General features: G+C 70.0%; 55 protein-coding genes and 1 pseudogene (1 of these 56 cut by a window edge). 24 read left to right on the top strand and 32 right to left on the bottom strand.

Going from position 1 to position 55,150, the window contains the following annotated elements; all coding sequences use genetic code 11:
* A protein-coding gene (locus tag ACFWVV_RS26515; protein ID WP_384350856.1) for a DNRLRE domain-containing protein crosses the window boundary here: on the bottom strand, window positions 1-3,644 show its 5' end (the start). It extends 3,949 nt beyond the left edge of the window; the window shows 3,644 of its 7,593 coding nt (coding positions 1-3,644); its start codon is at window positions 3,642-3,644; the stop codon falls past the left edge of the window.
* 1,396 nt (window positions 3,645-5,040) lie between these two features.
* Here ACFWVV_RS26515 and ACFWVV_RS26510 point away from each other — a divergent pair.
* On the top strand, window positions 5,041-5,508 hold the full coding sequence (locus ACFWVV_RS26510; RefSeq protein WP_384350673.1) for a hypothetical protein: 468 nt from the start codon (window positions 5,041-5,043) through the stop codon (window positions 5,506-5,508).
* Window positions 5,509-5,828: 320 nt separating this feature from the next.
* On the opposite strand, the gene ACFWVV_RS26505 is transcribed toward ACFWVV_RS26510, so the two are convergent.
* Complete coding sequence (locus ACFWVV_RS26505; protein ID WP_384350669.1) at window positions 5,829-6,824, bottom strand: LysR family transcriptional regulator; 996 nt, start codon at window positions 6,822-6,824, stop codon at window positions 5,829-5,831.
* A gap of 385 nt (window positions 6,825-7,209) precedes the next feature.
* The gene (locus tag ACFWVV_RS26500) at window positions 7,210-7,728 is read right to left on the bottom strand and encodes a hypothetical protein (protein ID WP_384350666.1); all 519 of its coding nucleotides are present in this window, start codon (window positions 7,726-7,728) and stop codon (window positions 7,210-7,212) included.
* Between the two features lie 340 nt (window positions 7,729-8,068).
* Between ACFWVV_RS26500 and ACFWVV_RS26495 the strand changes: the two genes are divergently transcribed.
* On the top strand, window positions 8,069-8,638 hold the full coding sequence (locus tag ACFWVV_RS26495) for a hypothetical protein (protein WP_384350663.1): 570 nt from the start codon (window positions 8,069-8,071) through the stop codon (window positions 8,636-8,638).
* Between the two features lie 5 nt (window positions 8,639-8,643).
* On the opposite strand, the gene ACFWVV_RS26490 is transcribed toward ACFWVV_RS26495, so the two are convergent.
* The 3 genes from ACFWVV_RS26490 to ACFWVV_RS26480 form a co-directional block, all read right to left on the bottom strand.
* Window positions 8,644-9,180 carry a hypothetical protein gene (locus ACFWVV_RS26490; protein ID WP_384350661.1) on the bottom strand — a complete coding sequence of 179 codons (537 nt, stop codon included), beginning with the start codon at window positions 9,178-9,180 and terminating at the stop codon, window positions 8,644-8,646.
* Between the two features lie 105 nt (window positions 9,181-9,285).
* A complete protein-coding gene (locus ACFWVV_RS26485; protein WP_384350658.1) occupies window positions 9,286-9,579 on the bottom strand; it encodes a DUF1330 domain-containing protein in 294 nt (97 codons plus the stop codon).
* A gap of 112 nt (window positions 9,580-9,691) precedes the next feature.
* On the bottom strand, window positions 9,692-10,252 hold the full coding sequence (locus tag ACFWVV_RS26480) for a carboxymuconolactone decarboxylase family protein (protein ID WP_384350655.1): 561 nt from the start codon (window positions 10,250-10,252) through the stop codon (window positions 9,692-9,694).
* An 86-nt stretch (window positions 10,253-10,338) separates the two neighbouring features.
* Here ACFWVV_RS26480 and ACFWVV_RS26475 point away from each other — a divergent pair, with 86 nt between their 5' ends.
* The 4 genes and pseudogenes from ACFWVV_RS26475 (at window position 10,339) to ACFWVV_RS26460 (ending at window position 14,567) form a co-directional block, all read left to right on the top strand.
* A complete protein-coding gene (locus ACFWVV_RS26475; protein WP_384350652.1) occupies window positions 10,339-10,695 on the top strand; it encodes a winged helix-turn-helix transcriptional regulator in 357 nt (118 codons plus the stop codon).
* Between the two features lie 502 nt (window positions 10,696-11,197).
* Window positions 11,198-12,151 carry a hypothetical protein gene (locus ACFWVV_RS26470; RefSeq protein WP_384350649.1) on the top strand — a complete coding sequence of 318 codons (954 nt, stop codon included), beginning with the start codon at window positions 11,198-11,200 and terminating at the stop codon, window positions 12,149-12,151.
* Window positions 12,152-12,264: 113 nt separating this feature from the next.
* A pseudogene (locus ACFWVV_RS26465) lies at window positions 12,265-12,841 on the top strand (arylamine N-acetyltransferase).
* A gap of 343 nt (window positions 12,842-13,184) precedes the next feature.
* Window positions 13,185-14,567 carry a hypothetical protein gene (locus tag ACFWVV_RS26460; protein ID WP_384350646.1) on the top strand — a complete coding sequence of 461 codons (1,383 nt, stop codon included), beginning with the start codon at window positions 13,185-13,187 and terminating at the stop codon, window positions 14,565-14,567.
* Window positions 14,568-14,637: 70 nt separating this feature from the next.
* Here the strand turns inward: ACFWVV_RS26460 and ACFWVV_RS26455 are convergent, their stop codons facing one another.
* Window positions 14,638-15,060, bottom strand: a complete 423-nt coding sequence (locus ACFWVV_RS26455; protein ID WP_384350644.1) for an ATP-binding protein — start codon at window positions 15,058-15,060, stop codon at window positions 14,638-14,640.
* Window positions 15,061-15,186: 126 nt separating this feature from the next.
* On the opposite strand from ACFWVV_RS26455, the gene ACFWVV_RS26450 reads away from it, so the two are divergent.
* The 5 genes from ACFWVV_RS26450 to ACFWVV_RS26430 all read left to right on the top strand — a co-directional run bounded on the left by ACFWVV_RS26450 (window position 15,187) and on the right by ACFWVV_RS26430 (window position 20,123).
* Window positions 15,187-16,053, top strand: coding sequence for a Scr1 family TA system antitoxin-like transcriptional regulator (locus tag ACFWVV_RS26450; protein ID WP_384350853.1), 867 nt, complete (start codon window positions 15,187-15,189; stop codon window positions 16,051-16,053).
* On the top strand, window positions 16,050-16,355 hold the full coding sequence (locus tag ACFWVV_RS26445; protein WP_384350641.1) for a DUF397 domain-containing protein: 306 nt from the start codon (window positions 16,050-16,052) through the stop codon (window positions 16,353-16,355). Before ACFWVV_RS26450 ends, ACFWVV_RS26445 begins: the two co-directional genes overlap by 4 nt.
* Window positions 16,356-16,565: 210 nt before the next feature.
* Window positions 16,566-17,780, top strand: coding sequence for a cytochrome P450 (locus tag ACFWVV_RS26440; RefSeq protein WP_384350638.1), 1,215 nt, complete (start codon window positions 16,566-16,568; stop codon window positions 17,778-17,780).
* A 44-nt stretch (window positions 17,781-17,824) separates the two neighbouring features.
* Complete coding sequence (locus ACFWVV_RS26435; protein ID WP_384350850.1) at window positions 17,825-18,031, top strand: ferredoxin; 207 nt, start codon at window positions 17,825-17,827, stop codon at window positions 18,029-18,031.
* 556 nt (window positions 18,032-18,587) lie between these two features.
* Window positions 18,588-20,123, top strand: coding sequence for a condensation domain-containing protein (locus tag ACFWVV_RS26430; RefSeq protein WP_384350635.1), 1,536 nt, complete (start codon window positions 18,588-18,590; stop codon window positions 20,121-20,123).
* A gap of 99 nt (window positions 20,124-20,222) precedes the next feature.
* Here ACFWVV_RS26430 and ACFWVV_RS26425 read toward each other — a convergent pair whose 3' ends face one another.
* The 5 genes from ACFWVV_RS26425 to ACFWVV_RS26405 all read right to left on the bottom strand — a co-directional run bounded on the left by ACFWVV_RS26425 (window position 20,223) and on the right by ACFWVV_RS26405 (window position 24,928).
* Window positions 20,223-20,849, bottom strand: a complete 627-nt coding sequence (locus tag ACFWVV_RS26425) for a TetR/AcrR family transcriptional regulator (protein ID WP_384350632.1) — start codon at window positions 20,847-20,849, stop codon at window positions 20,223-20,225.
* 191 nt (window positions 20,850-21,040) lie between these two features.
* Window positions 21,041-22,414: a dicarboxylate/amino acid:cation symporter gene (locus tag ACFWVV_RS26420; protein WP_384350630.1), complete on the bottom strand. Its 1,374-nt coding sequence runs from the start codon at window positions 22,412-22,414 to the stop codon at window positions 21,041-21,043.
* Window positions 22,415-22,767: 353 nt separating this feature from the next.
* Window positions 22,768-23,019, bottom strand: coding sequence for a DUF4229 domain-containing protein (locus ACFWVV_RS26415; RefSeq protein ID WP_384350847.1), 252 nt, complete (start codon window positions 23,017-23,019; stop codon window positions 22,768-22,770).
* Window positions 23,020-23,208: 189 nt separating this feature from the next.
* Window positions 23,209-24,372, bottom strand: coding sequence for an aminofutalosine synthase MqnE (gene mqnE / locus ACFWVV_RS26410; RefSeq protein ID WP_384350627.1), 1,164 nt, complete (start codon window positions 24,370-24,372; stop codon window positions 23,209-23,211).
* Between the two features lie 100 nt (window positions 24,373-24,472).
* Window positions 24,473-24,928 (bottom strand): Lrp/AsnC family transcriptional regulator, encoded by a 456-nt coding sequence (locus ACFWVV_RS26405; RefSeq protein WP_384350844.1) that lies wholly within the window; start codon window positions 24,926-24,928, stop codon window positions 24,473-24,475.
* 144 nt (window positions 24,929-25,072) lie between these two features.
* On the opposite strand from ACFWVV_RS26405, the gene ACFWVV_RS26400 reads away from it, so the two are divergent.
* Entirely contained in the window at window positions 25,073-25,216 is a 144-nt protein-coding gene (locus ACFWVV_RS26400; protein ID WP_384350875.1) for a hypothetical protein, read from the top strand.
* A 9-nt stretch (window positions 25,217-25,225) separates the two neighbouring features.
* On the opposite strand, the gene ACFWVV_RS26395 is transcribed toward ACFWVV_RS26400, so the two are convergent.
* Window positions 25,226-25,915: a UbiX family flavin prenyltransferase gene (locus ACFWVV_RS26395; RefSeq protein ID WP_384350624.1), complete on the bottom strand. Its 690-nt coding sequence runs from the start codon at window positions 25,913-25,915 to the stop codon at window positions 25,226-25,228.
* A 99-nt stretch (window positions 25,916-26,014) separates the two neighbouring features.
* Here ACFWVV_RS26395 and ACFWVV_RS26390 point away from each other — a divergent pair, with 99 nt between their 5' ends.
* Window positions 26,015-26,623 (top strand): rhomboid family intramembrane serine protease, encoded by a 609-nt coding sequence (locus tag ACFWVV_RS26390; protein WP_384350622.1) that lies wholly within the window; start codon window positions 26,015-26,017, stop codon window positions 26,621-26,623.
* Between the two features lie 45 nt (window positions 26,624-26,668).
* Here the strand turns inward: ACFWVV_RS26390 and ACFWVV_RS26385 are convergent, their stop codons facing one another.
* From ACFWVV_RS26385 to ACFWVV_RS26370, 4 genes are read right to left on the bottom strand one after another with little or no spacing between them, the layout of a single operon-like run.
* Entirely contained in the window at window positions 26,669-27,232 is a 564-nt protein-coding gene (locus ACFWVV_RS26385; protein ID WP_384350619.1) for a Uma2 family endonuclease, read from the bottom strand.
* A 43-nt stretch (window positions 27,233-27,275) separates the two neighbouring features.
* A complete protein-coding gene (gene mqnP / locus ACFWVV_RS26380; RefSeq protein WP_384350616.1) occupies window positions 27,276-28,178 on the bottom strand; it encodes a menaquinone biosynthesis prenyltransferase MqnP in 903 nt (300 codons plus the stop codon).
* Window positions 28,175-28,837 carry a hypothetical protein gene (locus tag ACFWVV_RS26375; RefSeq protein ID WP_384350614.1) on the bottom strand — a complete coding sequence of 221 codons (663 nt, stop codon included), beginning with the start codon at window positions 28,835-28,837 and terminating at the stop codon, window positions 28,175-28,177. The genes mqnP and ACFWVV_RS26375 overlap by 4 nt, the downstream gene beginning before the upstream one ends.
* Window positions 28,834-30,291, bottom strand: coding sequence for a menaquinone biosynthesis decarboxylase (locus ACFWVV_RS26370; protein WP_384350612.1), 1,458 nt, complete (start codon window positions 30,289-30,291; stop codon window positions 28,834-28,836). Before ACFWVV_RS26370 ends, ACFWVV_RS26375 begins: the two co-directional genes overlap by 4 nt.
* 88 nt (window positions 30,292-30,379) lie before the next feature.
* Between ACFWVV_RS26370 and ACFWVV_RS26365 the strand changes: the two genes are divergently transcribed.
* Together ACFWVV_RS26365 and ACFWVV_RS26360 are read left to right on the top strand one after the other, a co-directional pair.
* Complete coding sequence (locus ACFWVV_RS26365) at window positions 30,380-30,838, top strand: PLD nuclease N-terminal domain-containing protein (protein ID WP_384350610.1); 459 nt, start codon at window positions 30,380-30,382, stop codon at window positions 30,836-30,838.
* 374 nt (window positions 30,839-31,212) lie between these two features.
* Complete coding sequence (locus ACFWVV_RS26360; protein ID WP_384350607.1) at window positions 31,213-31,815, top strand: DUF4291 domain-containing protein; 603 nt, start codon at window positions 31,213-31,215, stop codon at window positions 31,813-31,815.
* Between the two features lie 43 nt (window positions 31,816-31,858).
* Here ACFWVV_RS26360 and ACFWVV_RS26355 read toward each other — a convergent pair whose 3' ends face one another.
* The 8 genes from ACFWVV_RS26355 to hemL form a co-directional block, all read right to left on the bottom strand.
* Complete coding sequence (locus tag ACFWVV_RS26355) at window positions 31,859-32,374, bottom strand: SRPBCC domain-containing protein (protein ID WP_384350604.1); 516 nt, start codon at window positions 32,372-32,374, stop codon at window positions 31,859-31,861.
* Window positions 32,375-32,455: 81 nt separating this feature from the next.
* Window positions 32,456-33,607: a c-type cytochrome biogenesis protein CcsB gene (gene ccsB, locus ACFWVV_RS26350; protein WP_384350842.1), complete on the bottom strand. Its 1,152-nt coding sequence runs from the start codon at window positions 33,605-33,607 to the stop codon at window positions 32,456-32,458.
* The gene (locus tag ACFWVV_RS26345; protein WP_384350601.1) at window positions 33,607-35,304 is read right to left on the bottom strand and encodes a cytochrome c biogenesis protein ResB; all 1,698 of its coding nucleotides are present in this window, start codon (window positions 35,302-35,304) and stop codon (window positions 33,607-33,609) included. Before ACFWVV_RS26345 ends, ccsB begins: the two co-directional genes overlap by 1 nt.
* Before the next feature lie 4 nt (window positions 35,305-35,308).
* A complete protein-coding gene (locus ACFWVV_RS26340) occupies window positions 35,309-36,079 on the bottom strand; it encodes a cytochrome c biogenesis CcdA family protein (protein WP_384350598.1) in 771 nt (256 codons plus the stop codon).
* Between the two features lie 5 nt (window positions 36,080-36,084).
* Window positions 36,085-36,708, bottom strand: a complete 624-nt coding sequence (locus tag ACFWVV_RS26335) for a TlpA family protein disulfide reductase (RefSeq protein WP_384350595.1) — start codon at window positions 36,706-36,708, stop codon at window positions 36,085-36,087.
* Window positions 36,709-36,840: 132 nt separating this feature from the next.
* A complete protein-coding gene (locus ACFWVV_RS26330) occupies window positions 36,841-38,091 on the bottom strand; it encodes a hypothetical protein (protein ID WP_384350839.1) in 1,251 nt (416 codons plus the stop codon).
* 289 nt (window positions 38,092-38,380) lie between these two features.
* Window positions 38,381-39,061 (bottom strand): histidine phosphatase family protein, encoded by a 681-nt coding sequence (locus ACFWVV_RS26325; protein ID WP_384350592.1) that lies wholly within the window; start codon window positions 39,059-39,061, stop codon window positions 38,381-38,383.
* A complete protein-coding gene (gene hemL, locus ACFWVV_RS26320; protein ID WP_384350589.1) occupies window positions 39,058-40,365 on the bottom strand; it encodes a glutamate-1-semialdehyde 2,1-aminomutase in 1,308 nt (435 codons plus the stop codon). The genes ACFWVV_RS26325 and hemL overlap by 4 nt, the downstream gene beginning before the upstream one ends.
* A 163-nt stretch (window positions 40,366-40,528) precedes the next feature.
* Between hemL and ACFWVV_RS26315 the strand changes: the two genes are divergently transcribed.
* The 3 genes from ACFWVV_RS26315 (at window position 40,529) to ACFWVV_RS26305 (ending at window position 42,691) form a co-directional block, all read left to right on the top strand.
* Entirely contained in the window at window positions 40,529-41,140 is a 612-nt protein-coding gene (locus ACFWVV_RS26315) for a hypothetical protein (protein WP_384350836.1), read from the top strand.
* Between the two features lie 138 nt (window positions 41,141-41,278).
* The gene (locus tag ACFWVV_RS26310; RefSeq protein WP_384350586.1) at window positions 41,279-41,467 is read left to right on the top strand and encodes a hypothetical protein; all 189 of its coding nucleotides are present in this window, start codon (window positions 41,279-41,281) and stop codon (window positions 41,465-41,467) included.
* 87 nt (window positions 41,468-41,554) lie between these two features.
* A complete protein-coding gene (locus ACFWVV_RS26305) occupies window positions 41,555-42,691 on the top strand; it encodes a magnesium and cobalt transport protein CorA (protein ID WP_384350583.1) in 1,137 nt (378 codons plus the stop codon).
* Between the two features lie 50 nt (window positions 42,692-42,741).
* On the opposite strand, the gene ACFWVV_RS26300 is transcribed toward ACFWVV_RS26305, so the two are convergent.
* Both ACFWVV_RS26300 and ACFWVV_RS26295 read right to left on the bottom strand, forming a co-directional pair.
* Complete coding sequence (locus ACFWVV_RS26300; RefSeq protein ID WP_384350580.1) at window positions 42,742-43,107, bottom strand: VOC family protein; 366 nt, start codon at window positions 43,105-43,107, stop codon at window positions 42,742-42,744.
* A 137-nt stretch (window positions 43,108-43,244) separates the two neighbouring features.
* Window positions 43,245-43,685, bottom strand: coding sequence for a GNAT family N-acetyltransferase (locus ACFWVV_RS26295; protein ID WP_384350577.1), 441 nt, complete (start codon window positions 43,683-43,685; stop codon window positions 43,245-43,247).
* A gap of 170 nt (window positions 43,686-43,855) precedes the next feature.
* Here ACFWVV_RS26295 and ACFWVV_RS26290 point away from each other — a divergent pair, with 170 nt between their 5' ends.
* The gene (locus tag ACFWVV_RS26290; RefSeq protein ID WP_384350574.1) at window positions 43,856-44,578 is read left to right on the top strand and encodes a Mut7-C RNAse domain-containing protein; all 723 of its coding nucleotides are present in this window, start codon (window positions 43,856-43,858) and stop codon (window positions 44,576-44,578) included.
* 91 nt (window positions 44,579-44,669) lie between these two features.
* A complete protein-coding gene (locus ACFWVV_RS26285) occupies window positions 44,670-46,091 on the top strand; it encodes an FAD-dependent oxidoreductase (protein WP_384350571.1) in 1,422 nt (473 codons plus the stop codon).
* A 47-nt stretch (window positions 46,092-46,138) separates the two neighbouring features.
* Here ACFWVV_RS26285 and ACFWVV_RS26280 read toward each other — a convergent pair whose 3' ends face one another.
* Both ACFWVV_RS26280 and ACFWVV_RS26275 read right to left on the bottom strand, forming a co-directional pair.
* Entirely contained in the window at window positions 46,139-46,948 is an 810-nt protein-coding gene (locus ACFWVV_RS26280; protein ID WP_384350568.1) for an SDR family NAD(P)-dependent oxidoreductase, read from the bottom strand.
* A 69-nt stretch (window positions 46,949-47,017) separates the two neighbouring features.
* Complete coding sequence (locus ACFWVV_RS26275) at window positions 47,018-47,353, bottom strand: YnfA family protein (protein WP_384350565.1); 336 nt, start codon at window positions 47,351-47,353, stop codon at window positions 47,018-47,020.
* 67 nt (window positions 47,354-47,420) lie between these two features.
* On the opposite strand from ACFWVV_RS26275, the gene ACFWVV_RS26270 reads away from it, so the two are divergent.
* Entirely contained in the window at window positions 47,421-48,011 is a 591-nt protein-coding gene (locus ACFWVV_RS26270) for a hypothetical protein (RefSeq protein ID WP_384350562.1), read from the top strand.
* A gap of 40 nt (window positions 48,012-48,051) precedes the next feature.
* Here the strand turns inward: ACFWVV_RS26270 and ACFWVV_RS26265 are convergent, their stop codons facing one another.
* Together ACFWVV_RS26265 and ACFWVV_RS26260 are read right to left on the bottom strand one after the other, a co-directional pair.
* Window positions 48,052-49,380 (bottom strand): MFS transporter, encoded by a 1,329-nt coding sequence (locus ACFWVV_RS26265; protein ID WP_384350560.1) that lies wholly within the window; start codon window positions 49,378-49,380, stop codon window positions 48,052-48,054.
* Window positions 49,381-49,437: 57 nt separating this feature from the next.
* Window positions 49,438-49,875, bottom strand: coding sequence for a MarR family winged helix-turn-helix transcriptional regulator (locus ACFWVV_RS26260; RefSeq protein WP_384350557.1), 438 nt, complete (start codon window positions 49,873-49,875; stop codon window positions 49,438-49,440).
* Window positions 49,876-50,017: 142 nt separating this feature from the next.
* Here ACFWVV_RS26260 and ACFWVV_RS26255 point away from each other — a divergent pair, with 142 nt between their 5' ends.
* Window positions 50,018-50,200: a ribbon-helix-helix protein, CopG family gene (locus ACFWVV_RS26255; protein ID WP_384350554.1), complete on the top strand. Its 183-nt coding sequence runs from the start codon at window positions 50,018-50,020 to the stop codon at window positions 50,198-50,200.
* Window positions 50,201-50,284: 84 nt separating this feature from the next.
* Here the strand turns inward: ACFWVV_RS26255 and ACFWVV_RS26250 are convergent, their stop codons facing one another.
* Complete coding sequence (locus ACFWVV_RS26250) at window positions 50,285-51,754, bottom strand: NCS2 family permease (RefSeq protein WP_384350551.1); 1,470 nt, start codon at window positions 51,752-51,754, stop codon at window positions 50,285-50,287.
* Between the two features lie 245 nt (window positions 51,755-51,999).
* Here ACFWVV_RS26250 and ACFWVV_RS26245 point away from each other — a divergent pair, with 245 nt between their 5' ends.
* Together ACFWVV_RS26245 and ACFWVV_RS26240 are read left to right on the top strand one after the other, a co-directional pair.
* On the top strand, window positions 52,000-52,311 hold the full coding sequence (locus ACFWVV_RS26245; RefSeq protein WP_384350548.1) for a DUF2530 domain-containing protein: 312 nt from the start codon (window positions 52,000-52,002) through the stop codon (window positions 52,309-52,311).
* A gap of 351 nt (window positions 52,312-52,662) precedes the next feature.
* Window positions 52,663-55,089, top strand: a complete 2,427-nt coding sequence (locus ACFWVV_RS26240) for an HAD-IC family P-type ATPase (protein WP_384350545.1) — start codon at window positions 52,663-52,665, stop codon at window positions 55,087-55,089.
* Window positions 55,090-55,150: the final 61 nt, after the last annotated feature.

Genomic DNA, 55,150 nt, shown 5'->3' with positions numbered 1-55,150 from the left:
TTGACGCCCTGCGGGTCGGTGACCGTCTTCAGGTTGCCGAAGGCGTCGTAGCCGAACTGCCAGCTGCGGTTCTCCGCCGACGTCTTCTTCCACAGGTCGGCCGCGTACCCGTCCGCCCGCGTCTGGTACTCGTACCGCACCGAGTGGGCCGGGAAGACCCCCGGGCCCGCGCACTCCGCCGCACCCGGCACGCCCGCCTTGTTGTCCTCGGCGCTGCGCTGCCAGAGCGGGAAGCCCGTCTTGCGGTCGTAGCAGTAGGCGGTCTTCGCGCCGTTGTTCTCCTCGATGAGGGTGACGTTGTGGTCGTCGTCCCACGTCATCTTCGTCGTCTGGGCTTTGGCGTTGGTGACCGTCGTGGCGCGGTCCAGGCCGTCGGTGACGTACGTCGAGGAGCGGTTCTCGGCGTCCGTGACCTTGGTGGTGCGACCGCTGCCGGTCGGGGTGTACGCGAACGTCGTCGGCCCGCCGAGGCGGTCGGTCAGCGTCTTCGTCGACCAGCGGTACTCCGGGTCGCGGTCGTAGGCGACCGAGGTGCCGTTCCCGCGCGGGTCCGTCACCTTCGTCAGCTTGACGTTCTTGTTGCCCTGCGTCGCGTCGTAACCGAACTTGAACTCCTTCGGCTGCGCGGAGCCCGCACCGTCGGTGAGCAGCCCGAGCGTGCCCTGACGGGTGTAGTGGAAGGTGATCTTCCGACCTGAGACGTCGGTCATCGACTTCACGTGGTCGTAGATCTTCGGGTCCCACAGGACGTAGCCCGGGGTCTTCTCGCCCGCCGCGTCGATGTACTCGTACGTCGCGTCGCCCGGCAGCCAGTAGTCCAGCTTGAGCGACGTACGCCCGGCCGGGTCCTTGATCTCCTTGAGGAACTTGACCCAGCGGTTGCCGGAGTCGCGCACCTCGTAGACGTATGTCTGGGTGTTGCCGTTCTTGTCGACGACCGAGCGGAGGTATCCGTCGCAGTCGATCAGGAAACGGGTGCCGTCAGGACGCGTCATCGTCCATGCGTCCGCCACGTCGTCCATGCCGTCGGTGCAGGTCACGCCTGTCTTCGGCTTGAGGAGGTAGTGGTAGCCGGCCGAGGAGCGCCAGGTGCCGTCGCCCTGCTTGCGGAAGATGTGCTGGGTGCCGTCGCCGTCGGTGAGGTAGACCTCGCCCGGCGCGCTGTCCGGGTGGAAGTCGAGCATCGTGCCGAGCCGCATCGGACCGGCCGCCTGCGCGGACCAGCCGTGGCCGAGCTGGGTGTCGGAGGTGTCCTGGGCGTTGTAGGACAGGCGCAGGAAGGTGTTCAGCCCGCGGCCGGGGTTGTTGAAGGCGTTGTACGACCACACGCCGTTGCCGGAGCCCAGGTTGGACATGAACGTCGAACCGGCGCCGGTGTTCTTGCCGGTGTAGGAGTGGTACTTCTCCATGCCGAGCCGGTCGGCGGTCGGGTCCTCGACGGCGACCGGCTGCTCCAGGCCGCCGATGGAGTCGGTCTTCGACAGCCAGGTGCTGGTCTTGGAGTTGAAGACGTCCCAGATCAGGGCGTGGCCTTCACGCCGGTTGCCCTCCACGGGCGGGGACTTGACGGTCGCCTTGACGACCGCCTCCTCGCCGGGGAGCAGGGCGGGGATGTCGGTACGCAGGTTGAGCGCGGGGGTGTCGGCCAGCTCGGAGCCGTCCGGCAGCGCCCAGCGGTAGGACAGTTTGCGCTCGCCCGCGGGCCACGCGCTGTCGCTGGTGTTGGTGAGGGTGACGTCGACCGGGTACGTGTTGTCCTCGGTCATGCGCTGCGGGGTGTGCGGCGCGTAGTACGTGTTCCACGGCGTGGAGTCCACGTAGATCACGCGGAGCTGGGGCCGCAGCCGCTCCTCGGCCGCCTCGCCGGACAGGAACATGGTGCGTTCCTGGGCGGCGGTGGGGGCCTCGTTGTTGAGTTTGATCACCGCGCCCTTGTTGTCGGCCGGCTTCTCGACCCACTTCTGGGTGAGTGAGGTGGCGTCCCAGGTGTGCCGGCCGACCTCGCTGGTGATCCCGCCGACGCTGTCGGAGACCGCGGGGCCGAAGTCACCGCCGGGCTTGGTCCACGCGGTGGTGGCGTCCGCCTTGTTCCAGGTGGCGGCCGTTTCGGCGAAGTCGCGGCTCAGCGGGGCGAGTTCGTAGGTCGCGCCCTTCGTTCCTGTGGTGGTCTGGGCGCCCCAGAGCTGGACCTGGGACTGGAGGACCGTCGCGGTGTCGGGGATGGAGTCGGTCGGGAACTTGAACGCGCCGCGGGTCGTTCCCTGGGTGTCGGAGTTGTTGCCGACGCTCAGCCAGGTCTGCTCACCGTCCCCCGCGGGCAGCTTGTCCAGGTTGGTGTCCGGCTTCAGCGACGACAGGGTGGTGTCGGCCGCCGCGGGCAGGATGCGCAGGGTCCGGCCGGCCTTCGGCACGCCGACGTCCCGCACCGGGGAGCCGAGGACCTTGCCGCCCTTGGTCTTCACCGCGATCTGGTAGTAGTGCGTGCGCCCGATCTCGTTCGCACTGGCCGCCGGGGTCGGGGCAGCGGAGACGTCCCGGTAGGACGTCGTGCCCTTCGCCACGGGCGCGATCAGGGTGTCGGGGCCAGCGGTGAAGCCGGGCTTGTCGGAGCGGTGGACCTGGTACTCGGCCAGGTCGTTCGCCACGTCGCCCGAGGTGTTGGCGTACGCGGCCCAGGACAGCTCGGGCCCGTTGCCGTGCACGACAGTGGGCTCGCGCAGCTCGGTGCCGATCGCACCGTAGGTGACGGTCAGGCGCGGGAAGTTGGCGGTCTCGCCGTCGTAGTCGCCGTCGGCGGACTCGTAGCGCGGGCCGCCGAGCGGTCCGGTGGCCGACTCGTCGACCGCCTTGACGACGAAGCCGTGGTTGGCGGTGCCGTCCACCCACTTCTGCACGGTGTCCTTCACCGGGAAGCGGTGCCACTGGCTCTGCTGGCCCTTGGTCTTGACGACCTGGGCGTCGGCCACCAGGCGGACATCACCGGCCAGGGTGCGCTCGTCCTCGTCACCACTGTCGCCGAGGGCGATCTTCCCGGCGGTGCCGCGCGCGAAGTCGACCGGGCCGCCCAGGGGCTTCCACTCCCCGGCCTTGGCGTCGCTCTGGTCGAGGGTGGTCTTCGCCGTGCCCTTGCTGCCGGTGACGGTGTACGGGGCCTCGGTGGCCGCGTTCTCCAGGTCGGTGCCGGGGACACGGACGTCGACCCGGTACTTTCCGGTCTCCGGGACCTTCGGCTGCCAGGTGTACGTCTCGCCCTTCGCGGCGTTCTTGTTGTACGCGAAGTCGCCGCCCGCGGCCTGCTCCTTCGGCCACTCGCCGACAGCGGCCGTACTGTCCGCCGTACCGGCATCGGCCTGCACGGAGGTGCCGGACACCTCGCCGACCAGGGCGTTGGTGTTGGTCCAGTTCGCGGTCGACTCGTCCCACGCGCCGGTCGCCCGGTGCGCGGCCAGCGGTACGTCGTACGCGTTGCTGGCGTGCACCTGATCGAAGTACAGGCCAAGACGCGCCGAGTCGATCTTGGTCCCGGCCGGGATCTGGTCCAGCGGGAACTTCAGCAGCGCACGGGCGACGCCCGCGCCGGTGCGGCCCACCGACATCTTCCACGAGGCGCCGAAGTTCTCGGCCGGGGTGTCGGACAGGACCATGGTGTCCTGCGACTGGCCGGGCTGCGGGGCCACGGTGAGCGTCGGGTCGACGGTCACCGGGTACTGGCGTGCCGGATCGGCCAGCCACTGCGCGTCGGGGGTGACGGTCAGCCGCCAGCCCTTCACGTCGCGCTCCAGCTTCTGCGTCACCTTGTCCGTGCTGACCTGCCCGTACGCCGACGTCTCCGACTTCTTGGAGTCCGTCATGTAAGGGGCCGGGATCACCAGCACCGGGTGTTTCGACGTCTCCCCGTGGAAGGCGATCGACCCGCCCTCGCGCGCCTCGGGCGTCAGCCCCTCGGTGCTCAGCCGGAAGGTGAAGGAGAGGGGTGCGTCCGGCTTCTTCGCCAGGACGATGTTCTCCTTCACCTGCCCCGCGCCGACCTGGTAGACGAGGTCGGCCCCGGACTTCGGGTCCTTGTAGGTGACCGTGTCGCCCTTGACGGCCGGCGTCAGCTCGCCCGCGGTGCCGTCGAGCCCGAGGGTGACGGAACGGCCGCCGCCGACGTCGTACCGCAGCAGCTCTGCTGCCTTCTTACCGAAGTAACTCGCCCCGGTGTTGGTGGTGTTGGCCGGCCCCTGCTCGCCTGTCCTGACAGCCGTGTCGATCGGCTTCCAGTCGGGACCCTGCCGGTACGAGGTCGGGAACGCCGACAGCTCCGCCTCGACCCGCCCGTCCGACAGCTGCCAGAAGCGCGCGCTGGAGGTGCGCTCGCGCGTCAGCTCCTTGACGCGTTCGGCCTTGGGGGCGTTCTCGCCCTTGGCCAGCCGTTCCCGGCTGGGAATCTCCAGTTTGCCGCCCGGGGGCGGCGCTTTCGCTGTGCTGTCCTTGTCGTCGTCTCCGCCGAACCAGCCGGACACGGTGTCGACCAAGCCCTTGCCGTCTCCGTCGTCACCACCCCCGGGGGCGGGTGCCGCGTAGGCGATCTGCGGCAGCGCAGTCCCCATCACGGCCGAGACGACGAGGGCGGCGACGAATCTTCGGTGCCGAATCCTCACTTAGCCAACTACCTCTCCCCCGACCGCGGTTGCCCTGTTCGGCGCATGCGGGCAGGGCTCAGCACTGCCACGGGAATCTCCCGGTCAGTGAGTGGAAGGTGAGGTTCTACGCCGGAGAGTAGCGGGGCGTCAACGCAATGTTGATGTCCGTCAGTTGCGATGACATCGGCGTATTGCGCCACATCGCGGCGGCTTTGGGATATGGCGGCTATTTCCGGGGGCTGGCGAACGGAGGACAGCTCCTGTACAACCGTCCGGCCCACCGCACGAGGCAGACCGCGCGCCAGCAGTCACCTCGGCACGGGTGCGCCTGCCCACTGACGCATCAGCCACGCGGACCCACACCTGCCTCGGCGCACGCACGTGCCCGGACCGCGACGACCGAAGGCCGCCACCCATGCCCACGACCACCGCACCAGAAGCCGTTACTGAGCCCAACGAGGGGCCGCCCGCCCGGAGTTCCCGCCGCAGAAACATTCGCGGCCTCGCCACCCTGCTGCTCCTGACCGCCGCAGCCGGGTACGGCGTCTACGCCCTGACCGGCACGGACACGCCGGCCAAGCCCCCGGTGCCCACGGCGGCGGTCACGTACTCCATCACCGGCACGGGCACCGCCGACCTCACCTACCTCGCCACCAGCGAGGAGGGCACGGCCACCACGGAGAAGGCCGTGCCCCTCCCCTGGAAGAAAACCGTCCAGGTCCCCCTGGGCAAACCCCCGGTCATCAAGGTCCAGCTCCCCCAGCAGGGCGGCACGGCCACCTGCGCCCTCGCCATCCGCGACCAGCACATGCAGCGGGCCACGGCCGCGGGTGCCTACGGCCGGGCGACGTGCACGGCGGCGCTGCCGGTGGGGGCACGCTGAAGGCGGGGAGAGGTGCCGTCACCGGTCGGGCCTCCCCGGGCTGGATGCGGCCCGTCCGCGCGCCGTCGCGTGCACCAGGAAGTGGCGTGCTGGTGTGGGGCGTACCCATCGGCGGATACCCGCCCGGGATGCGCGGTCCGCACGCGGCCCTCCAGAGGTATGCCCCAGGGGCCGCTTCGCCGTTTTGCGTCGGCACCCTCGCGGTGCGCTGCTGACACCAGCTTCCCGAAGGAGCGCGGGCGCACCCAGGCGAACGGGGCCGACCGGGTCGGCCATGGCGCCGCGATCACATCAGCCACATCAAGATCATCACATCGTGCTCAGCGAGGTGATCTGCCGTCATCGGTCACGGCGTCCTTCTGCATCGCCGCCCTGTCCTCCGGCGGCAGCCATGCGTCGGGGGGAAAATCGAGCCAGCGGTGCTCTTGTGCAAGGCGCCGGGCGGTGTCGGCGAGGGCATCGAGCGCCGGGTGCTCGAGTCCGGCACGCCAGACCAGGGAGAGAGGTGAGAGCGGAACGGGCTCCTCCAGCAGGCGCAGGGCCATGCCGGGGACGTCGATGAACTCCGTGCTCGCCAGCACCCACCAGCCGCGTTTACGCACGACGCGCATGAACTCCTCCGGCCCCTCGATCTCCGGGAACGGCTCCGCCAGGCCAATGCCGTGTCCGGTGAACAGCCGCGTGGCGAGGTCGGTCCACTCGGCAGCGGACTCGTTGCCCGCCGCGGCGTAGAGGGTCCGGCCGGCCAGGGCCTTCAGCGGGATGCGGTCATGGGAGCACAGGGCGTGGTCGTCGGGCAGGAGCACGGCCATCCGCTCGTAACGGACCGGCTGGTGGTCGAGCTGCGCTGCCACGGCGGGGGCGAGTCCGGCGAACCGTCCGAAGGAGGCATCGAGAGAGCCGTCGATAATCTCCCGGGCGGCTCCGGTGAGGCCACTGTGGAAGCGGGCGACGAGTTCGAGCTCGGGGTGAGTGCGCCGGGTCTCCTCCAAGACCTTGTGCCCGGTAGTCACCAAGTCCCCGACGTCGACGAGCAGCGGCCGTTGCTCACGTGCCGAGGCCGCGACGGAGAATGCTGCGTGCGCGGCGAGTACATCCCGGGCGTACGGCAGGAGCCGTGCGCCTTCGGCCGTGAGATGGACCTGACGAGTGGTCCGTACGAAGAGTTTGCCGCCCAGGTCCCGTTCGAGCCGGCGAATGTCCCGACTCAGTGCCTGCTGAGCCACGTACAGCCGACTGGCGGCGCGCGTGAAGTGGAGCTCCTCGGCGGTGGTGACGAAGGCACGCAGAAGACGGGGATCGAAGTTGCGGGACATTGGGGCAATCTACCGTCGCGAACGCATTGACAACACAAGTGTGTGAATGGTGCCGGAACAGGTGTTGGACGCTGGATGCCGTCGCCAGCGAGCGTAGAGCCATGCCCTCCTACGAACCCTCACGGCCTGAATACCTGGTACTGCCCTCACAGCTGCTGACGGTCAGCGGACACACGCTCGTTGCCGCTCCTCGCCACCACGACAACTCCGGCCGCGCCGACCAACAGCGCACCTATACGGGGCAGGGTGGTCAAGCCTGCGCCTGGTTCCGCCGCCACTTCGCCGCCGCGCTCCGGTCCCGCCGGAGCGCCGCAACAACAAGGGGCTCTCATGCCGTCCCTGACAGGTACGCCAATGGTTGACCCGGCCTGGAATCCGCGTCGGTTCAAGAGATCTCAACGAGGGGATTGTGCCCCGGGAAGTTGGGCGGCAGTCCGTCGGGGGAAACCTTGCCTGAAATGAGACCGGCCAGATACTCCGTCAGGGTTCCCTGGAACTCGCACCAGTCATCGTTTCGGCCAGATACAACGATTGTCCAGGAACTGGGCCCTGACTCCGATGTCTTCCAGTAGAAGACGTCGCCCTCCTGAGATCCTCCCCAGGCGATGAGTCCTCCCGGCTCGGGATACGGAACATACCCGTGCGACATTCCGGCATCTCGGAGGTCCTCAAGATCCTCACGATCGTCACGACAACCGGCGACGAAGCCGGCCTCCTCACCCGGACCTGGAAGATGGATCGCCAGGAAATCAGCCAGGATGAACGACGGATACCACTCCGAGAGTTCGATGAAGTCCGGAGGAAGGGGTGTCCCGAGGCCTTGCGCAATGGCCTCCCAATGGACTTTGCCCTGAATCCTCTTGTGCACCTTGAGGGCCGGGAAAACTGTTTCGAGGACTCTCACGCTCAACACGCCACCTCCTGGATGATGCACATCGAAGACTGGTAATCCAACCGGACGAATACACCGCGACAGTCTCACAAGGAGGGGAGGGGGCGCTGACAGCTCGGTAGACACAAAGGACGCTGATCACTAAGGACACTTCCCATTATTGGAAGTTGCCACTTCATTGATCCACTATCCCCGCAGCGGGCTTGGCTGTCTCCGCCGCACGGGCGAGGTGGCCAGGACCGCAGGGGGATGCCCATCCTCCGGGGTGCGCCGGAGGATCGCTATGGCGGCAGCGCCCCGGCTCTCTCCGGGTCCGTGGATGCCGCCTCCCCCGGGGAAGGAAACCAAGCCAATGCGCCTGACTGAGACGCACATGCAGGCCGGTGCCACGACCAGCGACGGCACCGTGCCCACGCCGCCCGTATCGCGCGCCATCCTGTGGGCCGCGTACGCGATCCCGCTCTGCGTGCTGCCCTCTGGGCTGTGGCGTATCGCTCTCGTCTCGGGATGGACCGACTGGTACGCGGTCCACGACTGGCTGCCGGGCGAGCGCCTCTACGTCGTTTCGCTCTCGCTGGTCGCGCAATGCCTGGCGCTGCTCGCGCTGGGGCTGGTCAAGCCCTGGGGCGAACGGCTTCCCGGCTGGGTGCCGTTCGCCGGTGGGCGCACGCTGCCGGTCCGCGCCGTCGTCGTGCCCGCCTCGGTGGGCGCCCTCCTCCTCACAGCGCTGTTCGTCTACGCCACGGTCAACTACTTCTTCCACATCGTCCCGCCCCTGAACGACAACGGTGAGGTGCTCCCCAGGAGCGGACCTGGGGCCTGGGCGCTGCTGGCCTGCTACCTCCCGGCCTTTGCGTGGGGCCCGCTGCTCGCCGTGGTCACCCGCGCCTACTACCTGCGCCGGACGCGGGGAGCGCGGTAGAAGCTTCAGAACGGATAGAAGTCAGGGTCCGGAAAGAGCCTGGCGATGGAAAATGGCTCGAAGTCCGTGTCCGTCAGCACACGGTAGAGGAATTCAGAAGTAGACATATTCACTTGCTGCCAGGGGTATCTGTCGCTGCGCGTGAGAATAGGCCAATTTGATGGATCTACCTCGGATGAGGCGAGCCAGAAGTACCCGGTCTTCAACTCACCGTGTGCCCAGGGGATGAGGCCCGGCAGGTTCGGACGATAGACCTGGTACGGGCCGAGCAGTGGATCAGATTCGCCGCGCGGGCTGCGCGCACAGTAGGAGTTCCACCAATGCAGCAAGTCGAAGGTCTTCGCACTGTCGGCAGTCAGAATGCGGAAGAACTCCGAAAACTCCCCCTTCCCGAACGTCTCCACTAGCCCCTTGTAGTCTTCGGGAAGCAGCGTGTCGAGCGCATCCTCGATTTCGCCCCACGGCACGTCCAGATTGAGCGGTTCCCAGTCCGTGCGAGCGGAAATCCTGTCGATCCACACAGTCGACCACAGTCCCATCATGGATGTACCGGAGGTTAATAGACCTCATAGCGGGGTGGCCCCCTCGCCGCCAGGGGTGGACACCCAGTACGGCTCGTAAACCTGCAAGATCCGACCGGACCTCCGTCAGTCCATGCCTTCGACGATGCGGAAGTCGCGCTCGACGCCGTCACCGAGGGCGGCCAGCGCCTCCTGGTAGGCCGCACTCTCGCGTGCCGCGACGGCCTGCTCGAAGCTGTCGAACTCGACCACGACGGTGCGCTCGGCGATTCCGGCGTCGTACGCCTCGACCCGGCCGCCACAGACGATGGTCCGGCCGCCCCCGGGCCCGACGGCCAGGGGGGCCAGTTTGTTGTAGGCAGACAGCTTCTCAGGGTCTGAAATGGTGCGGTAGACGCTGACCCAGTAGCCCTTGGGCATGGAACCTCCAGTGTGGGAATGAGTGCATGGGAGAGCGAGGCTTGGCGGCCTCGTGATCGCCGTGGCGTCGATACCGACCGGCGCTGCGGTGGCGCGGAGGCCCGGAACGTAGTCACCGGGTGGGGAATTCGGCGCCCCAGGGCTCCTCTTCCAGAAGGAGCCCGTTGGCCAGCTGGCTGATGGTTCGGTACCAGCCGATCAGTACGAGCAATTCGAGTAGTTGGGCGTCTTCGTAGTACGTGCGCAGGGCGTCCCAGGCGGGCTGTGTGAGCTGGGTCGTGTCGTTCAGTTCGTCAACCGCGTGGAGCAGTGCCGTGTGGCGTGGTGACCAAGGGGTGGTGACTGCCCCGTCGGGGCGGGTGGTTGCCAGGAGTTGCTCCGGACTCAGTCCCGCCTGCGGCGCCAGAGTCGCGGCGTGGACGCCCCATTCGTAAGCGCAGGCGGATCGCGCGGTCACGCGGGCGATGACGATCTCCCTGTCGATGGCTGGGAGGAGTCCATGGCCCAGCAGTCCGGCCCCGAGGGCAAACATTCGTGTGGCCAGCTCCGGATTGCGGTGCAGTACGCGGAACAGCGCGAGTGGCTCGTGCGGCACACTCGGCGGCATCCATCGGCGGAGCGCGCGGTCGACGTCGGCGGTGTAGGGCGGGGTGAGTGGGTCGATGCGGGGCATCGCGGCACCTCCTGCTTCGATTATCGAATCACTATGATGCTTCGAGAACCGAAGCGCAAGGAGTGAGCGAGGAGTGAGGAGTGAGCATGGAAGCCAGAGCGCCGCGTCCCGGCGTGCCCGTGCGGGGGTCCGAATCCGGTCGTCCAGTGATGGCCGCACTCGACCTGCTCGGACGGCGTTGGACGATGCGGATCCTGTGGGAACTGAGGCACGCTCCGGTCGGCTTCCGTGAATTGCAGCGTCGCTGCGAGCGCATGTCCTCCAGCGTGCTCAGTACGCGGATCGAGGAGCTGTCCGGCGCCCGCCTGCTCGTCCTGGACGGCGATGGCTACCGCCTCACCCAGCTCGGCCAGGACCTTGCCGAGGCGCTGAACCCGCTGGATGCCTGGAGTCGACGTTGGGCGGAGGAGATGCGGCCCGCGACGGGGGAAGGGCTGGAGTGATCATCGCGTGGCTGATCCGGTCATGGCAGCGGTGCCGCCCTGGACAGTTCCCTTCAGGGGGATGAGCCCGGGACCGGTTCGGCGAGTTGGACACCTCGGCACGACGCCGGGGAGTCGACGTTGCGCGCCGGGGTCGGCCATGGAGCCGGCTGCTGGAGGACCGAATACGTACCGCCCACCGCCCCGCTCGGACTCATCCGGACATCAATTGTGGGACGAGCCGCAGCCCCGGCCGGGGAAGCGGACCGTGGCGCAAAGGGTGCGGCACAGCGATGCGTCATTCTCTGCGAGCAGGATGCGTCATCCTCTCCGAGCAGTCGGGGCGCTGCGGCCCCTTCTGTGCGAGGCTGCCCTGGCGGGCCCGCGCCGCGCACGGCCCCGGGCCCGGCCGAGCGAAACGGGGGGGGTCATGAGCACCGCGTTACGGGGATTCAGACGGGTCCGCGTGCCGAAGGCCCATAGGTCGGCCTCCGGCACATGGCCGGTCCGTAGTCCGGTCCGCGTGCCGAAGCGCCGCACGTCGGCTTCCGGCGCACGCCTCCCCCTCGGTCGCCTGGCCCTCCTCCTCGCGCTGCTCCTCGCCGTGACCGCCTGCACCGGTTCGCGCCCCGGCACCGACCTGCCTCCGCTCACCCCCACCCCGATCCACATACCGCCGATGCCCACCTCCTCCCCCACCGTCCGGCCGGGCGACAAGCACGCGATGGTGGGCATCCTGTGGTTCGTCCGCGAGGTGGTGTCTCCCGAGGGCGACCACAGCCCCATCTACGAAGACAACTACTTCTACATCGAGAACGACGACTCGGTGCACGGGAACTTCGGCTGCCAGGACTTCGTCGGCCAGGTGCGGTGGACAAACCCCGGCACCCTCAGGTTCTCCGACTTCACGCCTGCACCCGGCAGCAGCCCCGCGCCCTGCGAGCCCGAGGTTCGGCAGGAGTACAAGGAACTCTCCCGCCTCCTCACCAGCGCCGACCTGACGTACGACAAGGGAGGCTATTTCGAGCGCCGCCTGCCCGGCCGGCACCCCGACCTCTACGACAGCATCGACCTGGCCACCATGCCCGCCCCACCGGGCTTTCTCTGGGAAAGGGACTGGTCGATCACGGAGATGACCACCGCCTTCAAGGGCGAGCGCTGGGCGCAGTACGCCGCGAGCCGGGCAGGCGTACGGCCGTGGATACGCTTCCGCAAAGACGGCCTGGTCGAGGGCGACACCGGTTGCTCGGCGTTCCGCGGCACGTACGGCAAGAACTACTCCGACAGCCTCTGGATCAGGAACGTCCGCCGCGAGAGAGGTCCCTGCGGAGCCGAACCCGGCTCCTACCGGGCGAAGTTCGATGCGGCCTTCTTCCGGACGATCAACAACGGGTTCCGGTGGAGGTTCAACGAGAAGCGCCACTTCCTTTACCTCAGGGACTCCGACCGGACCGTGAACATGCGCGCACGGGGCTGACCGACGGACGTGAGGGCTTGACCTTCCGGGCACAGGGCCTCATCGGCGAGGTGGCCCTGGCCTAGGCCCAATGGCGCACGGCGCGGTGCGCGGTCGGTCGGGAGAGTGGGGGCATGGAACCCCTCGGCCCCGCCTGCATCGACGCCTACCTGCGCCGGCTCGGAGCGGCACGTCCCGCACGTCCCACCGCCGACGCGCTGCGCGAGCTGCACCGGCGACACCTCGTCGCCGTGCCGTTCGAGAACCTGTCCATCCACCTCGGCGAGGACCTCGTGCTTACCCCGTGACGCCGTCCTCGACAAGATCGTGAGCGCCGGGCGCGGTGGCATCTGCTACGAACTCAACGGCGCCTACGCCGGGTTGCTGCGCACCCTCGGCCACCGGGTGGAACTCCTCCAGGCGCGCGTATACGGCAAGGACGGAGCGCTGGGCGTCCCCTATGACCACCTGGCGCTGCGCGTCGACATGCGTTGGCTCGCGGACGTGGGTTTCGGCGACCACACCACGTACCCGCTCGACCTGGACGGCGGCCGCGTCACCCTGCGGGACCGCATCCTCGTCACCACTGGCGCGGACGGGCATCGCACGGAGGAGACGTTGGGGTCCGACGAGGAGGTGCGGGCGGCCTACCGGGCCGAGTTCGGCATCGTTCTGGAGCAGCTGCCCGTGCCGCTGCACCCGCTCCCCTGAGTCGAGCGGCCGGGGGTGGGCCGATGCCGGGGGTTCAGCGTCTTCGATCATGACCGCGTGTGACGAGCGGCGGCAGGTCCCGCCGTGCTAGCAGCCTGTCATTTCCGACCGGACTTGACCGGTCATGTCCAGCCATGTCCGGTCGGTTCGGACCGGTGTACGAAGCCGGATCGGCCAGCCGCACAGATCCCCAAAGGGCAACACAGCGTGGCTACTTGATGCGGTACGGTGACCGCGTCATCACTCTCCGCGTGCGCCATGCCGCGTAGGGCGGCCCCCGTCGGTGCTCCAACACCGGGCGAGGGCCTCACCACCGAGGCTTAACCCCAAAGGAGCCGCAGCGATGTTTCTGCATGCTATCCCGCCCACCCGCGCCTTCACCAAGGTCGACAACGGGCTTTTGCGACGCAAGCAACTGGACCCCGCCGCCCGCCTGCTCATCGCCCACCTGGGCGGTCTGCGGCCCGCCGAGCAGCACCGCCCCCTCTTCGAACACGCGATGCAACTGGGCCTGACGCTGGGCATGTTCAAGCGGGTCAAGAAGGAGCTGGTGGCGTACGGGTACGTGCACGACCATCGCGCGCAGGGCGCGAAGGGGTTGTGGTTCACCGAGCAGTGGGTCAGCACGGTCCCGCTGACGAAGGACGAGTTCGCGGCCCTGCGCGCCGAGCGGGAGAGGCAGACCGGGCACGGGCAGGTCAGGCAGGGCGCTCCGGGGATCACGTATCCGACGGTCGGTGAGCCGGGTACTCGGCGGCCCCACGGCTCTACCGGTACTTCCAAGACGGACAACAGCAACACTCTTCCCACCCATCCACCCCAAGAGCCTGCGGGGACGGGGACGGCGAGCGCAGCGGGGCTGGGGACGGCGAGCGCGACCGCAGCGGGTTCGATCACGGGCTCCGGCACCGGCACCAGCACCGGCACCGGCACGAAGCACGCCCGCCCGGCGCCCGACGCCCCGCCGGTGACGTACCCCGCCCCCGACACGCAGCCGGACCCGGCCGGTGGTGCTCCCGATGACCGGCCGCTCCCCCTCGTGGCTCCCAGCGCCCGGACCGCCGCAGCCACCGCCCCCGACGCGAGCACCCCACAGGACCGCTCCGCCACGGACGCCGACCCCGGCACGGACGCCGACCCCGGCCGGGGCTCCGCTCACGCTCCCGCCTCCGGCACGGACCCAGCCTCCGCCCCAGGCCCCGACCCCGCCCCCGAGCCCCACCTCGCCCTCGCCGAACGCATCCTGCGCGACCTGTGGACCGTCCGCCGCGACCTCCGGCTCAGCGTGCGCAACATTCGATACCTCGCCGCCACCGTCTCCCGACACCTCCAACTCGGCATCCCCGCCTGGGAGATCCACGCCGCCCTCACCCACGACCTCCCCTCGCGACCCATCCTCAACGCCGCCGGTTTCCTCACCCACCGGTTGCAGCACAACGTCCCCGGCCCCGCCGACCTCGCCGCCGCCGATACGGCCCGCGCGCAGGCCGCCGAGAGCACGGGGAGGGTTCGCACCCCCGTCGCGCCGGGCCCGCGCCCCATCGTCGAGTGCCGGGGCCCAGGCCGCCCCGGCGAGCACCTCTTCCGGCCCGTCGACGAAGAGACCTTCTGCAACCCGTGCCGCCGCGAACACCCCGGCCTCGCCGCCCTCGCCGAGCAGGAACACGGCGGCCGGTGGGCGCCCCTCACCGCCGCCTACGAGCACGTCGGCGAGCCGCCCTTCTGAGGCCCCGGGGGCGTGCCGGGCCCGGGGCGCCCCGACGCCGTACCCGGCCAGGACTCGCACCCGGCCAGGGCTACGTACCCGGCCACCGCAGCTCCGCCCACACCGTCTTGCCGGGGTTGCGCTGCGTGACCCCCCAGTCCACCGACAGCTCGTCCACCAGCAGCAGCCCCAAGCCGCCCTCCTCCTCGCCCGGCCGGCCCTCCCGCGCCACCGGCAGCCGTTCGCCCCGCGCGTCCGACACCTCGATACGCAGTACGTCGTCCAGCGCGAGGCGCAGCGAGAAGTCCCGGCCCCGAAGGTGCCCGTGCAGTACGGCATTGGCGGCCAGCTCCGCCACGATCGTCACCACCGTGTCCGAGAACTCGCAGCCGTACGGAATCCCCCACTCCGACAGCTGCCGCTGAGCCAGCAACCGGGCCAGCCGGGCCCCGCGCCGCGTGGAACTGATCAGCTGCTCGAACTCTGCTCTGAGAATGGCCATTTCGCTGTTCATGTGACAGAGCGTGGCCGGTTCGCCCTACCCTGACCAGGAGGGACCCGGCGACTGTGCGTAGTTGTACGGGCGCACATGGCACGCAGTACGGACAGTCGACCGTGACCCTGAAGGCGGTACCGAGTGATCCACCACCCGGAGCAGGAAGCCACCCCGGAGACCCCCTCCCAGGAGGACGGCACCGCGCATCTCTTCAGCGCGCTCGGCAAACAGATCAAGGCCCTGCGCGAACACCGGGGCATGAAGCAGACGGAGCTGGCGGCGGCCGTCAATTTCGGAGCGGATCTGATCTCGGCGGTCGAGAGGGGCGTACGAACTCCGCAGCCCGACCTGCTGATCGCTTGCGAAGAGCCCTTGCAGGCACACGGCACGCTGGCCGCAGCGATCCCGGACGTCGTGGAGGCCCTGAAGCGCAACAGGACCCGGCACCCACAGTGGTACCGGGACTATGCCGGGCTGGAGAAGCAGGCCCTGGAGATCCACCACTACGGAAACCAGGTCGTGCACGGGCTGCTTCAGACAGAGGCGTACGCGCGGGCCATTTTCACCGGGCGACGCCCGCTGCTCAGCGAGGAGACCGTCGAGAAGCGGGTGACGGACCGGCTGTCCCGCCAGGTCGTACTGGAGAAGTGGCCGCCGACGCAGTTCGGGTTCATCTTCGAGGAAGTGGTCCTGCGGCGGCCGATCGGCGGGCGCGAGGTTCACCAGGAGCAGTTGCGGAGGCTGCTGGGGGCGGGGAACCAGCGCAACATCACGCTCCAGGTTGTCGAGACCGCCTGCGAGGAACACCCGAACCTAGACTCCGCGTTCACCTTGCTGACCGCCAGGAACGAGCAGCGGGTCGCGTACACGGAGGCCCAGGGCCACCCGCGTCTGATCACCGATCCCCGCGAGGTCAGGGAGATCCAGGACCGCTATGGAATCATGCAGACACTGGCTCTCAGGCCGGACGCCTCCATGGCCTTGATCGAGAGAATTCTGGGAGACCGATGAACACCGAAGCACTCAGCTGGTTCAAGTCGAGCTACAGCAGCGGTGAGGGCGGCGAGTGCATCGAAGTCGCATACGACTGGCGCAAGTCCACCTACAGCGGCGGCGCAGGCGGCGACTGCATCGAGGTCGCCACCCACTGGCACAAGTCCTCCCACAGCAGCGGCGAAGGCGGGCAGTGCGTCGAGGTCGCCAACCTCCCCTCCGCGGTCCACGTCCGCGACTCCAAGCTGGCCGGCACCAGCCCGGAGCTCTGTCTCTCCCCCACCGCCTGGCGCACCTTCCTCACCCACACCACCGCCTGAGCCGCCGTACCACCCTGTCCGTACCCCGCCGGGCCCTGGCCGGGACAGCTTGAGGTCCCCGAGGGGACGACGTAGACGGAGCGGGCGCCAGGCAGAAGGGCAGCATCTGCCCGACCCGTTTGGCCGAACTTTGCGTAGACCGGGTAGGTGCCTCGGGCATCTAGTGGGAGTGATCGGTAGAGGTCCCTCCACTTCCCTGTGAGGTTGTCCGTGACTGAGACGCATGCGACCAAGGCCCCCGTCGTGTTTCCGCAGGACCGCACCTGTCCGTACGAGCCGCCGCCTGGGTACGACCCCGTACGGGCGACGGGGCGGCCCGTCACCCGCATCGAGATCTACGACGGCACCGAGGTCTGGATGGTGAGCGGCCTCGCGGAAGCGCGGGCGCTCCTTGCCGACCAGCGGCTTTCCTCCAACCGGGAACGCCCCGACTTCCCCGTCTTCGCGCGGCGGCTCGAAGGGATCGAGCGGCGGCGTGTCGAGCTGCTCGGACTCGACGACCCCGAACACAACGCCCAGCGGCGGAAGTTGATCCCCGGGTTCACTCTCAAGCGGACGGCCGGGCTGCGGCCCGCGATCCAGGAGACCGTGGACCAACTGCTCGACGCGATGGAAGCCCAGCTCAAGGCGCAGCCGGACACGCCTGTCGACCTGGTGAGCGCGTTCGCCCTGCCGGTGCCTTCGATAGTGATCTGCGCGCTGCTCGGGGTCCCGTACGAGGACCACGAGTTCTTCGAGGAACAGTCCCGGAAGATGCTGCGCGGGCCGGAGCGCGAGGACGTGGAGGCGGCCCAGGACGCCCTGGACGCCTATTTCGTCGATCTGGTTGAGCGGAAACGAGCCGGAGGCGACGGGCTTCCCGTCGGGCTGCTGGACGACATGATCGGCGTCTTCGAGGACCGGGAGGAGCTGGTCAATCTGGCGGAGATCCTGCTCATCGCGGGCCACGAGACCACCGCGAACATGATCTCCCTGGGCACGTACACCCTGCTGGAGCACCCGGAGCAGCTCGCCCGGTTCCGGAACGACCCGGACGGGGTGCCCGCCGCCTGCGAGGAGCTGCTGCGGTACCTGTCGATCGCGGACGGCATGTCGCGGCTGGCGCTGGAGGACATCGAGGTGGGCGGGGTGACGATCCGGGCCGGGGAAGCGGTGATCCTGTCGACGTCGCTGATCAACCGGGACCCGGCGGTGTTCGAGTCGCCGGACGAGCTGGATGTGGCGCGTGGGGAGCGGCACTTGGCGTTCGGCTTCGGCATCCACCAGTGCCTGGGGCAGAACCTGGCACGGGCGGAGATGGAGATCGCGCTGAGCACGCTGTTCGCCCGGTTGCCGGGGCTGCGGCTGGCCGTACCGGCGGCGGAGGTTCCGTTCAAACCGGGGGACACGATTCAGGGACTGGTCGAACTGCCGGTGCTGTGGTGAGAGGAGGGGTTGAAGTGGATTCTCCGGTTTCTCCGGTTTCTCCGGTGCGGATCGCGATCGACACGGACGTCTGCATCGGAGCCGGGCAGTGCGTGATGACCGCACCGGCCGTCTTCACGCAGGACGACGACGGCCTGTCGGAACTGCTGCCCGGCCGCGAGGACGGCGCGGGCAGCCCCCTCGTACGGGAGGCGGCTCGGGCCTGCCCGGTCTCGGCGATCACGGTGACGGAGGTCCGGCGCGGGGAGTGACGGGAGTCCGGCGCGGGGGTGAGGGGTCGTCCGGCGTGACGGGAGTCCGGCGCGGGGGTGAGGGGTCGTCCGGCGTGACGGGAGTCCGGCGCGGGGGTGAGGGGTCGTCCGGCGTGACGGGGATCCGGCTCGGGGGCGCCGCAAAGGTCCCGCACGACGGGGCGCCGCAAAGGTCCCGCGCGACGGGGCGCCGCAAAGGTCCCGCGCGACGGGGCCGCGAAGGTCCTGCGCAACGGGGCGGCCGCGAAGGTCCGGCGCAGGGGCGGAGAGAGTCCCGCGCGGGGGCGGAGGGAGCCGCTCCCGCTCCCTCCGCCGCCCCGGTCGCGGGGGCGCGGAACGCGGTGTCCCGTATCCGGGCCCGTCCGTCCTCGTTGAGCACCCCGTAGCCAGCTCCGCGGGCATGTGGTCCGTGCGGGGGACGAGTGGTGAGGGGACGCGGCGTACGGACGCCGGACCGGCCCCCCGGGAAGAGCGTCCAGGCCGCCTGGTACCGGGGCCCTGCTGACTGCTCCGCTTCCCGGACCCCCGAGCTCCCGCGTGTGAATGGACAGTTCCTATGCGCATTACCGACCTTCACGGCTGTGAGATCCGTCCCGGACGCCTGGTGGAATGGACACTCGATCCGGTGATGGTCGAGGCCGCGACCCGGCTGCCCGACGACTCCCGGCCACCCGCCTACGTACAGGAGTCGCACCTGCGCACGGCGCGGTCGTTGCGGCAGGACGGCCTCTCCGTGCCCGCCTGGCTCGGGGTGGCCTTCGACATCCCCGGCCCCGTCGACCTCGACGTACTGGAAGGCGCGCTGCGGACCTGGACGCTCCGGCACGAGACGCTGCGCAGCGGCTTCCGCTGGGGTGGCGACGAGTTGCGCCGGTTCACGACGGAGCCCGGCGCGGTGGCACTGCGGCGCGACGTCGTGGGCGACTACCTCCGGGCGGACGAGCTGCGACGGCACCTGCAGAAGCGTTTCGACGAGGCGGCCGACGCACTGGGCTGGCCCAGCTTCCTGTACACCGCGGTGGTACGGGCGGACTCCACCAGCGTGTACCTGGCCTTCGACCACAGCAACGTCGACGCGTACTCGCTCCAGCGCATCCCCTCGGAAATCGCCGAACTGTGTACGGACGGACGGGCCGCGACCGCCGAGAACACCGAGGGTGCGGACGACGGAGCGAGCAGCAGCTACGTCGACTTCTGCGCGATCGAGCGGGCCGACGCCGACGAAGCCGACCACACCCATCCGGTCGTGGAACGCTGGCGGGAGTTCATCGCCCGCTGCGACGGCAGGCTGCCGGCGTTCCCCGTCGCCCTGGGCCTCACCGACGACGGAAGTCTGCCGCCGCAGAAGTTCCTGTACGAGATGCTGGTGGACGACGCGCAGGCGGACGCCTTCGCCACCCACTGCCGGCCGTCCGGCGGGAGCCAGGTCGGGCTCCTGGCCGCGACCGCCCTCGTCGTCCACACCATGAACGGCCAACCCTCGTACCGCACCGTCGTCCCCCTCCACACCCGCGCGAAGTCACGGTGGACGAAGTCGGTGGGGTGGTACGTCGGCTGTGCGCCGGTCGAGATCCCCGTGGCGCAGGCGCGCGGCTTCGACGACGCGCTCCGGATGGTCCGCGCCTCGCTGCGGGCCAACAAGTCGCTGGCGCGCCTGCCCGTCGCCCGCGTACTGAAGCTCCTCGGCTCGGACTTCCGGCCGACGTCGCCCGACCTCTTCTCGATCGTGTCGTTCGTCGACGCGCGGGACGTGCCGGGGGCCGGGCAGTGGGAGGACCTCAAGTCGTACCTGCTGCTCCGGGTCTCCTACGGCGATCAGGTCTGCGTGTGGTTCACCCGCCTGCACGAGGGGCTGCACGTGGCCATCCGCTACCCGGACACCCCCGTCGCCCACGAGAACATGCGGCACTACGTGGAGCAGCTGCGGGAGCTCATCGGCTCGGTCGGCCGCGGCGAGGCCGCGCTGCCCGCGGCCGTGGGCGGTGCGGGAGCGGACGCCCCGCCGTTCCCGCGCCAGGCGACGGGCCGGGACGGCGCCGACGAGCGGAGTGCCGCACGGACCTGCACGGCCGGAGCGACACCGCCCGCGTAGCACGGACACCGCCCGCGTAGCACGGACACCGCCCGCGTAGCACGGACACCGCCCGCGTAGCTCGGACACCGCCTGCGTAGCTCGGACGCTGCCCGCGGGTCAGTGTTCCGGGCCCGGCGGCACCCAGCGGTCGCCCCTCATCAGGTTCTCCAGCCCGGCCCAGGAGAAGTTCATGAGGGTCGCGGCCGCTTCGCGCGCCGAGACGCCGGGGGTGGTGTTCGCCCACCCGGCAAGCGATTCGGCCGCCCCGACCAGCGCCTGCGCCAGGCCCGCCACCTCGCGGTCCGGCAGGTGCGGGTCGCGGCGCGCCTCGCGGGCCGCGTCGCCGATCAGGTGCGTCACGAACGCGGTGATCTCCTCGCGCATCGCCGCGACCTCGGCGGCGAACGGTTCCCCGTGCGTCCGCGCCTGGCTGTGCAGTACGGCCCAGCCGTCCGGGTTCTCGGCGGTGTGCGTGAAGAAGGCGGTCAGCCCGTCCCACAACTGCCGGTCCGCGGGCAGCCCCGGCTCGACCCCGGCCTGCACGGCCGCCACCAGCGCGCCCGCCTCACGCCGTATGCACGCCGTGAACAACTCGTCCTTCGAGTTCAGGTACAGATACACCAGCGGCTTGGAGACCCCCGCCAGCTCCGCGATCTGATCCATCGAAGCGGCCCGGTACCCGAGCCTGGCGAAACTCTGCACGGCCGCGTCCAGCATCTGCTGCTCCCGCACCGCCCGCGGCATCCGCCTGACCTTGCCCGTCGCCCCTTTGCCCAACGCCCCCACAACCCCTGTCCCCTTGGTCCCTCGGTCACCACCCGCTCACACCCTCGTAAGCCTACGGTGACGCGCATACGCGAAAGCCCCCCACCGGCGTGCGGTGGGGGGCTTCGCCCGGAGCTGCGGTCCGTGCTGCCGGAGGGGCTTTGGGCCGGTTACGCGGAGACCGGCACGCGCTCCTCGGACTTCTTGGACTCCTGCGGCTCGGCGGGCTCGTAGTCGTCGATCGGGGACGCCGTCGCCGAGTTGTACATGTCGTGGTCGAGGATCTTCTCGCGGGCCGAGACGATCACCGGGACGACGACCTGGCCGGCCACGTTCGTCGCGGTGCGCATCATGTCCAGGATCGGGTCGATCGCCATCAGCAGGCCGACGCCCTCCAGGGGCAGGCCCAGGGTGGAGAGGGTCAGGGTCAGCATGACCGTCGCGCCGGTCAGACCGGCGGTGGCCGCCGAGCCGATGACCGAGACGAAGGCGATCAGGATGTACTCCTTGATGCCCAGCTGCACGTCGAAGATCTGTGCGATGAAGATCGCGGCCAGCGCCGGGTAGATCGCGGCGCAGCCGTCCATCTTGGTCGTCGCGCCGAACGGGACGGCGAAGGACGCGTACTCCTTCTGAACGCCCAGGCGCTCGGTGACCCGCTGGGTGACCGGCATGGTGCCGACCGAGGAGCGGGAGACGAAGGCCAGCTGGATGGCCGGCCAGGCGCCCTTGAAGAACTGGAGCGGGCTGACCTTGGCGACCGTGGCCAGGAGCAGCGGGTAGACGCCGAAGAGGACCAGGGCGCAACCGATGTAGACGTCCGCGGTGAAGGTCGCGTACTTGCCGATCAGGTCCCAGCCGTACTCCGCGATGGCGTGGCCGATGAGGCCGATGGTGCCGATCGGGGCGAGGCGGATGACCCACCACAGGGCCTTCTGGAGCAGCTCCAGGACCGCGTTGGAGAGGGTGAGGATCGGCTTGGCCTTTTCGCCCAGGGCGAGGGCCGCGACGCCCGCCACGACCGCCATGAAGACGATCTGGAGGACCTCCAGCTCCTGGAACGGCGTGATGATGTCCTTCGGGATGATCCCGGTGAGGAAGTCGATCCAGGTGCCCGCGCTCTTGGGCTCCTTGCCGTCGGCGGGGGTCAGGCCGGTGCCCGCGCCCGGGTTGGTGACCAGGCCGATCACGAGGCCGATGGCCACCGCGATCAGCGACGTGATCATGAACCACAGGAGCGTGCGGGTGGCCAGCCTGGCGGCGTTCTGCACCTGCCGCAGGTTGGTGATCGAGACCAGGATCGCGAAGAAGACCAGCGGGGCGACGGCCAGCTTCAGGAGCTGGACGAAGAGGTCACCGACGGTCTCCAGGGCGGTGGCCAGCGCGGGCAGGTCCTGGCTCTTGGCCAGCCAGCCCAGCAGCACACCGAGGACGAGACCGGCGAGGATCTGCGCCCAGAACGGAATCCTGGACAGGGGGTTCTTCTTCTTGGGCTTCACAGGCTGATCGGCCTGTTCGGCCTGCTGCGCGGGGGACGCGGACACGGGCACACTCCGGTGAAGGAAAGAGCTGCTGGAAGCAGGGGGGTGAGGAGAAAGGTCGCGCTGAACTTCAGACGGAGCGGCGACAGGCGGCCGAAACCCGGCGGCAGAGATCGACATGCAGGCGCGCCACGAGCGGAACGCTCAGGGGGTTGCGGGGCGCGGCGGATGTCGTCATGACAAACACGTTAACACTTGTACTTTGAGAACATCAAAGGTCTTCTTTGGGGAGAGGCTGGGCGGACACCGAGCAGGTGGGGTGAAAGAACAACGGCGCCCCGGGAGTTGAGCCAGTGGCTCTCTCCCGGGGCGCCGTTGCGTGTGACGCGACTTACAGGGCCCTTATGCCAGGACCTCTATGCCAGGTCCTCCTGGCGGCGGTTCGCCTCCAGGCGCGCCTTGGTCTCGTCCATCTTGGCCACGATGCCCTGGGACATCTCGTCGCGCTGCTTGCGCAGGAGTACGAGGCTCAGGGGCGCGGAGACGACGATGGCGAGCAGCAGCACCCACAGCACGTTCGACATGCCGCCGACGGCGGAGGGCAGCACACGGAAGGCGACCAGCGCCCACACGACCAGGAAGCTGGCGGCGAAGACGCCGAGGCGCATCGCGGTGTAGCGGATCGTGGCGCGCTTGGTGCTCACGGCGTGACCTTCTTCGTGGAGGGGTCCTTTTGGGGCAGTACCAGTACAGCACAGGGGCCCGGCGGCGGCGCCGGGCCCCTGCATCCGTACGGAAAGGCGCACGTCAGACGTGTACCGGAAGGAGCGCGTCAGACGTGTACCGGAAGGCGCGCGTCAGACGCGCATCGCCTGCGGGCTCTCGCGGCGGGCGGCGTCCGGGCCCTCGTACTCCTTGATGATCTCGTAACGCGTGTTGCGCTCGACGGGGCGGAAGCCGGCGTCGCGGATGAGCTCGAGGAGGTCGTCGCGGCCGAGCTTGTTCGGGGTGCCGTAGTCGTCCGCGTCGTGAGTGATCTTGTACTCGACGACCGAGCCGTCCATGTCGTCCGCGCCGTGCTGGAGGGCGAGCTGGGCGGTCTGCACGCCGTGCATGACCCAGAAGACCTTGACGTGCGGGACGTTGTCGAAGAGCAGGCGGGAGACGGCGAAGGTCTTCAGGGCCTCGGCTCCGGTGGCCATGGTGGTGCGGGCCTGGAGCTTGTTGCGGACCTTGCCGTCCTTCATGTCGACGAAGTCGTGCTGGTAGCGCAGCGGGATGAAGACCTGGAAGCCGTTCGTCTCGTCCTGCATCTCGCGCAGCCGGATGACGTGGTCGACGCGGTGGCGGGGCTCCTCGATGTGGCCGTAGAGCATCGTCGCCGGGGTCTTGAGGCCCTTCTCGTGGGCGAGGCGGTGGATGCGCGACCAGTCCTCCCAGTGGGTGTTGTGGTCGACGATGTGCTGCCTCACCTCCCAGTCGAAGATCTCGGCGCCGCCGCCGGTGAGGGACTCCAGGCCGGCCTCGATCAGCTCGTCGAGGATCTCGGAGGCGGACAGGCCCGAGATGGTCTCGAAGTGGTGGATCTCGGTGGCGGTGAACGCCTTGAGGGAGACCTGCGGGAGGGCCTCCTTCAGGGCGGACAACGAGCGCGGGTAGTAGCGCCACGGGAGGGTCGGGTGCAGACCGTTGACGATGTGCAGCTCGGTGAGGTTCTCGTTCTCCATCGCCTTGGCGAGACGGACGGCTTCCTCGATGCGCATCGTGTACGCGTCCTTCTCGCCCGGCTTGCGCTGGAACGAGCAGTAGGCGCAGGAGGCGGTGCATACGTTGGTCATGTTGAGGTGACGGTTGACGTTGAAGTGGACGACGTCACCGTTCTTGCGCGTGCGCACCTCGTGGGCGAGTCCGCCCAGCCAGGCCAGGTCGTCCGACTCGTACAGCGCGATGCCGTCCTCGCGGCTGAGCCGCTCCCCGGCCCGGACCTTCTGCTCCAGCTCGCGCTTGAGTCCCGCGTCCATACCCGGCCGCCTCCTATGTGTGTACGTAAATCAAGCTCAGCCCAACCGTACTCCCCCACCCTTCGGGCGGGAGGTGCCCCCACCTGCGGCGCCTGCGCGCCTAGCCCTCCTCGGGCAGTTCTCCGACCCGGTTCTCCCACTTGGTGGAGAGCACGATCGTGGTGCGGGTGCGCGAGACGCCCCGGGTGCCGCTGAGGCGGCGGATGGTGCGTTCCAGGCCGTCGACGTCGCCGGCGCGGATCTTGAGCATGTACGAGTCGTCGCCCGCGATGAACCAGCAGTCCTCGATCTCCTCCAGGTCCTTGAGCCGGCGGGCCACGTCCTCGTGGTCGGCGGCGTCGGAGAGCGAGATGCCGATGAGGGCGGTGACGCCGAGGCCGAGCGACTTGGCGTCGACGGTGGCGCGGTAGCCGGTGATCACACCCGCCGATTCGAGGCGGTTGATGCGGTCGGTGACGCTCGGGCCCGAGAGGCCGACGAGCCGTCCGAGCTCGGCGTACGAGGCCCTGCCGTTCTCCCGAAGAGCCTGGATGAGCTGCCTGTCCACGGCGTCCATATGCCTGAAGCCTTCCATTGTTCAGCGATACCGCGAGTTTACGTATAGAATCTAAGGCACAGGGGCCGATACCCCTGTAGATCTTTCGACAGATCCAAGAAAAACTTTCAGATGCTCAACTCACACTCAGGAGAGTGACTCACCGTGTACACGACCGAGATGGCCTACGTCCGCATGCGCGAACTGCAGGAGCTGGCCAACCGCTCGCGTGCCCACAAGCCCGTCTCCGCCCCCGCACCGGCACGCGGCTTCAAGGCCCGCCTGATGCGTACCGCGAAGCAGGGCTGACCCCACCCCTTACGGAGTGCGGGAGCCACCTCCGAGTTCCCCCTCCCACCGGCGGTAGAGGCTGTGCGGCACACCTGCCGCGTCCAGCACCCGCCCCGCGACGAAGTCCACCAGATCCTGGATGTGCGTCGCACCCGCGTAGAACGCAGGGGAGGCGGGCAGCACCACGGCGCCCGCCTCGTCCAGCGTCACCAGATGCTTGAGCGTCTGCCCGTTGAGCGGTGTCTCCCGCACCGCCACCACCAGCTTCCGCCGCTCCTTGAGCGTCACGCTCGCGGCCCGCTGCAGCAGGTCCTTCGAGAGACCGAGCGCCACTCCCGCCACACTGGCCGTCGAGGCCGGGACGATGAGCATGCCCTTGACGGCGTACGAGCCCGAGGAGGGCCCGGCCGCGAGGTCGCCGGCACTCCAGTGCCGTACCGCGTCGCCGGACAGATCGGGGCCGGTGAAGGTGTCCGGCTTTCCGTCCGCCCCCCTGGCCAGCCAGGCCGCGAGGTCCTCGCGCCAGTGGCCGTCGCGGAAGGCGATGCCGGTCTCGTCCAGGAGGGTCAGCCGGGAGGCCCGGCTGACGACGAGGTCGACGGCCTCGCCCGCGTCCAGCAGCCCCCGCAGCACGGCGGCGGCGTACGGGGTGCCGGACGCCCCCGAAACCCCCACGACCCAGGGGATGCGCTTGCGTTCATCGACGGGCTCAGTCATGGGCGGAGCCTATCGGGGGACGGCCTGCGGGAACCGGGCAAGGTGCCCGGACGTTCCTTGGAACAACGGGGTGGTGCACGACAGGGGGTGCCGGACGACATGACGTATCTGCCACAGGCTCAGCCGCGACCGGCGGCACGGGGGGCGCGCGTGAAGACGGCCGCCGGGGTGATGCTGGTGTGGGTCGCCCTGCTGTGGGCGCTCGAAGCCGTCGGCTCCGCGACCGGCGCGCTCGACACGTTCGGACTCTCCCCGCGCTCGCTCCCCGAGCTGCGGGACGTCCTGCCGATGGCCTTCCTCCATCACGGCTTCGACCACCTCGCGTCGAACACCCTGCCGCTGCTGGTCCTCGGCTTCATAGCCGCCCTGAGCGGGATACGCCGCTTCGCCGCGGTGGTCCTCACGATCATGCTGACCGGCGGGCTGGGCGTCTGGCTCACGGCCCCCGAGTACTCGGTCACGGCCGGAGCGTCGGGAGTGGTGTTCGGCCTCTTCGGCTACCTGGTGGTGCGGGGCTTCGTGGACCGGCGGCCGTGGGACGTGGTGGTGGGCGTGGTGGTCGCCGCGGTGTACGGCTCGCTCCTGTGGGGCGTACTGCCGACGAACGAGGCCATCAGCTGGCAGGGGCACCTGTTCGGTCTTGTGGGAGGGGTGGCGGCGGCGTTCTGGTTCAGGCGGGGGCGGGGGCGGGGGCGGGGGGCCGCCTGAAACCGCAGGCTGGTCAGGAGGCCCCCGGGGGGAGCCCGGCTCCGGTCAGGACCTACCGGGATCGATCGGGAGCTTCGTCGTGTCGACGGTAAGACGGCCGATGCTGCTCTCGACCACGACCGGCTTGCCGTACGGGATGGTGTCCCTGCCCTGATAACCGTCGGGGCCTGGGTGCCACAGCGTGACGCAGTGCCCCTTCCGGGGGTCGAAGATCAGGTAATTGGCAATACCTCGCGCTGCGTACTCCCTGTTCTTGATCTCGTAGTCGTTGCGCACACTGCTGGGAGATACGACCTCGACAGCAAGCTCGATCAGGTCCGGTGAGCAGACGCTGGGGTTCCGCGCCTCTTCCGCTGCAGGGATGACCGCCAGGTCCGGGCAGAACTCGAAATCGTCGCTGAACGGGAAACTCACGTCGCTGACACATTCCCAATCCGGTTCGAGCTGTGGTTCCAGCAAGTTCCATACGAACCGAATGGTCTTGGCGTGGAACGCGCGCACCGGACTCATCACGATGTTGCCCTCGACAATCTCTGTCCGGTAGCCGGGGAACATGTCCTCGAACCGGCTGAGCTGCGAGTGCAGGCGGTCGATCTCCGAGAGGGTCACGTCGCTCTCCCTTCCCTGCTCTCGATGGTAGAGGGCAACGTACCTACACGGTCAGGCCGCGAACCAGGAGATCCAGCAGGGCGCACACGAACAGGGCAATGCCGATGAATCCGTTGACCTGGAAGAACGCCCTGTTCAGGCGGGACAGGTCGTGCGGGCGGACGATGCGGTGCTCATAGACGAAGGCTGCCGCGACGATCGCCATGCCGACCCAGAAGAAGATCCCGGCGTCGATGCGGACGCCGTACCAGACGAGCAGGGCCGTCGTGACGACGTGACAGGCACGCGCGCCGTGCAGGGCGGCGGGGATGCCGAAGCGGGCCGGGACCGACTTCACGCCGTGGGCGCGGTCCGCCTGGACGTCCTGCGAGCCGAAGATCAGGTCGAATCCGCCGATCCAGATGCCGACCGCGACACCGAGGACCACCGCGTCCCACGACCACTCCCCCGTGATCGCGATCCACGCCCCGACCGGGCCCATCGCCTGGGCGAGGCCGAGGATGGCGTGCGGGAAGTTCGTGAACCGCTTGCCGTACGGGTAGACCACCATCGGGATCACCGCGACAGGGGCCAGGGCGAGGCAGAGCGGGTTGAGGAGCGCCGCCGCGCCGAGGAAGAAGACGAGGGCGATGCCGGCGCCGGTCCACGCGGACTTGACGCTGACCGCACCGGTGACGATCTCGCGGTTCGCGGTGCGCGGGTTGCGGGCGTCGATCTCGCGGTCGATGATCCGGTTCGCCGCCATCGCGAAGGTGCGCAGGCCGACCATGGCGACGGTGACCAGGAGCAGCTCGACCCAGTGGATGTTCCTGTCCAGCTGGAACATGGCCGTCAGCGCGGCGATGTACGCGAAGGGCAGCGCGAAGACCGAGTGCTCGATGAGCACGAGGTTGAGGAACGCCCTGGTCCGGCCGGGCTGGGGGACGGCTGCGGCGGCCGAGGTCATACGAGGGTCCTTAGGAAGGTGTCGAGCGCGGCGAGGAGGGCCTCGGTGGCGACCGGGGCGATCTCCATGTCGAGGTGGTTGGCGGTGTCCTGGCCGTGGGGGGTGAGGCGCAGGTGGAAGCCGTGCCCCCGGGCCCCCGCCGGGAGGGCGTGCAGGCGCAGGGGGTTGTGGCGGTCCTCCTCGGCGAGGGAGAGCGAGAAGGGCGCACCTGCCGCGATGCCGGCGCGCAGTGTCGTGGCGAAGGCGTGGAGGTCACGGCGGGCGAGGGGGGCGGTGGTGAACCGGGCGCTCAGCTCACCGTCCCGCCGGGAGGCGGCGAGGTGCCAGGTGTCCTTGCGCGTCCGGTCGTCGGCGGCGGCGCGCTCGATGCGGAGCCAGGTGTGACGGTCGCCGAGGAGGAGGGAGGGGGCCGGGGGCGCCGGCGCGAGCCCGCCGCCGGACGGGGCGGCCGGGGCGTGCGGGGCGGCCGGGGGCTGCGGGGCGTGCGCGGCAGCCGCACGCATGGTGCCCGCGGGGGTCGCCTGCTCCTGCGCGGCAGCCGCACTGCCGGCACCCGAGAGGGTGACCGGATCCTGCGCGGCCGCCGCACGCATGGCTCCCGAGGGGGTCGCCGGGGCGGGTGGGGCAGCCGTAACGCCGGCCGGAGAGGGCCCACTCACAGGCCGTACTCCTTCCAGCGGCGGTCGACCTTCGACGCCGTCGCCGGGTCCGACTCGACCATGTTCGGCCAGCCGCCGTCCCGGGTGTAGCCCTCCTCGGGCAGCTTCTTCGTGGCGTCGACGCCCGCCTTGCCGCCCCAGTACTGCTGGTAGGACGCGTGGTCGAGGTGGTCGACCGGGCCCTCGACCACCGTGAGGTCGCGGGAGTAGTCGACGTTGCCGAAGGCCCGCCAGGCGACCTCGTGGTAATTCCGTACGTCGCAGTCGCTGTCGACCACCACGATCAGCTTCTCCAAGGACAGCATGTGCGCGCCCCAGATCGCCGACATCACCTTCTGTGCGTGCTTCGGGTACTTCTTGTCGATCGACACGATGATGCAGTTGTGGAAGCCGCCCGCCTCGGGGAGGTGGTAGTCCACGATGTCCGGGACGATGATCTTGAGGAGGGGGAGGAAGAAGCTCTCCGTGGCGCGCCCGAGCGGTCCGTCCTCGGTCGGCGGGCGGCCGACCACGATCGACTGGAGCAGCGGGCGCCGCCGCATGGTGATCGTGTCGATCGTCAGCGCGGGGAAGTCCTCCTGCGGCGTGTAGAAGCCGGTGTGGTCGCCGAAGGGGCCCTCCGGGAGCATCTCCCCCGGCTCCAGCCAGCCCTCCAGGACGACCTCGGCGTGCGCGGGCACCTGGAGCGGGACCGTCTTGCAGTCGACCATCTCGACCCGCTTGCCCTGGAGGAAGCCGGCGAAGAGGTACTCGTCGATGTCACCGGGCAGCGGCGCGGTCGAGGCGTACGTGACGGCGGGCGGGGCGCCGAAGGCGATGGCGATCGGCAGCTTCTCGCCGCGCCGCGCGGCGACCTGGTAGTGGTTGCGGCTGTCCTTGTGGATCTGCCAGTGCATGCCGATGGTGCGCTTGTCGTGGCGCTGGAGACGGTAGAGGCCGAGGTTGCGGATGCCGGTCTCGGGGTCCTTGGTGTGGGTGAGGCCCAGGTTGAAGAAGGAGCCGCCGTCCTCGGGCCAGGTGAAGAGCGCCGGGAGCTTGTCGAGGTCGACGTCGTCACCGGTCAGGACGACCTCCTGGACCGGGGCCGCGTCCGACTTCACCTTCTTCGGAGGTACGTGGGCGACGGAGCCCAGCTTCGCGAAGGCCTCGCGCACGCCCATGAAGCCCTGCGGCAGTTCGGGCTTGAGCAGCCCGCCGATCTGCGCGCTGATCTCGTCGTACGACTTGAGGCCGAGCGCCTTGAGGAGGCGGCGGTCGGTACCGAAGACGTTCATCGCGAGGGGCATGGTGGAGCCCTTCACGTTCTCGAAGAGGAGGGCCGGGCCGCCTGCCTTGTTCACGCGGTCGACGATCTCCCCGACCTCCAGGTACGGGTCGACTTCGGCCTTGATGCGCTTGAGGTCGCCCTCGCGGTCCAGGGCACGGAGGAACGAGCGAAGATCGTCGTAAGCCATGCTGTCCAGTATCGGACACCCGCTACCCTTGGCCCCTCACCGGGGCCGGGGATACGGCCTGTCCGACGTTCCCAGGGAGAAGCACTCCATGCTCAGGGCAATGATGTTCATCCTGCCGCTGGCGCTGACGATCTACGCGTTCATCGACTGCCTCAACACCCCCGAGGACGAGGCGAAGCACCTGCCGAAGGTGGCGTGGGTCTTCATCATTCTGCTCTTCTGGATCGTCGGTCCGATCGTCTGGCTCGCCGCAGGAAAGAACCGCAGGGCGGCGCACGGCGGCCGTACTCCGTCGGAGTGGCACCGCGGCGGCCGGCGCGCCACGTGGGTGGCCCCCGACGACAACCCCGAGTTCCTGAAGTCCATCAAGGACGAGAACAAGCGGGACGAGACCAGGCGGGACGAGCCCGAGAAGGGCGAGCCGAAGAAGGACGAGTCCCTCCTGAAGGACTGGGAGGAGGACCTGCGGCGCCGGGAGGAAGAGCTGAAGCGGCGGGACGAGGGTGGGGAGGGCGGCCCCACGGGGCCGCAGGACGCGCCGAAGTAGTGCCTCACCGCGCGGACGGGACCACGTCCGCGCAGCACGTCCCGCTCACGGGCACGGCAGGGAGAGCTCGTACGGGAACTCCAGGCCGCCGCGCAGGAAGGTGAGGCGCAGGCGCAGCTCGCGCGTCCCCGACGGCAGTCCCGGGCGCACCGTCACCGTGCCCTCGGTCCTGAGAAGTGCTCACGGAGGCCGCACCCCGCCAACTGCACGCACAGTATGGGCAGTTGACGGGGTCGGCCGTACTCCACCCATCCTGCGCACGCCGTTCACCGGCGGCAACGGCCCCGCCGTATGCGTCCCGTCAAGGCGTGCCAGTATCGCGTCAACGCCAAATTCACTGGTCACCGGCCGCCGCGCAGGACAGCCTGTACGGCATGACTCCCGACACCGTGCCCCAGCGGCAGATCCGTGCCCTGCACGGGCCCCGGACCGTGACCGTTTATCAGGCGTACCGGCCGGAGATCGGGTTGCCTGCCGCCAGGGACGGACGGTTTCCGGCGGCGTGGCAGCGGGACCGGATGACGTGGATCAAGCCGTCGTTCCTGTGGATGATGTACCGCTGCGGCTGGGCGGCCAAGCCGGGCCAGGAGGTCGTGCTGGCCGTGGAGATCCGGCGGGACGGCTTCGACTGGGCGCTGCGCAACGCGGTGCTCTCGCACTACGACCGCAAGGTCCACCCCGACCAGGCGACGTGGAAGCGGCAGCTGAAGACCTCGCCGGTGCGGGTCCAGTGGGACCCGGAGCGCGATGTGGGCCTGAACCCGCTGCCGTACCGGTCCCTCCAGCTCGGGCTGAGCGGGGAGGCCACCGAGCGGTACGCGGACGAGTGGATCGTCGGCATCAGGGATGTGACCCCGCTGGCGAAGACCATCGGCAGCATCCTGTCCGAGCACGGCCCACGGGACGCCGCGCTGCTCCTGCCGGTGGAGTCGCCGTACCCGGTACCCGAGGGCGGACTCGGGCACCTGCGCGCGTAGCCGGGGACTGACGGGTGGCCGGGGGCTGGGCGCCGGGCAGCCGTTACGGGCCGGTCCGGTATTCCGCGAGGAGTTCCCCGTAGCGGTCCAGGGACCAGTGGGACCAGTCGTACGGGGTGCCGGCGAGGGCGGTGGCCAGGAGCTCGAAGTGGATGTGCCAGCCGGCGAGGCGGCTGGGCAGGTCGAGGTCCGGGAGGTCGCGCAGCTCGTTGGTGAAGCGCAGGAACGTGGCTTCGGGGCCGTTGGGCTCCAGGTGGAAGCGGGCGCGGCCGTTGACGGCCGTGGTGTACTCCGCCACCCTGCCGGGGTCCCAGGCGGTGATCCGGCCCTCCTCGGTGAACGGCGAGCCCGCGTACTGCCAGTGGAGGGCGAGCGGGGAGCCCAGGTGCGGGTCCCACGGGTCCGGGGCCGCGAGCCACTGGCCGAGCCCGGCCGGGGTGGCCACCGCCGCCCAGACGTGGTCCAGGGGGTGCGGCAGCGGCAGCTCGTAGCGGAGGAACCAGGCGCCGGGGCGCGGTTCCGCCTTGCCGTGCGGAAGGGGGGCAGGCGCCGTAGTCATACGGGACAGCCTGGCCCGCGCGCGGAACGAATGCGAGCGGGCCGGGCCGCGGGAGCGTGCCGAACGGAAGTGCCTGCCCGGTTACACGCCCGCGTAGGAGTGCTTGCCGGTGATGAAGATGTTCACCCCGTAGTAGTTCCACAGCCAGGTCGCGAAGGCGAAGAGGGCCAGGTAGGCGGCCTTGCGGCCCTTCCAGCCCGCCGTCGCGCGTGCGTGCAGGTAGCAGGCGTAGGCGATCCAGGTGACGAAGGACCAGACCTCCTTGGGGTCCCAGCCCCAGAAGCGGCCCCAGGCGTCGCCCGCCCAGATGGCGCCCGCGACGATGGTGAAGGTCCACAGCGGGAAGACGCCGGCGTTGATGCGGTACGAGAACTTGTCGAGCGTGGCGGCGGCGGGCAGCCGCGAGACCGTGCTGTCCACCAGGCGGCGGAAGGGGACCCGCGCCTTGCGGAGCGCCATGACGAAGCCGTTCGCGGGCGGCAGCGACGCCAGGTGCTCCTTGAAGACGTCGGCCGTCTCGCCCAGCTCGGCCCGCACCTCGTAGCGGTCGCGCAGCAGGTAGCCGACCGTGCCGACCGCACCGACGTAGAAGACGGCACCGCAGAAGATGGCGGTGGAGACGTGGATCCAGAGCCAGTAGGAGTCCAGCGCGGGGACCAGCTGGTCACTGTCGGTGTAGAGCCACTTGGTGGCGATGCCGAGGTCGAGCAGGACCGTGGTGACCAGGGGCAGGCCGATCCAGCGGACGTTCATCTTCGTCAGGAGGAAGGCCAGGTACGCGCCGACGGCCACCGTGGAGAAGGTGATGGAGAACTCGTACATGTTGCCCCAGGGGGCGCGCTGCACGGAGAGCGCCCGGCAGGCGACGCCGCCCGCGGCGACGAGGAAGCCGAGGAAGGTGAGGGAGATCGCGATCCGGCCGTAGAGGTCGCCCCGGAAGGTGCCGCCCCCCGCTCCTTCGCCGTCCTCGGCGTCCCGGGTTCCGGCGGCGGCGCGGGTGACGACCTGCGGCTTGTCGAGGACCGCGGTCGAGCCCTTGGTCCGTACGGTCACCGCGGGGGCGGCGGCGGGCCGGGTCAGCGCGGCGGCCGTGCGGCCCACCCTGCTGCGGCTGCCGAAGGTCCACTCGGCGATGTGGGCGAGGAAGGCCAGGGTGTAGACGGCCATCGCGGAGTAGATCAGCACATTGCTGATCTCCGCCAGGTTCTGGTTGGTTTCGGCGGCTGCGAGGATCACGCGCGCGCTCCTTCGGCAGGGGGTTCGACAGAGGAGGGCGTCGCGGTCGTCGGCGCCTGGGAGTGGAGGGTGCCCGCCAGGGCGGCGAGTTCCTCGGGGAGCCGGCCGGACTCGCTGCGGCCGAGGCCGGCCATCTCGACGACGGTGGTCCCGTCGTCCGCCCGTACGGCACGGATCCAGACGCGGCGGCGCTGGATGAACAGGGAGGCGGCGAGGCCCGCGATGGCGGCGACCGCACCGGCCAGGGCCCACATGTTGCCCGGCTGCTGGGAGACCTGGAAGGTCGCCCACTCCTTGATGTCCTTCTCGAAGGTGACCGAGCCGGCCCCGCCGGGCAGCTCCATCGTCTCGCCGGGAAGCAGCATCTTCGCGAAGGGGCTGCCGTCCGGCTTCTTGAACTGGGTCATCTTGCGGGTGTCGAGCTGGTACACGTTCTGCGGCAGGCCCGCGTCGACGCCGAGGCTGCCGTGGAAGGCGGTCAGCGCGAGCGCCGGGTAGTCCAGCCCGGGGTACTTGGAGAACATGCTGCCCTTGCCCGCGCCGCCGAACGTCGGCACGAACACGGCGGTGAAGCCGAGCTGGGTCTTCCTGCCGTCCTTGTCGCGGTAGCCGTCCATGACCTTGACGGCACCGGTGGAGGTGACGTTCGCGTCGGTGGGCAGCAGCGGGGCGGGGCCCTTGAAGACGACCTGGCCGCGCGGGTCGCGGACGGTCAGGACCGGGGAGTACCCGTGGCCGATCAGGTGGACCTTGGAGCCGCCGACGGTCAGGGGGGTGTTGACCTCGATGACGGCCTTCTTACCGGGTCCGTCGGCGCCCTCGGAGTAGGTGAGGTGGGCCTCGTAGACGCGGGGGGTGCCGCGCTGCGGGCCTGTCCTCTCGTACGTGCCGACGAAGTCGTCCAGCGTGAAGCTGAAGGGTGCCAGGTCGTGGTCGCGGTCGAAGAGCGAGCCGGACTTGAAGTCGTCGTACTGGGTGAGGGTGTTGGAGAAGCCGCTGCCCTCGGTGATCAGCTTGCCGCCCTCCGACTTGAAGAGCTGGCCGGTGGCGAAGGCGAGGAGGAGCACGATCAGGGCGATGTGGAAGATCAGGTTCCCGGCTTCGCGGAGGTAGCCCTTCTCGGCGGTGACCGCGTCGCCGGAGGTGTCCGCGCGGAAGCGGCGCTTCTTCATCAGCGCGAGGCCGAGCGCCCGCACCTCCTCGGGGGAGGTGTCCGTGCGCCAGGTCGTGTACGCGGGCATCCGGGTCAGCCGGCCCGGCGCGGCCGGCGGCCTGGCACGCAGCTGGCCGACGAACTGCCAGGTGCGGGGCACGATGCAGCCGATGAGCGAGATGAACAGCAGGATGTAGATCGCGGAGAACCACACCGAGCTGTAGACGTCGAAGAGTTGCACCTTGTCGTAGAGCGGTGCGAGCGTCTTGTGCGCCTCGAAGAAGTCGGCGACCTTGGTCGCGTCGACGCTGCGCTGCGGGATGAGCGAGCCGGGGATGGCGCCGAGCGACAGCATGAAGAGCAGGATCAGTGCGACCCGCATCGAGGTGAGCTGCCGCCAGAACCAGCGGGTCCAGCCGATGACGCCGAAGGACGCGGGGGCGGGGGTGGTGTCCTCGCGGTCGTCCTTGGGGGCGGTGGAGAGATGGTCGCCGGCCGCCTGCTCGTCCGTCTCGACGGCCGGTTCTTCGGTCTTGCTCATGGAACTAGATCCCCACCTGGAAGCTGTTGGTCCAGCTTTGCATGGCCACCACGGCGGTTTCCCACAGCCCCGTGAGAAGCAGGAGACCGGTCACGATCATCATGATGCCGCCGATGCGCATGACCCAGACGTAGTGCTTCTTGACCCGGCCGAACGCGCCGAGCGCCTTGCGGAAGGCGACGGCGGCCAGGATGAAGGGGATGCCGAGGCCCAGGCAGTACACGCCGGTGAGGAGTGCGCCGCGGCCCGCGCTGGCCTCGTTGATCGAGAGTCCCTGGATCACGCCGAGCGTCGGGCCCAGGCACGGCGTCCAGCCGATGCCGAAGAGCGCACCGAGCACCGGCGCCCCGACCAGCCCGGAGACCGGCTTCCTGTGGAAGCGGAACTCGCGCTGGGTGAGGAAGGGGAAGGCGCCCATGAAGAAGAGGCCCATGAGCACCATGAGGACACCGAGGACGATGTTGGTGGTGCTCTTGTAGCCCTGGAGGGTGCTGCCGAAGTAGCCGAAGAGCGCGCCGCCGGAGATGAACACCGCGCTGAAGCCGAGCACGAAGAGCGAGGCGCCGCCCACCATCCGGCCGCGCCGCTGCTCGGCCAGGTCGGTGCCGCTGGTGCCGGTGACGTAACTCAGGTAGCCGGGGACCAGCGGGAGCACGCACGGCGAGAAGAACGAGACCAGGCCCGCGAGCAGCGCGATCGGCAGGGCGAGCAGCAGCGCACCGGACTGGACGGTCTCGGTGGTGTCGGCGGCAAGGGTGAGGAGGGGGGCGTTCACTCCGGTCACTTCTCGGCCATCAGCGGGTCGATCATCTTGCGGAGCTTCTTCTCACTGAGCGCGGCCAGCGAGCGGGCCGCGATCCGGCCCTCCCGGTCGAGGACGATCGTATTGGGGATGCCCTGCGGGTTGAGGCTGCCCTTGGGGAAGCGCAGCATCAGCTTGCCGTCCGGGTCGTACAGGCTGGGGTACTCGATGCCCGCGTCCTTCTCGAAGGCGATGGCCTGGCCCTTCTGCGGGTCGCGTGCGTCGATCCCGACGAACTCCACGCCCTTGCTCTTGAGCTCCTTGGAGACCTTCGCGAAGGTGGGCGCCTCAGCCCGGCAGGGCGCGCACCAGGAGCCCCAGATGTTCAGTACGACGACCTTGCCCTTGAGGGAGGCGATGTCGAAGTCCTCGTCCTGGAGGGTCTTGCCGTCGAGCTTGGGGGCGGGCTTGCGGTCCGCCGCCGGGACGGTGTCGATGCGGTCGGGTCCGGCCACGAAGTTGGTGCCGCCGCCTCCCGAGGACTTGCTGCCGTCGCCGCCGCAGGCCGACAGCGCGAGGGCGCCGACCAGGACACCGGAGACCGCGAGAGCGGTGCGGGAGGCACGGGGCGAGCGGCGGCGGGGGGCACGGGCAGGGCTCATGTGAAAAGTTTCGCATGGCAGTTCCCACGATCTTCCGCACCCCCCTACGTGCCTGCAAAGCCCCTTGTCAAGGGCACATAAGGGTCATGTCCGGGCCGGGGACCGGCCCGGAGGACCGACGCAAGGCATGTCCTACGCGGCGGACTTCAGGTACGCGTTCCAGCCGCCCGCCGGCTTCTGTCCGACCTGGAGCCCCCGCAGCTTGGCGAGGATCCTGGGGTCCTGCACGTCGAGCCAGTCGCAGTACTGCTTGAAGGAGACGAGGCGCACGTCCTTCTGGCCGGCCATGTGCTTGAAGGCTTCTTCGACGGCGTCCATGTAGATGCCGCCGTTCCACTGCTCGAAGTGGTTGCCGATGTAGAAGGGCGCGCGGTTCGTGGTGTGGGCGCGCTGGAAGCCCTTGATGTACGCGCCGGTCGCCTGCTTCTTCCACTCGGGGTAGCGCGAGGTCATGCCCTTGGTGGAGTTCTTCGACTGGTTGGCCAGCATGTTGTAGTCCATCGAGAGGACCTCGAAGCCGCGGCCGGGGAAGGGGATCTGCTGGAGCGGCAGGTCCCAGATGCCGCCCCGCTTCACGGGCCACATCTGGTGGCCGCCGGGCGAGCTGGCGTCGTAGCGCCAGCCCAGCTTCTTCGCGATCGGCAGCAGGTTGTCCTGGCCGAGGAGGCAGGGGGTGCGGGCGCCGACCAGTTCCTTCTTGTAGTCGAAGGGCAGCGGGTCGAGGTCGCTCCAGCCGGTGTTCGTCTTCCACTCGGTGACGAACTTCACGGCCTGGTCTATCTCGGACTCCCACTGCGCGGGCGTCCACTTGCCCACCGTGCCGGAGCCGGAGCAGAAGTGGCCGTTGAAGTGGGTGCCTATCTCGTGGCCCTCCAGCCACGCCTGGCGGACGTACTTCAGCGTGTCCTTGATGTGGCCGTCGGTGAGGTAGCCGATGTCGGAGGCGCCGACGCGGTTGTTCGGCGGCTTGTAGAGCTTGGCCTTGGACTCCGGGAGCAGGTAGAGCCCGGAGAGGAAGAAGGTCATCGCCGCGTCGTGGTCCTTGGCGAGCTTCAGGAAGCGGGGGAAGAGCCCGTTGCCGACCTCGCCCGCGCCGTCCCAGGAGAAGATCACGAACTGCGGGGGCGTCTCGCCGGGCTGGAGCGGCACCGGCTTCTCCGGCTGGTTCGGCTGCTTGCCGGTGTCCGCCGTGGAGCCGTCGCCTATCAGCTTGGCCTCGGCGGTCGGCGAAGGGGTGCCGCCCTTGCCGGGCGAGGCGCTCCCCTGGCCCTTGTCCTGGCCCGCGGTCCCGGTGCTGTCGCCGCCCTTGCAGGCGGCGAGGCCGACCGCGGCCGCGGCTCCCGCGCCGAGTCCGAGTACACCTCGCCGGCTGAGCTGCCTGATGTCGCGCATAACTCCCCATCCGCATTCGTCGCACCGTCGCCCACTCGCAGGGCAACGCACCGTCGCCCACTCAGATGGACAACGTTCTAGAGGGTGCGCCGAAGCATGCGGTTCCGGCAAACGGCACATAATTCACTGCGTGTTCGCCGGATCACAGGGCGAGTCATGTGGTGGTGCCGCTGTGCACCACCTGTGCGTCCCCTGTGAACCCGGGGCCGGAAACACACGGTGCGCGCACCCCGCCTCCATGGCGTCCGTGCGCGCACCGGTGGGTGCCTCTCCGTGCCTCTCAGGCGCCGAAGGCCTTGTCCTTGCCCTTCACCGGCTTCGCCCCGGCCAGCAGATGCGCCGGTACGAGGTCGCGGGCCGGCTCCGTGTAACCCACCGAAACGATGCGGTCGCCCTGGAAGGTGAAGGTCGTCAGCGAGGCCAGCGTGCACTGCCGCTTGCGCGGGTCGTGCCACAGCCGCCGCCGCTCGACGAAGCTGCGGACGATCCAGATCGGCAGCTGGTGGCTGACGCACACGGCCTCGTGACCGCGGGCCGCGTCCCGGGCCGCGTTCAGCGCGCCCGTCATCCGTACGACCTGCTCGATGTACGGCTCGCCCCAGGACGGGCGGAACGGGTTGGTCAGGTGCCGCCAGTTCGCCGGGCGGCGCAGCGCGCCGTCGCCGACGCCGAAGGTCTTGCCCTCGAAGACGTTGCCCGCCTCGATCAGCGCGGGGTCGGTGGCCAGGTCCAGGCCGTGCGCCTTGGCGATCGGGGCGGCGGTCTCCTGGGCGCGCTCCAGCGGGGAGGAGACGACATGGGTGATGTCGCGGTCCGCGAGGTGCTCGGCGACCCGGTCCGCCATTTCCCGGCCGAGTTCGGAGAGGTGGTAGCCGGAGCGGCGGCCGTAGAGGACGCCGTCCGGGTTGTGCACCTCGCCGTGCCGCATCAGGTGGACGACCGTCAGGTCCTTGTCGCTCATGCGGTGGCCTCCGCTGCGGCTCGGGCGGCGGCGGGCAGGGCGGCGGCGATGCGCTCGATCGCCCGCGCGTCGTGGGTGGTGGAGACGAACCAGGACTCGAAGGCGGACGGCGGCAGGTACACGCCGCCGGCCAGCATCGCGTGGAAGAACGCGGTGAACCGGAAGGACTCCTGCTGCCGCGCCTGCTCGTAGTTCCGGACCTCGTCGGAGTGGAAGAAGACGGAGAACATGTTGGACGCCGTCTGCAGGCGGTGCGCGACGCCCTCCTTGGCCAGCGCGTCGGTGACCAGGGTGCGGATCTCCCGCGAGGCCTCGTCGACCTTCTGGTAGGCGGCGTCGTCCAGCAGCCGCAGCTGGGCGAGGCCGGCGGCGGTGGCGACCGGGTTACCGGAGAGGGTGCCCGCCTGGTAGACCGGGCCGACCGGGGCCAGGTGCTCCATGACGTCCTTGCGCCCGCCGAAGGCCGCGGCCGGGAAGCCGCCGCCCATGACCTTGCCGAAGGTCATCAGGTCGGGCCGCACGCCGTCGACGCCGTACCAACCGGCCTTGCTGGTGCGGAAACCGGTCATCACCTCGTCGGAGATGTAGAGCGCGCCGTTCTGCTCGCAGGCGGCCTTGAGGCCCGCGTTGAACCCCTCGCCCGGCGGGACGACGCCCATGTTGCCGGGCGACGCCTCGGTGATCACGCAGGCGATCTCGCCGGGGTGCGCGCGGAAGGCGGCGTGAACCGCATCCAGATCGTTGTACGGCAGGACGATGGTGTCGCCGGCCTGGGCGCCGGTGACGCCCGGAGTGTCCGGGAGTGCGAAGGTCGCCAGGCCCGATCCCGCGGCGGCCAGCAGTGCGTCCACGTGCCCGTGGTAGCAGCCGGCGAACTTCACGACCTTGGCGCGCCCAGTGAATCCACGGGCGAGGCGGATGGCCGACATCGTCGCCTCGGTGCCCGAGGACACCAGTCGTACCTGCTCAACGGGGTCGATACGGGCGACGATCTCCTCGGCGAGCGCGACCTCGCCCTCACCGGGCGTACCGAAGGAGGTACCGCGGGCGACGGCTTCCTGGACGGCGGCGACGACGTCCGGGTGCGCATGGCCGAGGATCATCGGCCCCCACGAACACACGAGGTCGACGTACTCGCGGCCGTCGGCGTCCGTGAGGTACGGACCGGTACCGGACACCATGAACCGGGGCGTACCGCCCACGGCCTTGAAGGCGCGTACCGGGGAGTTCACGCCGCCGGGCGTCACAAGGGACGCGCGGTCGAAAAGCGTCTGCGAAACTGGGGCGTCATAGGGGAGGCTCACACAGCAATGGTGTCAGAGGCCACGCCCGTCCTCGCGGTCCGGTGTTTCACCGCTCCGGGGCGGGGGAGGTCACTGGGACGATGATCGGGTTGCGCGCCGGGGGCCGCGTTGCTTGGAATGGCATGGCAAGGGCGCTGACACACAGCACAGTCGGGTGAGAGATATGCATCGCGGTGGCGGACTGGGCGAGCCGGCCGACGATCTGGGTCCCGAGCGGGCCCGGCGTGGTCGACACCGTCGGCGGGAGCGTGCGGTGCACGCGGACGCCGACGGCACGGACGTGACCGCCGAAGCGCTCACGGGACCGGAATCGGGTACGGGAAGCAGGGTTGGCCGGGTGGGGGTGACCTACAAGTACTTCGGGGCCCCGAACGGCGCGACGGCCGCCCGTGTGCCGATCTCGATGCGGCCGGAGGAACTGGGCGGCGACGAGCTGGGCATGGGCGGCATGTTCACCAAGATCAAACCGGAGACGATGGCCGCGATGGTCCTCACCGGGATCCAGGGGATACCCCTGCACAAAGTGCCTCCGCTGGAACTGGTCGTCCTGCACCCCGACTACGCCGTGGTGAAGCTCCCCATGACGGTCGTCGACCCGCTGCGCGGCGTCGGCGAGGAGTCGGTGGGCGCGGCCGCGTTCATCTGGTCGACGGTCCCCGACCGGGGCGGCCCGAGCGACGCCTACAACGTCTACCAACTCCTCCACGAGTGGCAGGACTTCAGCCACCGGCTGCACGAGGCCGGTCACCAGGCGTACTGCCTGGTCTGGCCCTGACCGCCCTCCCCCTCCTTCCGCACCACCGCCCGCCGGGCCGTGCGACGTCTGCCGTGAACCCCGCGATCATGGGGATTTCACGCCATTCTCAGCTGCGTGGAATGCCGATTGTCAGTGGCAGCCCCTACGCTTGTTCTCATGTCCTCCACTACTCCTACGCCGAACGCCCCTGGTTCCGTCCGCCCCGCCGAGGCGGTCAACGCCGAGATCCGCGCGCTCTGGTCGCGTACGGACGGCGCGCTGACGGCTGCCGACGAGGCGCGGTACCAGGAGCTGCTCGTGGAGTGGGCCGTGGCGGTCCGGGCGGGACTGGTGAAGGCCGCCTAGGAGCGGGCAGGCTGGGGGCGGCCGCTGAGGCCCCGGCCGGCCACGAGGGTGCGGTCCGGTCGTGACGCCCTGCCAGGAGCCCCCGACGTGTCCCTCCCCCGCGTGTCCCTGCCCGTCTCCCTGCCCCGGCCCCGGCTGCGCCAGCTGCGCCGCGCGGTGCGCCGGGTCACCCGCCGCACCGTCGATCTCAGCCATCCGGCCCGCTCGCCGCTGGGCAGTGCGGTGGAGAACTGCGTGGTCTTCGAGGAGGGCGTACGGCGGGCCAGGGACTGTTCGGCGGCGGAGGCACTGGAGCGGGTGCGCAAGGGCGGCGACCGGTCCTTCCTGTGGATCGGGCTGCACGAGCCGGAGCGCGGGGAACTCGACGAGCTGGCCGAGCTGTTCGGACTGCACCCGCTGGCGGTGGAGACCGCGACGACCGGCCACCACAGGGCCCGGCTCCTGCGCTACGACGACACCCTCTTCGCGGTCTTCAAGACGGTGCGCTTCGTCGAGCACGAGGAACTGACCGCGACCAGCGAGATCGTCGACACCGGCGAACTGATGGTGTTCACCGGGCCCGACTTCGTGATCACCGTACGGAACGGGCGCAGCGGTTCGCTCGGGCCGATCAGGGAAGCCCTGGAGGACCACCCGGAACAGCTCGCACTGGGTCCCGCCGCCGTGCTGCACGCGATCGCCGACCACGTGGTCGACGAGTACGAGGCGGTGGCGGAGGCCGTGCAGGACGACATCGACACCGCGGAGACCGCGGTGTTCAGCACCGGGGCGGCCCGGGTCGACGCGGGCCGGATCTACCAGCTCAAGCGCGAACTGGTGGAACTGCGCAGGGCGGTGACCCCGCTGGACCGCCCCCTGCTCGCCCTCGCCGACCCGCTGCGGCCGATGCCGCCGGTGCCCGCCGAACTCCAGCCGTACTTCCGGGACGTGGCCGACCACCTCGCCCGTACCGTCGAGCAGATCACCACGTACGACGGGCTCCTCGACTCCATCCTCCAGGCGCACCTCGCTCAGGTGACCGTCGCGCAGAACGAGGACATGCGGAAGATCACCTCGTGGGCGGCGATCATCGCCGTGCCGACGATGGGCTGCGGGGTGTGGGGCATGAACTTCGACTTCATGCCGGAGACGAAGTGGGTCTGGGGGTATCCGCTGGCCCTGGGCATCATGGTGACCGCCTGTTTCGCGGTGCACAGGGCCTTCCGGCGGAACGGCTGGCTCTGAGGGCCGGTTCCGGGAGCTCTGCCGTTCCGCCGGGGCGAGCGGGCTCCCGGCTACTCCTTGCAGAGGCAGAACGGGTGGCCCGCCGGGTCCGCGTACACCCGGAAGCTGCGCTGCTTGTCGTCGGTGTCCAGCGGCGTGGCCCCCAGCGCGATCACCTGTTCCTCCGCCGCGTCCAGGTCGGGCACGTCGAAGTCCAGGTGCAGCTGCTGGGAGTTGCGCTCCGCGTTCGGCCACTCCGGCGGGTGCAGACCGGGCGACCGCTGGAAGGAGATGCGGTGCCCGCCGGGCGCGTACAGGTCCCACCAGTCGGCGTCGTACTGCTTGAGCTCGCCGCCGAGCACGCCCGCGTAGAACTCCGCGAGCGCGGCCGGATCCGGGCAGTCGAGCGCGACGAGGGCGTACTTTGCGATCGGCATGAGGGGCTCCTCCTGGGTCGTGGGGACGGTGTGGTGTGCCCTGCTGGGATCGGGTGCCCACGCGGCGGCGGTGCAAAGCAGCCGAACGGAGGATCGCGGCCGGCGGAGTCCTTCGGGAGGCGGCGCCCGCGCCCGGGTCAGCCGGAGGCCGGCACGCTCTGCTCGAAGTGGAAGGCGACGATCTCCATCTTCTCCCGCAGGTAGAACTGGTGCGCCCGGGTGCGCTGCGTCCCCGAGTCGAGCGAGAGGCTGAGGCAGCCGGTCTCCGCGGCCCGGTCCTGGAGGTGGCCGAGGAGGTGCGCGCCGACGCCGCGGGAGCGGGCGGCCTCCGCGGTCACCAGGTCCTCGACGTACAGCGTCCGCAGCGAGGCGGTGTTGGCGGTGATCCGCCAGCCCGCGGCTCCGGTGCAGACGCCCTCGTCGTCGTACGCGGCACAGAAGCGCAGCCCCGCCGGGTGGCCCTCCGCGTACACCTCGGTGAGGGACTCCTCGGTGAGGTGCGGGCGCAGTTCGCGCAGTACGGGCAGCAGGTCGGACAGCAGCCGGGGGTCCCCCGGGGCGAGATCAACGGTCTTCATGGCGGCAGCGTAGGACAGCGGGATGGCCTGCCAGAAGGGCAGTTCGCCTGCCAGAAGGGCAGTTCGCCTGCCGGAAGGACACTTCGCCTGCCAGCAGGGCAGTTCGCCTGCCGGAAGGGCAGTGCGAAAACTCCCGCGCCCCGGACCTGCCGCAATGGCATCCTGGCGACGTGAACGGACCGGAGATCCAGATCAGTTTCGCGCCCGAGCTGCACCTTTTCCTCGCCCCCGACCGGCGTGCGGGCCGCACCGACACCGTCACCGACGGGGCCTCGACACTCGGGCACGTCGTGGAGTCGCTGGGCGTCCCGCTGACCGAGGCGGGCGAGCTGAGGGTGGACGGGCGGCCCGCCCCGGCCGCGCACGTACCGGCGGCGGGCGAGCACATCGAGGTGCGCGCCGTCGCCCGCCCGCAGTCCGTGCCGGGGGCGCCGTTGCGCTTCCTGCTCGACGTGCACCTGGGCACGCTCGCCCGGCGGCTGCGGCTGCTCGGCGTCGACGCGGCGTACTTCAGCGAGGACATCGGCGACCCGGCGCTCGCCACCCACTCCGCCCGCGAACAGCGAGTGCTGCTCTCCCGCGACCGGGGGCTTCTGCGGCGCCGCGAGCTGTGGGCGGGCGGCTATGTCTACAGCGACCAGCCGGACGCCCAACTGCGCGACGTGCTGAGCCGGTTCCGGCCCCAACTGGCCCCCTGGACGCGCTGCACCGCCTGCAACGGCCCGCTGCGGGAGGCCACCAAGGAGTCGGTGGCCGGGCTGCTCGCCCCCGGCACCGAACGCACCCAGGACGTCTTCGCCCAGTGCACCGACTGCGACCGTCCCTACTGGCGCGGCGCCCACCACACCCGGCTCGCCGAGGTGGTCGACGCGGCGGTGGCGGAATTCGGCTGAAGCGGGCCCCCAGGGGCTCAGGGCCCCGTGGGGTGAATCGGGTTGTGCCATTCGGTGTGTACGGCGCCTGGCCGTAGGGGAGGGTGCCGTCATGCCGACCTCCAAGGACACCTCCGACGTGATCGTCGTCGGTGCGGGCCCCACCGGCCTCCTGCTCGCCGGTGACCTCGCCACCGCGGGACTGCGCGTCACGCTCGTCGAGCGCCGCCCCCACACCGCGGGCAACCTCACCCGTGCCTTCGCCGTGCACGCCCGTACGCTCGAAGTGCTCGACGCCCGCGGGCTCGCCGACGAACTCCTGAAGACCGGACGCGCGCTCACCCGCCTCAGCTTGTTCGGCAACCTCTCGCTGGACCTGTCGCGACTGCGCTCCCGTTTCCCGCTCGTCCTGATCACCCCGCAGTACGAGATCGAGCGGCTCCTGGAACGCCGGGCGCGGGCCGCCGGGGTCGAGTTCCGTTACGACACGGACCTGGTGTCGCTGACCGCCCGCACCACCGCCGTCACCGCCCACCTGCGCACCAAGGACGGCGAGCCGGCGGAACTGGACGCCCCCTACCTGGTCGGCACCGACGGTGCGCGCAGCACCGTCCGCGAGTCGCTCGGCATTCCCTTCCCCGGCGAGTCGGTCATCAAGTCGATCGTCCTCGCCGACGTGCGCCTGGCACAGGAGCCCGATTCCGTCCTCACCATCGGCGGGCAGGGCGACGCCTTCACGTTCATGGTGCCGTTCGGCGACGGCTACCACCGGGTGATGGGCTGGGACCGCAACCACGAGGTCCCCGAGTCCGATCCGCTCGGCCTGGAGGAGGTGCGGCACCTCACCCGCACCGCGCTCGGCACCGACTTCGGCATGCACGACCCCCGTTTCCTCTCCCGCTTCCACAGCGACGAGCGCCAGGTGCCCGCCTACCGCACCGGCCGCGTCTTCCTCGCCGGGGACGCCGCCCACGTCCACTCCCCGGCCGGCGGCCAGGGCATGAACACCGGCATCCAGGACGCCGCGAACCTTTCCTGGAAGCTGGCCGCCGTGCTGCGCGGCCGTGCCGAGGACACCCTCCTCGACACGTACCACGACGAACGGCACCCGGTGGGGGCCATGGTCCTGCGCTCCAGCGGGGCGCTCATCCGGATCGCGATGGCGCACACCCCGCTCCAGCGCGCGGGCCGCGCGGCCGTCACCCGCCTCTTCCACACCCTGCGCCCGGTCACCTCGCGCGCGATGGGCATGATCTCCGGCATCGGCATCGCGTACGGCTCCCCGCGCGGCTCCCACCCGCTGGTCGGCCGTCGCGTCCCGGACCTGGCACTGGCCGAGGGCAGGCTCTACGAACTGCTGCGCAAGGGCGAGTACGTCCTGGTCGCGGCGGCCGACGGGCCCGTCCCCGCCGACATCCCGCCGCACACGGTCCGCGCGCACTGGGCCCGCGGTTCTTCGGTGCTGGTCAGGCCGGACGGGTACGCGGCCTGGGCGGCGTACGCACCGAGAAAACCCCGGCAGAGCGGTTCCTGACGAGCCGCCAGAAGCCTGTGCGGCGCCCTGCCGCCCCTGGCGGCCCGTCAGGACTGCTCGCGGTGCACCTTCGTGTTGGACGCCTGGGCCCGGGGGCGGACCACCAGCAGGTCGATGTTGACGTGGGCGGGCCGGGTGGCGGCCCAGGTGATCGTCTCCGCCACGTCGTCGGCGCTCAGGGGCGCGTCCACGCCCGCGTACACCTTGGCGGCCTTCTCGGTGTCGCCGCGGAACCGGGTCGTCGCGAACTCCTCGGTCTTCACCATGCCGGGGGCGACCTCGATCACCCGGACCGGGGTGCCGACGATCTCCAGCCGGAGGGTCTCGGCGAGGACGTGGCTGCCGTGCTTGGCGGCCACGTAACCGCCGCCGCCCTCGTACGTGCCGTGGCCCGCGGTCGACGACACCACGACGATCGTGCCGCTGCGCTTGGCCCCGCCCCTGCTCGCTTCCTCCTCCTCGGACGCCGAGTCGGCGGCGGCGGTCAGAGCGGGCAGCAGCGCCTGCGTGAGGTTCAGCGTGCCGAGCACGTTGACCTCGTACATCGTGCGCCAGTCGGCCGGGTCGGCGGTGGCCACCGGGTCCGCGCCGAGTGCGCCGCCGGCGTTGTTGACGAGCAGGGCGACGGTGCGGAAAGCGGTCGCGAACTCGTCGACCGCCGCGCGGTCCGTCACGTCCAGCGGGTAGGGCATCGCCTGGTGGCCTGCCGCGTTGATCTCCTCGGCGAGGGCCTCGATGCGGTCCTTGCGGCGGGCGGTGAGCACGACGCGGTAGCCGGCGGCGGCGAGCTGCCGGGCGGTGGCCGCGCCGATGCCGCTGCTCGCTCCGGTGACGACGGCGATGGGGGCGCTGGGCATACGGGCTGCTCCTCGTGCGGACGTGAGGCGGGTGTGCTGCGGTCGGTGTGCGTACGAGGATAGGCGGGGTCAGCGCCCGCGCGGCGCGTACATGATCAAAGCCATACCGGCGAGGCAGACGAGGGCTCCCGCCACGTCCCAGCGGTCCGGCCGGTACCCGTCGGCGACCATGCCCCAGGCGATCGACCCGGCCACGAAGACGCCCCCGTAGGCGGCCAGGATCCGGCCGAAGTCCCCGTCGGGCTGGAGCGTCGCGACGAACCCGTACAGCCCGAGAGCGATGACTCCCGCCCCGATCCACACCCACCCCCGGTGCTCGCGCACGCCTTGCCAGACGAGCCAGGCACCGCCGATCTCGAAGAGCGCGGCGACGACGAAGAGGGCGGCGGAGCGGGCGACGAGCATGCGCATAAGGGTGGCATGCGGGGCCGGTGCGGAGCGATGTCACGAAGGAACGGGTACGTAGGCGGACATGTCACCTCACGCATACATGGGCACCCGCAGGGGTCCGCAGGTCCGGGCACTGACACTCGCGCTGGCACTGGCCGGGGCGGTCACCGCCATGACCCCACTCGGCGCGGCGGCCGCCACCCCGGTCCCTCCTGTCTCCGCCGCCACCCCGGTCCCTCCTGTCTCCGCCGCCACTACGGCCACCGACGAGGCCGAGGTGGACCTCGCCCATCACGGCAGCGTCGTCTACACGGAGGACGGCCGGCTCACCATGCGCCTGCATACCTGGAACCACGGTCCCGTGAGCCTGGAGTCGGCGGCGGTACGGGTGTCCTTCTCGGCTCCCGTGCAGGGCCGGGCCCCGGCCGCCTGCCGCAGGGCGAGCAGCTCGGCCCTGGTCTGCGAGACGGGCCCGCTGCGGGCCGGGTCGACGAGGTCCCGCACCCTCGACCTCGGCCTGCGGGTGGCCGGCGCCCCCGCGGAGGTGCTGGCGGAGGTGCGCACGGTCCGGCTGGGCTCCGTCGGAATCCGGCCGGTGAGCCGGGACCTCAACCCCGCCAACGACAGCCTGCGCGTCCTGGCACCGGCCACCGGGGACACCTACTACTTCTGATCCGCCGCGGCCACGCTCCGTCAGGCGGCGGGGATCAGGATCAGGCGGCCGGGATCAGGGCCTTGGGACGGTCGCTGCGGACCAGCTGGAGGTGCTGGTGTCCTCTGCGGAGGTCCAGCTTCGGACGCAGCCCCCCGACCTTGCACAGCAGCAGCCCGATCCCCGCCGCCGCCAGCGCAGAGATCACGCCGCCCGCGGCGAAGCCGATCCTGGCGCCGTACGTGTCGGTGATCCAGCCGAGCAGCGGGGCGCCCAGCGGCGTACCGCCGGTGAAGACCATCATGAACAGGGCCATCACCCGCCCGCGCATCGCGGGATCGGTCGCCATCTGGACGCTGGAGTTCGCGGTGACGTTCACCGTCAGCCCGAACATCCCGATCGGCACCATCATCACGGCGAACATCCAGAACTCCGGCGCGAACGCCGTCACCAGTTCCAGCACGCCGAACAGCAGCGCCGCGCCCACCAGCAGCCGCAGCCGGGAGCTGCCCCGCCGGGCCGCGAGCAGCGCGCCCGCGAGCGAGCCCGCCGCCATCAGGGTGTTGAGCAGGCCGTAGGTGCCCGCGTCTCCGTGGAAGACGTCGTCGACGAAGGCGGAGAGCCAGATCGGGAAGTTGAACCCGAAGGTGCCGATGAAGCCGACGAGCACGATCGGCCAGAACAGGTCGGGCCGCCCTGCCACGTACCGCAGGCCCTCGCGCAGCTGTCCCTTGCCACGCGGCGAGCGCTCCACCTTGTGGAGCTCCGAGGTGCGCATCATCAGCAGGCCCGCGATGGGCGCGAGGAAGGACAGGCCGTTGAGCAGGAAGGCGAAGCCGCTGCCGACGGCGGTGATCAGGACACCGGCGACGGCGGGGCCGATCAGCCGGGCCGACTGGAAGTTCGCGGAGTTCAGGCTGACGGCGTTGCGGATCTGGTCGGGGCCGACCATCTCGGCGACGAAGGTCTGCCGGGCCGGGTTGTCGACGACGGTGACCAGCCCGCCCACGAAGGCGGTCGCGTAGACGTGCCAGACCTCGACGTGCCCGGAGAGCGTCAGGGCGGCCAGGGCGAGGCCGGTGAGGCCCATCGCCGACTGGGTGACCAGCAGCAGGGGCCGCTTCGGCAGCCGGTCGGCGAGTACGCCTCCGTACAGGCCGAAGAGCAGCATGGGCAGGAACTGCAGGGCGATGGTCAGGCCGACGGCGGACGCCGAGCCGGTCAGCGAGAGCACCAGCCAGTCCTGGGCGATGCGCTGCATCCAGGTGCCGGTGTTGGACACGACTTGCCCGCTTGCGAAGAGCCGGTAGTTCCGGTTCCTGAGCGAGCTGAACATCGAAGTAGGTGCGGTCGGTGCGGGTGCGGAGTCTGCTCCGGTTCCCGTACTCAAAGTGCGTTCGCCTCCTTGGTGGCGCGCGGGGTCGGTTCTGCCCACCTGTGCCCGGTGCTACAGGTGGGCCAATTTCTCCAGGACCGGGGCGGCAGCGCGCAGCTTCGCCCAGTCGTCCTCGTCCAGACCGTCGGCGAGGAGGGACAGCCAGGCGTTCCGCTTGCGGCGGCTCTCTTCGAGCATGGCCTCCGCGGTCTCGGTCTGGCGTACCACCTTCTGGCGGCGGTCGTCGGGGTGCGGTTCGAGCCTGACCAGACCCTTCGCTTCGAGCAGTGCGACGATCCGGGTCATCGACGGCGGCTGTACGTGTTCCTTGCGGGCCAGCTCACCGGGGGTGGCCGAGCCGCAGCGGGCGAGAGTGGCGAGCACCGACATTTCGGTGGGGCTCAGCGACTCGTCGACCCGCTGGTGCTTCAGACGCCGGCCCAGCAGCATGACTGCGGAGCGCAGGGCGTTCACGGCGGCGGCGTTGTCGCCGTGGGACAGGTCAGGCATGGTCGTTAGCATAACTCATTACCCACTCTAAAGACCACCTGAATCACAGGGCTCGGTCCCGGGGTGGCGGACATCACCCGTACGAGTGAGTTGGGGCCGGAAAGCGACGCACGGCGCGGGAGCTCCGGCCGACCCTGGGGAAATGGACTCGTCAGTGCTCAGCCTGCGAATAGACGCTGATCTCCTCGACCGGCTGCGCGAAAGGGCCGGAAAACGCGGAATGAGCGTCCAGGACTATGTGGTCCGGACGCTCATTCGCGACGACTTCGACGAGCGGTTCAAGACCGCGGTCGACGAGACGGAGAAGTTCTACGGGGCGGCCTGAGCACGAACCCCGGAGGCCGGGGCGCGCCCGGCCGGGATCCGTACGGGGCCGGGGGCCGCGCGCTCGTTGGCTTCCCCCGAGGGGCTACGTCAGGCCCAGGGCCGGCATCAGGTAGTAGAAGGCGAAGACCGCGGAGACGGCGTACATCGCGACCGGCACCTCGCGCCCGCGCCCCGCGGCGAGCCGCAGCACGCAGAAGCTGACGAAGCCGATGCCGATGCCGTTCGTGATCGAGTACGTGAACGGCATCATCAGCATCGTCAGGAACGCCGGGACCGCGATCGTGTAGTCGCTCCAGTCGATGGCCCTGATGGAGCCGGACAGGATCAGGAAACCGACTGCGAGCAGCGCCGGGGTGGCCGCCTGCGACGGGACCATGGTGACCAGCGGGGTGAGGAACAGGCCGACCGCGAAGAGGCCGCCGGTCACCATGTTGGCGAGGCCGGTGCGCGCGCCTTCGCCGACGCCCGCGGTGGACTCCACGAAGCAGGTGGTGGCGGAGGAGGAGGTGCCGCCGCCCGCGGCGACCGCGAGGCCGTCGACGAGGAGGACCTTGTTGACGCCGGGCAGGTTGCCCTTCTCGTCGGTCAGCTTCGCCTCGTCGCCGACGGCCAGGATGGTGCCCATCGCGTCGAAGAAGCAGGACAGCAGGACCGAGAAGACGAACAGGACGCCCGTCAGGAGGCCGACCTTCTCGAAGCCGCCGAACAGGCTGACCTTGCCGAGCAGTCCGAAGTCCGGCAGGGCGACCGGGTTGCCGGGCCACTCGGGCGTCGTCAGGCCCCAGCTCTTCACGTCGGCGACCACGTGGATGACCATCGCGACGACCGTCATGACGACCATCGAGATCAGGATCGCGCCGGGGACCTTGCGGGTCATCAGGGCGAGCGTGAGCAGCACGCCGAGGACGAAGACCAGGACGGGCCAGCCGTTGAGGTGGCCGCCGGCGCCGAGCTGGAGCGGGACGGTGGTGTGCGCGGCGTCCGGCATGCGGGTGACGAAGCCCGCGTCGACCAGGCCGATCAGCATGATGAACAGGCCGATGCCGATCGCGATGCCCTTGCGCAGGCCCAGCGGCACCGCGTTCATCACGCGCTCGCGGAGCCCGGTGGCGACCATCAGCATGACGACGACACCGGCGAGCACGACCATGCCCATCGCGTCCGGCCAGCTCATCCGGGGGGCGAGCTGGAGGGCGACGACGGTGTTCACGCCGAGGCCGGCGGCCAGGGCGATCGGGACGTTGCCGATGACGCCCATCAGGAGCGTGGAGAGGGCGGCGGTCAGCACGGTGGCGGTGACCAGCTGTCCGTTGTCGAGCTGGTGCCCGTACATGTCCTTGGCGCTGCCGAGGATGATCGGGTTCAGCACGATGATGTACGCCATCGCGAAGAAGGTGGCGAGCCCGCCGCGCAGTTCGCGGGCGACCGTCGAACCCCGCTCGGTGATCTTGAAGAAGCGGTCGAGTCCGTTGACCGGCCCCTGCGACTGCGAAGGCTTCGGGGCGGACGACGACGGTTCGGCGGCGTCCACCGGGGAGCTGGCGGGGGGCATGCGTGACCTCACGGGGAGACAGGGGCGGGGTGAAATTCGGTCGGACTTGGAGGTTTAAACGAACGGAACCAGTCAAACCAAAGCAGATTCAGTATGAACGCATAAGGGGAAGATCGGTATCTCCGCGCGTAGACCCATGGGACGAGCGGCCCGCCGGGGTGCCCCGCCAGGCTTGCGCGGAGCCGGTTGCCTCGTCTCCCGGGCGTCCCGCGAGCCGTGGGCGGGTGCCGCCTAGACTGGCCCGCATGGCGAAGTGGACAGCGCAGCACGAGGCACCCGAGCCCCTGGAGGGGCCCGTCGTCGGCACCGTCGTCGGCGGCACGATCATCTGGTTCGTGATCTTCCTCGCCCAGGCCGCTTTCTACGGCTGGTTCGCCGACCGCGGCCTGACCTGGTGGTACTGGACCCCGCTGGCCGGTGCCGGGCTGGGCCTCATCGGCATCTGGTACGTCCGGGGGCGCGACGCGGCGCTGAAGAGGTTCGCGGCCGAGCGGGCCGCCGCAGAGGCCGCGGACGGAGCCGGTGGCGGCCCGGATGCGCAGCCGCACACGTCGTGACGAAGAGCCGGGGGCAGCTCGTGCGCGCAGGCGCACACCTCGTGACGAGGAGCCGGGGGCGGCTCGTGCGCGCAGCCCCGCACCTCGTGACGAGGAGCCGGGGGCAGCTCGTGCGCGCAGGCGCACACCTCGTGACGAGGAGCCGGGGGCGGCTCGTGCGCGCAGGCGCACACCTCGTGATGAGGAGCCGGGGGCGGCTCGTGCGCGCAGCCCCGCACCTCGTGACGTACACCCCTTAACAGACACCGGCGGCGGCCCGCGTACGACCTGCGGCCCGACCTCATCCTGCCAAGGCATGATCTTGCCGCTGTTCGACGGGTGAACGCGTACTTCCGCCCGTACCGTCGACGCATGACACACATTGACGCGGGCTCGGAACTGGACCCCGTACACCCGGTGCAACCACCCGAGCGCGGCCCGGCCGTGGCGGTCGCCGAGCGGGCGCGGGGGCTCACCGCCGCCGAAGTGGCGGAGCGGATCGCCCGCGGTGAGGTCAATGACGTTCCGGTGCGCAGTTCGCGCTCGACGGCGGAGATCGTCCGGGGCAATGTCTTCACCCGGTTCAACGCGATCATCGGCGTGCTCTGGGCAATCATGCTCGTCGTCGCGCCCATCCAGGACAGCCTGTTCGGCTTCGTGATCATCGCGAACACCGGCATCGGCATCATCCAGGAGCTGCGCGCCAAGAAGACCCTGGACGGGCTCGCGGTCATCGGCGAGGCCAAGCCGACGGTGCGCAGGGACGGCGTCGCGGCCGAGATCTCGACCTCGCAGATCGTGCTAGGCGACGTCATCGAACTCGGGCCCGGCGACAAGGTGGTGGTCGACGGCGAGGTCGCCGAGGCCGACAACCTGGAGGTCGACGAGTCGCTGCTGACCGGCGAGGCCGACCCGGTGCTCAAGAAGCCGGGCGACGTCATGATGTCCGGCTCGTTCGTCGTCGCGGGCGGCGGCGCGTTCACCGCGACGAAGGTCGGCAGGGAGGCGTACGCCGCCCAGCTCGCCGAGGAGGCGTCCCGCTTCACGCTGGTCCACTCCGAGCTGCGCAGCGGCATCTCCACCATCCTCAAGTACGTGACCTGGATGATGGTCCCGACCGCGCTCGGGCTGATCCTCAGCCAGCTGGTCGCCAAGGACAACGCCTTCAAGGACTCCATCGCCCGCACCATCGGCGGCATCGTCCCGATGATCCCCGAGGGCCTGGTCCTGCTGACCTCGGTTGCCTTCGCGATCGGTGTCATCCGGCTCGGCCGCAAGCAGTGCCTGGTGCAGGAGCTGCCCGCGATCGAGGGCCTGGCCCGCGTCGACGTCGTCTGTCTGGACAAGACGGGCACGCTGACCGAGGGCGGCATGGACGTCACCGAGCTGCGCCCGCTGGGCGGGGCCGACGAGTCCTACGTGCGCCAGGTGCTGGGGGCGCTGGGCGAGAGCGACCCCCGGCCGAACGCCAGCCTCCAGGCCATCAAGGACAAGTACCCGGACGACGCCGAGTGGCGGGTGCTGGAGTCGCTGCCGTTCTCCTCCGCGCGCAAGTACAGCGGGGCCTCCTTCAGCGACGGCACCGGGGAGAACTCGACCTGGCTGCTCGGCGCCCCCGACGTGCTGCTGCCGCACGGCGACCCGGCGCTCGAAGAGATCGACGAGCTGAACGCGCAGGGCCTGCGGGTGCTGCTGCTGGCCCGGGCGGCCGGTGAGCTGGACGACCCGCAGGTGTCGGCCGGGGCCAGGGCGACCGCGCTGGTGGTCCTGGAGCAGCGGCTGCGGCCGGACGCCGGCGAGACGCTCGCCTACTTCGCCGACCAGGGCGTGGCCGCCAAGGTGATCTCCGGCGACAACGCCGTGTCGGTGGGCGCGGTGGCCGGCAAGCTGGGCATGGCGGGCGCGGAGAACACCATCGACGCCCGGCAGCTGCCCACCGACCAGGCCGAGATGGCGGCGGTGCTGGAGTCGAACGCCGTCTTCGGGCGGGTCACCCCGCAGCAGAAGCGGGACATGGTGGCGGCCCTCCAGTCGAGGGGTCACACGGTCGCCATGACGGGCGACGGCGTGAACGACGTGCTCGCGCTGAAGGACGCCGACATCGGCGTCTCGATGGGCTCGGGCTCCGAGGCGACGCGGGCGGTCGCCCAGATCGTGCTGCTGAACAACAGCTTCGCCACACTGCCCTCGGTGGTCGCCGAGGGCCGCCGGGTCATCGGCAACATCACGCGGGTGGCGACCCTCTTCCTGACGAAGACGGTCTACTCGGTGCTGCTCGCCATCCTGGTGGTGTGCAGCCAGGTCGACTACCCCTTCCTGCCCCGCCACCTGACGCTGCTCTCGACCCTGACGATCGGTGTCCCGGCCTTCTTCCTGGCGCTGGCGCCGAACAAGGAGCGGGCGAAGCCGCACTTCGTGCGCAGGGTGATGCGGTACTCGATCCCCAGCGGTGTCATCGCGGCGACCGCGACCTTCTCGTCGTACCTGCTGGCCAGGTCCCACTACTCGGGTCCTGACGCGCTCGCGGCCGAGACGAGCGCGGCGACGCTGACGCTGTTCCTGGTGGCGATGTGGGTACTGGCGATCATCGCCCGGCCGTACACCTGGTGGCGGGTCGGGCTGGTGGCGACGATGGGGCTCGGGTTCCTGCTGGTGCTGGCGGTGCCGTGGCTCCAGGACTTCTTCGCGCTGAAGCTCGTGGGCACGACGATGCCGTGGGCGGCCGTCGGGATCGCGGCGGCGGCCTCGGCGCTGCTGGAGCTGGTGTGGCGCTGGGTGGGGCGGAAGTGGCCGGCGTGAGCGGCGGCTGAGCCGGGGCCTCACCGGCGGCGCGGAAGGGGCGGGGACAGATGTCCCCGCC

This window comes from Streptomyces sp. NPDC058663 (assembly GCF_042716745.1).
In the GTDB taxonomy this organism is placed as follows: Bacteria; Actinomycetota; Actinomycetes; order Streptomycetales; family Streptomycetaceae; genus Streptomyces.
This window is presented reverse-complemented; position numbering and strand designations above follow the sequence as displayed.

Bases quoted from the DNA above. Each gene is read 5' to 3' on its own strand.
- ACFWVV_RS26445 (WP_384350641.1), top strand. From the start codon at position 16,050: ATGAACACCGAAGCACTCAGCTGGTTCAAGTCGAGCTACAGCAGCGGT.
- ACFWVV_RS26455 (WP_384350644.1), bottom strand. From the start codon at position 15,060: ATGAACAGCGAAATGGCCATTCTCAGAGCAGAGTTCGAGCAGCTGATC.
- ACFWVV_RS26275 (WP_384350565.1), bottom strand. From the start codon at position 47,353: ATGCTCGTCGCCCGCTCCGCCGCCCTCTTCGTCGTCGCCGCGCTCTTC.
- ACFWVV_RS26490 (WP_384350661.1), bottom strand. From the start codon at position 9,180: ATGATGGGACTGTGGTCGACTGTGTGGATCGACAGGATTTCCGCTCGC.
- ACFWVV_RS26270 (WP_384350562.1), top strand. From the start codon at position 47,421: ATGTCACCTCACGCATACATGGGCACCCGCAGGGGTCCGCAGGTCCGG.
- ACFWVV_RS26505 (WP_384350669.1), bottom strand. From the start codon at position 6,824: ATGTCCCGCAACTTCGATCCCCGTCTTCTGCGTGCCTTCGTCACCACC.
- ACFWVV_RS26370 (WP_384350612.1), bottom strand. From the start codon at position 30,291: ATGGCTTACGACGATCTTCGCTCGTTCCTCCGTGCCCTGGACCGCGAG.
- ACFWVV_RS26260 (WP_384350557.1), bottom strand. From the start codon at position 49,875: ATGCCTGACCTGTCCCACGGCGACAACGCCGCCGCCGTGAACGCCCTG.
- ACFWVV_RS26280 (WP_384350568.1), bottom strand. From the start codon at position 46,948: ATGCCCAGCGCCCCCATCGCCGTCGTCACCGGAGCGAGCAGCGGCATC.
- mqnP (WP_384350616.1), bottom strand. From the start codon at position 28,178: ATGACCTCGGCCGCCGCAGCCGTCCCCCAGCCCGGCCGGACCAGGGCG.
- ACFWVV_RS26355 (WP_384350604.1), bottom strand. From the start codon at position 32,374: ATGACTACGGCGCCTGCCCCCCTTCCGCACGGCAAGGCGGAACCGCGC.
- ACFWVV_RS26285 (WP_384350571.1), top strand. From the start codon at position 44,670: ATGCCGACCTCCAAGGACACCTCCGACGTGATCGTCGTCGGTGCGGGC.
- ACFWVV_RS26480 (WP_384350655.1), bottom strand. From the start codon at position 10,252: ATGCCCCGCATCGACCCACTCACCCCGCCCTACACCGCCGACGTCGAC.
- ACFWVV_RS26295 (WP_384350577.1), bottom strand. From the start codon at position 43,685: ATGAAGACCGTTGATCTCGCCCCGGGGGACCCCCGGCTGCTGTCCGAC.
- ACFWVV_RS26495 (WP_384350663.1), top strand. From the start codon at position 8,069: ATGCGCCTGACTGAGACGCACATGCAGGCCGGTGCCACGACCAGCGAC.
- ACFWVV_RS26315 (WP_384350836.1), top strand. From the start codon at position 40,529: ATGCATCGCGGTGGCGGACTGGGCGAGCCGGCCGACGATCTGGGTCCC.
- ACFWVV_RS26310 (WP_384350586.1), top strand. From the start codon at position 41,279: ATGTCCTCCACTACTCCTACGCCGAACGCCCCTGGTTCCGTCCGCCCC.
- mqnE (WP_384350627.1), bottom strand. From the start codon at position 24,372: ATGGACGCGGGACTCAAGCGCGAGCTGGAGCAGAAGGTCCGGGCCGGG.
- ACFWVV_RS26405 (WP_384350844.1), bottom strand. From the start codon at position 24,928: ATGGACGCCGTGGACAGGCAGCTCATCCAGGCTCTTCGGGAGAACGGC.
- ACFWVV_RS26395 (WP_384350624.1), bottom strand. From the start codon at position 25,915: ATGACTGAGCCCGTCGATGAACGCAAGCGCATCCCCTGGGTCGTGGGG.
- ACFWVV_RS26335 (WP_384350595.1), bottom strand. From the start codon at position 36,708: ATGAGCCCTGCCCGTGCCCCCCGCCGCCGCTCGCCCCGTGCCTCCCGC.
- ACFWVV_RS26430 (WP_384350635.1), top strand. From the start codon at position 18,588: ATGCGCATTACCGACCTTCACGGCTGTGAGATCCGTCCCGGACGCCTG.
- ACFWVV_RS26365 (WP_384350610.1), top strand. From the start codon at position 30,380: ATGCTCAGGGCAATGATGTTCATCCTGCCGCTGGCGCTGACGATCTAC.
- ACFWVV_RS26360 (WP_384350607.1), top strand. From the start codon at position 31,213: ATGACTCCCGACACCGTGCCCCAGCGGCAGATCCGTGCCCTGCACGGG.
- ACFWVV_RS26390 (WP_384350622.1), top strand. From the start codon at position 26,015: ATGACGTATCTGCCACAGGCTCAGCCGCGACCGGCGGCACGGGGGGCG.
- ACFWVV_RS26300 (WP_384350580.1), bottom strand. From the start codon at position 43,107: ATGCCGATCGCAAAGTACGCCCTCGTCGCGCTCGACTGCCCGGATCCG.
- ACFWVV_RS26325 (WP_384350592.1), bottom strand. From the start codon at position 39,061: ATGAGCGACAAGGACCTGACGGTCGTCCACCTGATGCGGCACGGCGAG.
- ACFWVV_RS26510 (WP_384350673.1), top strand. From the start codon at position 5,041: ATGCCCACGACCACCGCACCAGAAGCCGTTACTGAGCCCAACGAGGGG.
- ACFWVV_RS26250 (WP_384350551.1), bottom strand. From the start codon at position 51,754: ATGCCCCCCGCCAGCTCCCCGGTGGACGCCGCCGAACCGTCGTCGTCC.
- ACFWVV_RS26460 (WP_384350646.1), top strand. From the start codon at position 13,185: ATGTTTCTGCATGCTATCCCGCCCACCCGCGCCTTCACCAAGGTCGAC.
- ACFWVV_RS26475 (WP_384350652.1), top strand. From the start codon at position 10,339: ATGGAAGCCAGAGCGCCGCGTCCCGGCGTGCCCGTGCGGGGGTCCGAA.
- ACFWVV_RS26345 (WP_384350601.1), bottom strand. From the start codon at position 35,304: ATGAGCAAGACCGAAGAACCGGCCGTCGAGACGGACGAGCAGGCGGCC.
- ACFWVV_RS26245 (WP_384350548.1), top strand. From the start codon at position 52,000: ATGGCGAAGTGGACAGCGCAGCACGAGGCACCCGAGCCCCTGGAGGGG.
- ACFWVV_RS26255 (WP_384350554.1), top strand. From the start codon at position 50,018: ATGGACTCGTCAGTGCTCAGCCTGCGAATAGACGCTGATCTCCTCGAC.
- ACFWVV_RS26485 (WP_384350658.1), bottom strand. From the start codon at position 9,579: ATGCCCAAGGGCTACTGGGTCAGCGTCTACCGCACCATTTCAGACCCT.
- ACFWVV_RS26425 (WP_384350632.1), bottom strand. From the start codon at position 20,849: ATGCCGCGGGCGGTGCGGGAGCAGCAGATGCTGGACGCGGCCGTGCAG.
- ACFWVV_RS26240 (WP_384350545.1), top strand. From the start codon at position 52,663: ATGACACACATTGACGCGGGCTCGGAACTGGACCCCGTACACCCGGTG.
- ACFWVV_RS26415 (WP_384350847.1), bottom strand. From the start codon at position 23,019: ATGCGCCTCGGCGTCTTCGCCGCCAGCTTCCTGGTCGTGTGGGCGCTG.